General features: G+C 53.9%; 35 protein-coding genes and 1 riboswitch. Of the genes, 13 read left to right on the top strand and 22 right to left on the bottom strand.

Features of this window, described 5'->3' with window-relative positions; translation table 11 throughout:
• Nucleotides 1-414: 414 nt before the first annotated feature.
• From VIN76_RS06895 to serS, 4 genes are all read right to left on the bottom strand, one after another.
• Entirely contained in the window at nt 415-891 is a 477-nt protein-coding gene (locus VIN76_RS06895) for a hemerythrin domain-containing protein (RefSeq protein WP_332041095.1), read from the bottom strand.
• A gap of 77 nt (nt 892-968) precedes the next feature.
• Nucleotides 969-2,072, bottom strand: coding sequence for a potassium channel family protein (locus tag VIN76_RS06890; RefSeq protein WP_332041094.1), 1,104 nt, complete (start codon nt 2,070-2,072; stop codon nt 969-971).
• Between the two features lie 197 nt (nt 2,073-2,269).
• Nucleotides 2,270-3,037 (bottom strand): 5'/3'-nucleotidase SurE, encoded by a 768-nt coding sequence (gene surE / locus VIN76_RS06885; RefSeq protein ID WP_332041093.1) that lies wholly within the window; start codon nt 3,035-3,037, stop codon nt 2,270-2,272.
• 43 nt (nt 3,038-3,080) lie between these two features.
• Nucleotides 3,081-4,367: a serine--tRNA ligase gene (gene serS, locus VIN76_RS06880; RefSeq protein WP_332041092.1), complete on the bottom strand. Its 1,287-nt coding sequence runs from the start codon at nt 4,365-4,367 to the stop codon at nt 3,081-3,083.
• Nucleotides 4,368-4,441: 74 nt separating this feature from the next.
• Here serS and VIN76_RS06875 point away from each other — a divergent pair, with 74 nt between their 5' ends.
• The 4 genes from VIN76_RS06875 (at nt 4,442) to VIN76_RS06860 (ending at nt 8,168) form a co-directional block, all read left to right on the top strand.
• Entirely contained in the window at nt 4,442-5,128 is a 687-nt protein-coding gene (locus tag VIN76_RS06875) for a hypothetical protein (protein WP_332041091.1), read from the top strand.
• An 808-nt stretch (nt 5,129-5,936) separates the two neighbouring features.
• Nucleotides 5,937-6,401, top strand: coding sequence for an RNA polymerase-binding protein DksA (dksA, locus tag VIN76_RS06870; RefSeq protein ID WP_414696299.1), 465 nt, complete (start codon nt 5,937-5,939; stop codon nt 6,399-6,401).
• A 244-nt stretch (nt 6,402-6,645) separates the two neighbouring features.
• On the top strand, nt 6,646-7,062 hold the full coding sequence (locus tag VIN76_RS06865; protein ID WP_332041090.1) for a PilZ domain-containing protein: 417 nt from the start codon (nt 6,646-6,648) through the stop codon (nt 7,060-7,062).
• 65 nt (nt 7,063-7,127) lie between these two features.
• On the top strand, nt 7,128-8,168 hold the full coding sequence (locus VIN76_RS06860; protein WP_332041089.1) for a CaiB/BaiF CoA-transferase family protein: 1,041 nt from the start codon (nt 7,128-7,130) through the stop codon (nt 8,166-8,168).
• Between the two features lie 199 nt (nt 8,169-8,367).
• On the opposite strand, the gene VIN76_RS06855 is transcribed toward VIN76_RS06860, so the two are convergent.
• Nucleotides 8,368-9,021, bottom strand: coding sequence for a cytochrome c family protein (locus tag VIN76_RS06855; RefSeq protein WP_332041088.1), 654 nt, complete (start codon nt 9,019-9,021; stop codon nt 8,368-8,370).
• Between the two features lie 233 nt (nt 9,022-9,254).
• Here VIN76_RS06855 and VIN76_RS06850 point away from each other — a divergent pair, with 233 nt between their 5' ends.
• Nucleotides 9,255-10,166 carry a prephenate dehydratase gene (locus VIN76_RS06850; RefSeq protein ID WP_332041087.1) on the top strand — a complete coding sequence of 304 codons (912 nt, stop codon included), beginning with the start codon at nt 9,255-9,257 and terminating at the stop codon, nt 10,164-10,166.
• A gap of 5 nt (nt 10,167-10,171) precedes the next feature.
• Here VIN76_RS06850 and VIN76_RS06845 read toward each other — a convergent pair whose 3' ends face one another.
• Genes VIN76_RS06845 through VIN76_RS06830 form a run of 4 tightly spaced genes read right to left on the bottom strand, consistent with a single transcriptional unit; the run spans nt 10,172 to nt 14,766 of the window.
• A complete protein-coding gene (locus VIN76_RS06845; RefSeq protein ID WP_332041086.1) occupies nt 10,172-10,951 on the bottom strand; it encodes an ABC transporter ATP-binding protein in 780 nt (259 codons plus the stop codon).
• Nucleotides 10,951-11,919: an iron ABC transporter permease gene (locus VIN76_RS06840; RefSeq protein ID WP_332041085.1), complete on the bottom strand. Its 969-nt coding sequence runs from the start codon at nt 11,917-11,919 to the stop codon at nt 10,951-10,953. Before VIN76_RS06840 ends, VIN76_RS06845 begins: the two co-directional genes overlap by 1 nt.
• Nucleotides 11,916-12,845 (bottom strand): ABC transporter substrate-binding protein, encoded by a 930-nt coding sequence (locus tag VIN76_RS06835; protein ID WP_332041084.1) that lies wholly within the window; start codon nt 12,843-12,845, stop codon nt 11,916-11,918. Before VIN76_RS06835 ends, VIN76_RS06840 begins: the two co-directional genes overlap by 4 nt.
• Nucleotide 12,846: 1 nt before the next feature.
• Nucleotides 12,847-14,766: a TonB-dependent receptor plug domain-containing protein gene (locus tag VIN76_RS06830; protein ID WP_332041083.1), complete on the bottom strand. Its 1,920-nt coding sequence runs from the start codon at nt 14,764-14,766 to the stop codon at nt 12,847-12,849.
• A 133-nt stretch (nt 14,767-14,899) separates the two neighbouring features.
• A riboswitch (cobalamin riboswitch) is annotated at nt 14,900-15,099 on the bottom strand.
• Between the two features lie 106 nt (nt 15,100-15,205).
• Here VIN76_RS06830 and VIN76_RS06825 point away from each other — a divergent pair.
• On the top strand, nt 15,206-17,014 hold the full coding sequence (locus tag VIN76_RS06825; protein ID WP_332041082.1) for a copper resistance system multicopper oxidase: 1,809 nt from the start codon (nt 15,206-15,208) through the stop codon (nt 17,012-17,014).
• Nucleotides 17,011-17,910, top strand: coding sequence for a copper resistance protein B (locus VIN76_RS06820; protein ID WP_414696298.1), 900 nt, complete (start codon nt 17,011-17,013; stop codon nt 17,908-17,910). The genes VIN76_RS06825 and VIN76_RS06820 overlap by 4 nt, the downstream gene beginning before the upstream one ends.
• Before the next feature lie 100 nt (nt 17,911-18,010).
• Here the strand turns inward: VIN76_RS06820 and VIN76_RS06815 are convergent, their stop codons facing one another.
• From VIN76_RS06815 to VIN76_RS06800, 4 genes are all read right to left on the bottom strand, one after another.
• Nucleotides 18,011-18,901, bottom strand: a complete 891-nt coding sequence (locus tag VIN76_RS06815; protein ID WP_332041081.1) for an FAD:protein FMN transferase — start codon at nt 18,899-18,901, stop codon at nt 18,011-18,013.
• 133 nt (nt 18,902-19,034) lie between these two features.
• A complete protein-coding gene (locus VIN76_RS06810) occupies nt 19,035-19,856 on the bottom strand; it encodes a DUF4198 domain-containing protein (protein WP_332041080.1) in 822 nt (273 codons plus the stop codon).
• Between the two features lie 54 nt (nt 19,857-19,910).
• Nucleotides 19,911-20,471, bottom strand: coding sequence for a DUF2271 domain-containing protein (locus VIN76_RS06805; protein ID WP_332041079.1), 561 nt, complete (start codon nt 20,469-20,471; stop codon nt 19,911-19,913).
• Between the two features lie 8 nt (nt 20,472-20,479).
• Nucleotides 20,480-21,175, bottom strand: a complete 696-nt coding sequence (locus VIN76_RS06800; RefSeq protein ID WP_332041078.1) for a PepSY-associated TM helix domain-containing protein — start codon at nt 21,173-21,175, stop codon at nt 20,480-20,482.
• A gap of 366 nt (nt 21,176-21,541) precedes the next feature.
• On the opposite strand from VIN76_RS06800, the gene VIN76_RS06795 reads away from it, so the two are divergent.
• On the top strand, nt 21,542-23,734 hold the full coding sequence (locus VIN76_RS06795) for a TonB-dependent receptor domain-containing protein (RefSeq protein ID WP_332041077.1): 2,193 nt from the start codon (nt 21,542-21,544) through the stop codon (nt 23,732-23,734).
• 156 nt (nt 23,735-23,890) lie between these two features.
• Here VIN76_RS06795 and VIN76_RS06790 read toward each other — a convergent pair whose 3' ends face one another.
• Genes VIN76_RS06790 through VIN76_RS06770 form a run of 5 tightly spaced genes read right to left on the bottom strand, consistent with a single transcriptional unit; the run spans nt 23,891 to nt 29,290 of the window.
• Nucleotides 23,891-24,631, bottom strand: a complete 741-nt coding sequence (locus VIN76_RS06790; protein ID WP_332041076.1) for a ZIP family metal transporter — start codon at nt 24,629-24,631, stop codon at nt 23,891-23,893.
• A 39-nt stretch (nt 24,632-24,670) separates the two neighbouring features.
• The gene (locus VIN76_RS06785) at nt 24,671-25,888 is read right to left on the bottom strand and encodes an ABC transporter permease (RefSeq protein WP_332041075.1); all 1,218 of its coding nucleotides are present in this window, start codon (nt 25,886-25,888) and stop codon (nt 24,671-24,673) included.
• Nucleotides 25,888-26,577 (bottom strand): ABC transporter ATP-binding protein, encoded by a 690-nt coding sequence (locus tag VIN76_RS06780; RefSeq protein WP_332041074.1) that lies wholly within the window; start codon nt 26,575-26,577, stop codon nt 25,888-25,890. Before VIN76_RS06780 ends, VIN76_RS06785 begins: the two co-directional genes overlap by 1 nt.
• Nucleotides 26,574-27,881, bottom strand: coding sequence for an efflux RND transporter periplasmic adaptor subunit (locus VIN76_RS06775; protein WP_332041073.1), 1,308 nt, complete (start codon nt 27,879-27,881; stop codon nt 26,574-26,576). Before VIN76_RS06775 ends, VIN76_RS06780 begins: the two co-directional genes overlap by 4 nt.
• Nucleotides 27,878-29,290: an efflux transporter outer membrane subunit gene (locus VIN76_RS06770; protein ID WP_332041072.1), complete on the bottom strand. Its 1,413-nt coding sequence runs from the start codon at nt 29,288-29,290 to the stop codon at nt 27,878-27,880. The genes VIN76_RS06775 and VIN76_RS06770 overlap by 4 nt, the downstream gene beginning before the upstream one ends.
• Before the next feature lie 480 nt (nt 29,291-29,770).
• Between VIN76_RS06770 and VIN76_RS06765 the strand changes: the two genes are divergently transcribed.
• Genes VIN76_RS06765 through VIN76_RS06755 form a run of 3 tightly spaced genes read left to right on the top strand, consistent with a single transcriptional unit; the run spans nt 29,771 to nt 35,276 of the window.
• Complete coding sequence (locus VIN76_RS06765) at nt 29,771-30,904, top strand: efflux RND transporter periplasmic adaptor subunit (RefSeq protein WP_332041071.1); 1,134 nt, start codon at nt 29,771-29,773, stop codon at nt 30,902-30,904.
• Nucleotides 30,905-30,909: 5 nt separating this feature from the next.
• On the top strand, nt 30,910-34,020 hold the full coding sequence (locus tag VIN76_RS06760) for a CusA/CzcA family heavy metal efflux RND transporter (RefSeq protein ID WP_332041070.1): 3,111 nt from the start codon (nt 30,910-30,912) through the stop codon (nt 34,018-34,020).
• Entirely contained in the window at nt 34,017-35,276 is a 1,260-nt protein-coding gene (locus VIN76_RS06755) for a TolC family protein (protein WP_332041069.1), read from the top strand. Before VIN76_RS06760 ends, VIN76_RS06755 begins: the two co-directional genes overlap by 4 nt.
• Nucleotides 35,277-35,348: 72 nt before the next feature.
• Here the strand turns inward: VIN76_RS06755 and VIN76_RS06750 are convergent, their stop codons facing one another.
• Together VIN76_RS06750 and VIN76_RS06745 are read right to left on the bottom strand one after the other, a co-directional pair.
• The gene (locus tag VIN76_RS06750; protein WP_332041068.1) at nt 35,349-36,149 is read right to left on the bottom strand and encodes a TlpA disulfide reductase family protein; all 801 of its coding nucleotides are present in this window, start codon (nt 36,147-36,149) and stop codon (nt 35,349-35,351) included.
• A 226-nt stretch (nt 36,150-36,375) separates the two neighbouring features.
• Nucleotides 36,376-37,269: an oxygenase MpaB family protein gene (locus VIN76_RS06745; protein ID WP_332041067.1), complete on the bottom strand. Its 894-nt coding sequence runs from the start codon at nt 37,267-37,269 to the stop codon at nt 36,376-36,378.
• 65 nt (nt 37,270-37,334) lie between these two features.
• On the opposite strand from VIN76_RS06745, the gene VIN76_RS06740 reads away from it, so the two are divergent.
• Complete coding sequence (locus VIN76_RS06740) at nt 37,335-38,564, top strand: acyl-CoA dehydrogenase family protein (protein WP_332041066.1); 1,230 nt, start codon at nt 37,335-37,337, stop codon at nt 38,562-38,564.
• A 27-nt stretch (nt 38,565-38,591) separates the two neighbouring features.
• Here VIN76_RS06740 and VIN76_RS06735 read toward each other — a convergent pair whose 3' ends face one another.
• Nucleotides 38,592-39,677: an acyl-CoA dehydrogenase gene (locus VIN76_RS06735; protein WP_332041065.1), complete on the bottom strand. Its 1,086-nt coding sequence runs from the start codon at nt 39,675-39,677 to the stop codon at nt 38,592-38,594.
• Between the two features lie 46 nt (nt 39,678-39,723).
• Nucleotides 39,724-40,347, bottom strand: coding sequence for a TetR family transcriptional regulator (locus VIN76_RS06730; RefSeq protein WP_332041064.1), 624 nt, complete (start codon nt 40,345-40,347; stop codon nt 39,724-39,726).
• A 160-nt stretch (nt 40,348-40,507) separates the two neighbouring features.
• On the opposite strand from VIN76_RS06730, the gene VIN76_RS06725 reads away from it, so the two are divergent.
• On the top strand, nt 40,508-41,223 hold a 716-nt coding region (locus VIN76_RS06725; protein ID WP_332041063.1), incomplete at its 3' end, for a TonB-dependent receptor plug domain-containing protein.

The raw sequence follows: 41,223 nt of genomic DNA, 5'->3' as shown, positions 1-41,223 counted from the left end.
CCACGCTCAGGCGGCAGCAACGGCCCGATCAATTCCCATTCAGCATCCGACAAATCCCCGCGGCCCATGACTACTCCTCAAAAAGCAGCCTTGAATCACAACTCGGTGTGGTTGGGAATCCCTTTTGTCAACACGACCTAGTATAGTCATTTGGTGAAACAATACTGGGCGATCTGGGTTCAGAACTACAGGCCCATAAAAAAAAGGGCAGTAACAGCACATATAGCTTCATATCTGACCAGTCCTCTCCCGGTCCTATGCTCTATTTTTGGCCGACAGTCGAGCCCAAGGCTAACAGATACGATATTATCGCCCGTCATCCCCGCGCAGGCGGGGATCCAGCTACCTAAACCTTGCAGAAGAAAAGCTGGATTCCCGCCTGCGCGGGAATGACGGGGTTGGGCTTATGCCCGCCTATTCCCGATCATCATGCTCCACGCCTTGCTGTGCGCTTTCCAGTTCTGCCGGATAGCGGTCGGCATATATGTCGCCAAGGCGTTCTTCGCATTTTGCGGCGAATTCTTCATCGGCGGCGGGGAACATTTCTTGTTCTTCCTCTTCGATATGATGCTCGTAATCGTGGCGCAGTGTCTTGAATTTCTGAAGCCAGCCGGATGATGACATGTCCATTTCAGACAACTCGGCCAACAGGTCGTCCAGTTCTTTATGTTCGGCGACGGAATGGCGGCCATCATCCTGCAACTCTGGTCGCGACAGCATTTCGGCGTAAAGGGATTGCTCCTCTGCATTTGCGTGCGCGGTCACTTCTTCGCGAAATTCGGTAAATAATTCGCGCCGCTCCGCGCTGTCACCTTCGGTTTTCATAATTTTTTTAATGAGATCACGATGCTTGTCATGATCTTCTTTAAGAAGGTCGAATATCTTCGCCATAGCTATTGTCTCCTATTCCGGAAGACTTACGCCTGATGGACTGGATAGTTCCAAGAGTACAGAATGATAATCGGCTTTTATTCAGCTTGCCCCGCACCTGTAGCAGGCGCATCCTTGGCAACAGTCCGCTTATCACGCTTGTATTCCGCATCATGGACGGGCACTATCATTACGATGACATCGCCGGCTTCAAGGCTCTTCGCCTCCTCTTCCCAGAATCCATAGGCATTTTGGTCGCGGTAAATGCGGACGCCTATCCCTTCTTTGGTAATGTCCTGCATCGACTGACCGACTTCATCTTCACTAACAGATCGCTGCACTAATTTTACCCGGCCAGTTGCCGATGCCAGATCACTTAGATAATCGGATATTTTGGCGCCTTCACAGCTGCCCGCTAGTAACAATCCGGCAAAGCTAACCGGATTGATTACCGTTGTCGCCCCTGCTTGCCGTGCCAGCATTTCGTTATCCGCCGCGCGGACCGATACAATGATTGGCAGGTGGTAAGCGAGGTGACGAGCGGTCAGCACGATCAATATGCTGGTATCATCACGGCCAGCGGAAACAATCATAGAGCGAGCGCGGGATATTTTGACATCCATTAACACACCGTCGCGTGTGGCATCACCATTTATCACGGCACAGCCAAGTTTTTCGGCCTCCGCCAAGGCATCATCAAAAGGATCTATCACGACAATTTCACCCGGGTTGGTCCCGCGCGCTATTAATTCATGTACCGCCTCTTTACCGCTGGTGCCGAAACCGGCGATCACTATATGATCGTGCAGATTATTCTGGATAATTTTCATGCGCCACCTGTCCCAGGTTCTTTTGAATACGAAATTATAGGCCGTGCCGACAAATATAAGCACAACGAAGATGCGAATGGGAGTCACAAGCAAGGCATCAAACAACCGTGCACGCTCGGTCACAGGGGCAATGTCCCCGTAACCGGTGGTCGTTATCGATATCATCGTAAAATAAATGACATCGTAAAAACTGACATCCCCGTCATAGCTGTCCTGCAAACCAGTGCGGTCAAACCAGTGCACCGCAACCGCAGCGCTAATCAGCCCCAATACGAACAATACTCGCCATGTGATATCCAGCCATATCGGCATGCTCGCGCGGCGGCGCAGCGTTAAATAATCGGAAATATTACGGGTTATGCGCCGGGCCATCAGGCAATCAGACCCGCTTCGGCAAATAGTGGACGGAAATTACCTGCTTGGGTTCGTGACGGTGTTCAAAATACAATTGTGGTTCCCGTATATTGCCGCTGTCTCCAGCCGGACCCCCTACTATCACCGTGCCTGATCTTTTGTCCACGCGATCTTTTATGCACACGCATCATCCGGCTTTCCTAATCGTAAAAAGATTACTGGTCGTAGAGCTTTTTTAAATTGTCCATCGACCTGTAATGGGTGAGGTCAAGATGCAGCGGAGTGATGGAGACATAGCCCGCAGCAATGGCCTCCAGATCGGTACTATGCGCCGGTGTTTCGACCATCGGGCCAAGGCCGAACCAGTAGTATTCAAACCCCCGCGGGTCACGGTTGCTGATAATCTGTAACCGGCCATAATCACGGATACCCTGCGTCACCACACGGATGCCCTTGACCTCGGCCGGGGGCAGCGCGGGGAAATTGATATTGACCAGTGTGCGGTGGTCCATACGCTGTTTAATCAGCGGGCGCAGCACCCGTTCCCCCCAATGCGTGGCCGCTTCAAACGGAACCGCCTCGCCCATATCCTCTCGCGCATAGCTTTGGCTAAGCGCAATTGACGGAATCCCGGCCAGCGCTCCTTCCATCGCGGCGGAAACCGTACCTGAATAGGTCACATCCTCGCCCAGATTGGCGCCGCGATTGACACCGGACAGGATCAGGTCGGGCGGGTTGTCCTTCATGATTTTCGCAACCGCCATCATCACGCTGTCCGTCGGCGTACCATCAACAGAATATTGCTGGTCACCGCGCTTGCGCACGCGCAAGGGACGAGTGAGGGTCAGTGAATGACCCGCGCCCGAGTTTTCATCGGAAGGCGCGACGATCCAGATGTCGTTGGAAAAATGCTGCGCGATATCGAGCAATATCTTCATGCCGGGGGCATCAAACCCATCATCATTCGTCAGCAAAATGCGCATGGTATTTCCTTTTTTCTTTCATGCCCCACCGAACCCCAGAAGATTAGGCAGTGGGAGCAGCCAGCCGTTCGATACCGCCCATATAAGCTTTTAACACTTCCGGAATTAAGACAGAACCATCCTCTTGCTGATAATTTTCCAGCACCGCAACCAAAGTCCGGCCAACCGCCAGGCCAGAACCGTTCAGCGTATGGACAAACTGTGTGCCCTTAGTTTCCCCTTCACTGCGGAAACGGGCGTTCATCCGCCGCGCCTGATAGTCGCCGCAATTGGAAATGCTCGAAATCTCCCGGTAACTATCCTGCCCCGGTAGCCATACTTCCAGATCATAGGTTTTACGTGCCGTTGCCCCCATGTCGCCGGTGCAAAGCAGCATTTTTCGATAGGGCAGTTCCAGCGCTTTCAGTATCGATTCTGCCGCCTCGGTCATCCGCACATGCTCGGCTTCGCTGTAATCGGGATGGGCAATTGCCACCATCTCGACCTTTTCAAACTGGTGCTGGCGGATCAGGCCCTTAGTATCCTTGCCCGCTGCTCCAGCTTCGCTGCGGAAACAGGGGGTAAGCGCGGTCAGACGGATCGGTAATTGCGCTTCATCCAATATCTGTTCCCGCACGCTGTTGGTCAAGCTGACCTCTGCGGTTGGGATGAGCCAGCGGCCATCGGTGGTCTGAAACAGGTCTTCGGAAAATTTGGGAAGCTGCCCCGTGCCAAATACAGCCTCGTCACGCACCAGAAGCGGTGGCGCGCATTCCTGAAAGCCGTTTTGCATCGTCTGCTGGTCCAGCATATATTGGGCAATAGCACGTTGCAGCCGCGCCATTTGTCCGCGCAGGAACGCAAAGCGAGCGCCCGACATATTTGCCGCCGTTTCAAAATCCAGCCCCAGCGGCGGACCGATATCGCTATGCTCGCGCGGCTTGAAATCAAAGCTGCGCGGAGTGCCCCACCGTTCAATCTCGACATTATCGTCTTCGTCAGCGCCCTGCGGGACATCGGCGTCGGGCAGGTTGGGAAGCGCGGCCAGAATATCACGCAATTTTGCCGAAACCGCACGCCCCTGCTCTTCCAGTGCCGGCAGGCTGCTTTTCAGTTCCGAAACCTCGGCCATCAGCGCCTGCGCGGTTTCCTCATCGCCCTGCCCCTTGGCCTTGCCGATAGCTTTGGATGCTTCGTTGCGCCGTGCCTGCCCTTCTTGCAGCCTGGTCGTGATCGCGCGGTTTTCCTCGTCCAGTGCCAATATGGCCGCTGCCACTGGTTCGCCGCCGCGCCGCGCCAAAGCGGCATCGAAAGCGGCCGCGTTTTCCCTGATATATTTTAAATCATGCATGGGATAAGCCTATGCCGAGCGGGCCGCTTTCATTCAAGCCTCAATCTTGTGCTTAGGTAAAGACGGAAGCGCAGTTGGAAAGCCAAATCGAAAACGGCCGGATCACCCCCGGCCGTTCCCTTGTCTATTTTACGCTTTCAGCCTGTCAGGCTTGCGCAGCTTCCTTTGCCATACGGCTTCCCCGACGGCTGCGGGCGAACAGGGCTGCTGACGCTGCACCAAAGAGCAGGACGACTGGCGGGGCCGGAACAGGTGTTCCGCTGGAACCGCCATTGGACCCTCCACTACTCGACGAGCTGGAGCTGCTGCTCGAAGAGGAAGAACTGCTTGAAGAGGAACTGGAACTGGACGTGCTATTGCCGCCAAAGCTGGATGACGTGCTGCTTGCCCCGGATGAAGTAGATGAACTGGACGAGCTGCTCGATGAAGAACTGGAACTGCTCGACGAACTGGACGAACTGCTCGTGCTCACACCGCCAGTGGAGGTGCTAACCCCGCCAGTGGAGGTGCTAACCCCGCCAGTGGAAGTGCTAACCCCGCCAGTGGAAGTGCTGACATTACCCGACGATGTGCTGGTTGAACCGCCTGTGCTGGAAATACCGCCGGTTGATGTGCTGGTGGAGCCGCTGCTGGTGGAGCTGCCGCCGGAAGAGGTGCTGGTCGATCCACCGCTGCTGGTCGAGGAGATGACGACCGAACCGCCACCCGATCCCCCGCCAAAAAATCCGCCGAAGAACCCGCCGCCAAAGCCGCCACCATAACCGCTGCTGCCGCCGATGATGACAGGATCAGAGCCGCCGCCGCTTTCCATCACGGGGATAGCGGGAACGGGAGGAGGAATATAGGCAGCCGGTTGAGCAACATGCACTACCGTCGGGGCGCAGGAAGGATCCGTTTGCGTTACCACCCGGCGAACGCGCTGCAGTTTGCGCGGGGCCTTTGGTGGCTGTGCTCTGCGAACCGTTTTCTTGTCGACCTTTTTAATATACGGCGCGGCCGGTGCTTCTGAGACATGCACTGCACCGCCCCCGATTAACGCGCCGCCACATGTTAAAGCACATAATTTTGTCAACGCCATTTTTACCGACATTTTATCCACTCTCTTCCGCTTTGAAGCTGACAGATGGACCAGAAACAGATGCTGTCTGGTAATCCGGCGCTCCGATAGAACCAAAAGCGCAGAAAAATTCAGCAGCTACAATTAAATTAACCCTGTTTTTAGAACCGATTTGGGAATGATCCGGATCAATCCTCCACAAGCAAAGTTAATGTCCCGAAATGACACTGTTTAGGGCGCAAGTCTTTCGCTTAGCCGCAAAAAAACGAGCCATTCACCAAAGTATAAAGTTGCTTTAAATAGCTTTAACCAACAGTATCGATTCGATTTCCGGACCATTCACATCCTGTGCTGAAGTGAAGGTGTCGCAAGAATCTGACACCCACTACATATTGTATCTTGTATATGGCGAACGCCAAGTTTATAGGCCCGCCACAGAGCCTTTTGTAACGCCCACCCATGTTGGTTGGTTCGTTATTGAGTAATTTTTTACCGTTGGTGGAGAGTAAGTTTTGGCGACCTCAGCGAAAAATTCAACCGCTTCTGAAAGTGGTTCAAATGGCGAAATTATTCTGGATGACGACTATCGGCCCAGCCCTGACGAAGAATTTATGAATGAACGGCAACTGGCCTATTTCAAGCGCGCTCTGGAAAAATGGAAGCGCGACATTATCGAAGAATCCAAGGAAACGCTGGCCCATTTGCAAGACGGGCCGATCCAGGATGCGGACCTGAACGACCGTGCCTCCAGCGAAAGCAACTGGGGTCTGGAACTGCGGACCCGCGACCGGCAACGCAAGCTGACATCCAAAATTGATGCGGCCCTGCGGCGAATCGAAGAAGGTGAATATGGCTATTGCCAGGTAACCGGTGAACCGATTTCGCTTGAGCGGCTGGAAGCACGTCCAATCGCCACCATGAGCGTCGAGGCACAGGAAGCCCACGAGCGCAACGAGAAAATCTCGCGCGATCAATAAGTTAATACTGGCCGGGTAAACCGGGCCATATCCATTACCAACCGCCCCAAATTGCGTTAAAACTTTGGGGTGAGGAAGATGCTTGCCTAAAGGACTGGCTATGGCACTTCAAATGGGCATGCCAACTTTCCCCGATAGTGTTTCGCAACATATAAGCATGTATAATCTTAACTAATTTTCCATCATTTCACCCCTATTACCTGCGTCGAGCAAAGTTGTTCTAAAACAGAGTCGCAGGAAGTTCATGAGAGAGCCATTTGACGAGAACTTGGGGAAAAACAGCCAGACAAGCGGCCTGCCCAAGCGTGAGCTCGAACGGGACAGCCTTTTTCTGCACGCAACATTGCGCTTTGTAGAAGGTGATGATTGCGGCGAAGTTCGTATTCGCAACCTGTCGGCTGGAGGCTTGATGGCCGAGGCCCCGGTCATCGCCAAACGGGGCGACAAAGTAGAGCTGGAACTGCGTAATATTGGCCGTGTCACTGGCAATGTGGCATGGGTGGCCCAAGGGCGTTTGGGCATAGCGTTCGACCATGCGATTGATCCAAAGCTTGTTCGCAAGCCCGTGGAAAAATCAAAACATGTCATGCCCAGCTATCTAAAACCATTGAAAGAACACAATAAGCGCACACCTCTGCGCAGCGGGCCCCGCTCACGATAAATCTACTTGATTAGAATCCAAGCTCTGCATAGGACGCTTAATCACTTGATTAAACGGAGCAGGTTATGGCTGGACCACTAGCAGGAATAAACATCGTCGAATTTGCGGGCATTGGTCCCGGACCATTTTGTGGCATGATGCTCGCAGATCAGGGTGCCAGCGTCACTGTTCTACACCGCCCCGGCGGCGCGCCCGATAGCCGCCTCGCCCTCTCCCGCTCGCGCAAGCTGGTCGAGGTGGACCTGAAATCCGAAGCCGGAATCCAAAAGGCGCGCGATCTGGTTAAACAGGCTGATGGCCTGATCGAGGGTTTCCGTCCCGGTGTTATGGAGCGGCTTGGCCTTGGCCCCGACGTCCTGTTGAAAGATAATCCAAAACTGGTGTTCGGACGGATGACCGGCTGGGGCCAATATGGGCCTCTCGCGCATGCTGCAGGCCATGATATCAATTATATTTCCATCTCTGGCGCTCTTCATGCCTTTGGCCGTGAAGGGGAAAAACCGACACCACCGGCCAATATGGTTGGTGATTTTGGCGGTGGCGGCATGATGCTGGCTCTCGGCATGGTTTCCGCGTTGCTACACGCCAAAACCGGCGGTGAAGGCCAGGTTGTCGATTGTGCCATGACCGATGGATCAGCGGCATTGATGGCGATGATTTTCGACTTTCACAATATTGGCCAATGGCGGGATGAACGCGGCGTCAACATGCTTGATACCGGAGCGCATTTCTATGACAGCTATGAAACGTCTGATGGCAAATATATCTCGATCGGATCGATCGAGCCGCAATTTTATGCCCAATTGCGCCAAGTTACCGGATTGGAAAACGACGCCGATTTCGATCCGCAGATGAACCCGAAATCATGGGGTCAGCTGAAAGAAAAACTGACTGCCATTTTCCTGACTAAAACGCGTGATGAATGGTGCGAGCTGATGGAGGGCACCGACATTTGCTTTGCCCCCGTCCTGTCCCTTGCCGAAGCGAAAAATCATCCGCATAATGTCGCACGCGAAACATTTGTCGATGTCGGCGGCCAAATGCAACCTGCCCCGGCCCCCCGATATTCGGCCACAAAGTCGGACACGCCTACACCACCGGCTTGACTTGGGCCGGCCTGACTTGGCGTTTTAGTGCAACCAACTCACCGTCATTCCCGCGCCAAGCGGGGATGACGCCATTGGCGCGCTGCATACATGTGAATGGCCATAAAGGCCAAAGACGTGACCGATCTTCGAATCGACAGACTCAGGATAATGACGAAGGGAATGAAGTGAGCTTCATTCCCTTATAATAAGGTCCGGCTTATTCGGTCGCAGCTGTTTCGGCTACTTCTGCGGCTTCCTCTGCTGCTGGTGCAGCGGCGTCGTCTGTGGCGGCGACTTCTTCACCCTCTGCAGGGGCTTCGCCTTCCGCAGTCGCTTCTTCGGCAGCTGGCGGCTCAGGATACGGAAGATTCGATCCTTGTGAATTCAGATAGGCGATGAGGTCCGCGCGCTCCTGCGGTTTGCTGAGGCCAGCGAAGGTCATTTTCGTGCCCGGTGCATATTTACGCGGGGATTGCAGCCACTCGCTCATATTTTCAAAATCCCAGTTGCCGGGAATTGAAGTCAGAGCATCGCTATAGGCAAATCCGGCAACATGGCCGTGTGCTTTGCCAAGCGCACCATATAGATTCGGTCCGATACCATTGGCACCGCCCTGGTTGATCGTGTGGCAGGCGACGCATTTTTTAAAAGTGGCTTCACCGGCTGCAATATCGGCATTGGCAAGAAATACACTGATCGGTTCTTCGGCCGAACCACCGCCTGATGATTCTACGCCTTCAATTTCAAATCCCATGGTCTCAGGGCGGTCAGGCTTATCGGCATGAAAGTATTTTCCGCTGAGAATTGAAAAACTAAGCGCTGCGATTGCGCCTGCCAGAACCCAGCCAGCAATGGTGTTGTTATTATCCATCTTGTCTTAAACCCCGTGAATCATGTGCAGCAGCAGCCTGCGGAAACTTTGGGCTGTTCTCTAATAACAGCATCGGTTCAAAGCAAGACCTCAATTGCGCCCGCTCTTACTTATGTTTCATGGTTGATATTATTTCGCCAGCGCCGCGTTTCGAGATCGGGTCTTGCTTAAGCTGGCTGCATGCGGCAATCGCGGCAATTCAATAGCCTCTCGCAGCACAGGATTTGATAGTAATGGACAGCTTTCCCAAAAATGCCTTGGGCATGGTGAACAAAATGGCGGAAACAGCCGCTGAAGCACCGGACAAGGCAATTGCGTTTCAGGGCGCGCCGGGTGCCAATTCCCATCTGGCGGCAATGGAATATGCGCCGGATTGCCTACCGCTGCCCTGTTTTTCGTTCGAGGACGCGCTGGACGCCGTAAAGCAAGGAAAAGCCGGATCGGCGATAATACCCATCGAAAACAGCCTGCATGGACGGGTGGCGGATATCCATTTCCTTTTGCCCGAATCGGGCCTGCATATTGTTGCGGAACATTTTATGCGTATTCGCCACTGTTTGATGGCAAAATCCGTTGATGCCGAAATCAGAACGGCGATGAGCCACCCGCAAGCACTGGGCCAGTGCCGCCATTATCTGCGCGCGCGTAATATTATTCCGGTTGCCTATGCCGATACCGCTGCTGCGGCGGCCTATGTCGCGCAGTCCGATGACCCCCATGCCGCCGCGATTGCCCCTGCCTTGTCCGCGCAGATTTACGGATTACAACCGATTGCCGAAGCGATTGAGGACGAAGACCATAATATGACGCGCTTTGTCATACTCGCCGCGCAGGCCAGTGCACCGGCGGCAGGTGGGCCCGATAATCTCCCGCTCATGACCACCTTAGTCTTTGAGGTGAAAAATATACCTGCCGCGCTTTACAAGGCAATGGGGGGCTTTGCGACAAATGGTGTGAACATGACCAAGTTGGAAAGCTATCAGGAAGGCGGCAGCTTCGCGGCCTCGAAATTCTATGCCGATATCGAAGGCGCACCGGGTGATCCGCCTGTTGACCGCGCTTTGGCAGAGCTGGAATTCCACTGCAACGAAGTCCGCTTGCTCGGCACCTATCGACAGGCACGGCGCCGCGGAACCGATGCGTAATTAACTCACCTCAGCCGACGCACGGGAACTACCAAAGGCTCGCCCGTGTCGTTGGTGCTGATATGGACTTCCACGCCATAAGCTTCTGCCATGATGTCAGCGGTGATAACCTTTGCGCGTGGGCCAGAGGCCAATATTCTGCCGCCTTTCATCACTATCACTTCGTCGGCAAATCGCGCGGCCTGGGTCAAATCGTGAAGCACGACAATCACCCCGTTACCCATGCCTGCATAAGCTTTCAGCCGTTCCAGAACATCAAACTGGTGCGCGGGATCCAGACTGGCCAGCGGTTCGTCGGCAAGTAGCCAGCGCGGCTCCCCGGCCAGAACACGCGCCAGCAGGACACGCCCCTGTTCACCGCCCGACAGGCGCTGCGCCTTGCGATCCACAAGCGCCGTGCAATCGGTTGCCCTGATCGCGCGTTCTACCGCTTCATGGTCGGCGGCGCTCATCCCCCATCGGCCAGAATGGGGCAAGCGCCCCAATCCCACGATGGTTTTAACATCGACATTCCAGTGAATATCGGGCCGCTGCGGCAACAGGCCAATCGCCCTGCCCCGTGCGCTGCCGTCCAGCGACAAAAGCGGCTGTCCGTCCAGCATCACTGTTCCCGCTTGCGGTTCGCGCAAGCCCGCCAGACAGGAAAGCAGGCTGCTTTTTCCCGCTCCGTTTTCGCCCAGGATGACCGTCACGCGTCCCGGTTCAAAACCGCCGCTGATATTGTCGAGTATGTCCCTGCCCCTCAACGTCAGGGACAGGTTTTCGAAAGCAAGGTTACCGATCATCAGACAAGCTCCCGGCGCATTTTGGAAAGCAGGATTAAAAAGAACGGTGCGCCCAGTAATGCCATGGCGATGCCCAGCCGCAATTCGCTAACCGTCGGTAAAATCCGCACGGTGCTGTCTGCTATGACGACCAAGAGCGCCCCGGCCAGTGCAGAAGGGATCAAGACCGCCGATGGCCGGTGTCCCGCGAACGGACGCACCAAATGCGGCACGATCAGTCCGACAAAACCGATAATTCCTGCCGCCGCCACCGACGCGCCAACAGTCAAGCCAACACCCAGAACCGCAAGCCATTGCAGGCGATAGACATTGACGCCCATAGACCGCGCGGCATCTTCGCCCAGTGTCAGCGCATCCAGCGAACGCCCCGTGGCAAGCAGGAAGCCCATGCCAACAAACGTGATCGGCAGCGCAAGCTTTACATCATCCCAGCTTCGATCCGTCAGCGCACCCATGAGCCAGGTGATAATCTCTGTCGTCGCAAAGGGCGTCGGCGCAATGCTAATCATCAAGGAAGTCAGCGATCCGGCAAGGGTGGAAAGGATAACCCCTGCCAGTGTGAACAGGATCAGACTCCCCGTGCGCCCCGCGAGCAATGCCAGCAGACCCATGCCGATGCCTGCCCCTGCCAAGGCAAAGGCCGGCAGCATCCATGCCGCCATCGCATAGCCGAAATAGAGCGAGATAACCGCGCCGAGCGCAGAAGTGGACGACACGCCAAAAATACCGGGATCGGCCAGCGGGTTACGCAAATATCCCTGCATTGTCGCCCCCGCCATGCCCAGTCCTGCGCCGATCACTGCGCCCAGTATCGTGCGCGGCAAACGAAGTTCCATGATGATCAGCGCGCTAATATCATCGCCCAACCATGCAGCAGGTGACACCCAGACTTTACCGGCGGCCAGTGACAATATCATCGCCGCAAGCAGCGCGATGGCCAGACCAATATTCAACCGCAAACCGGTCATAAAGCCCCCTTATATTTACGGCGCTCTGCGGACAGGATCGTCACCGCATCGATCAGCGTCGGACCGGCGCAATGAAGCAGCCGCTCGGGATAGCGGGCGATGGTGATCCGGTCGGACAGCTTTTCCAGAACCGGATGCGGCATCACCGGCTGGCCGTCGCTACCAATCCTGACACCGTCTGAAAATAACAGGCGCGGAGGCCGATTGACCAGATGTTCCAGCGTCAGGACATCCCATTGCGCCAGCCCATAATCCTTGCTGACATTGGCGAACCCCGTCCATCGCAGTAATTCGTCGGGCAATGTGCCTTCCCCCGGAACCAGTCCGCCGCGCCGCCAGATGAGGGCTGGAATCTTTTCATCATCCGCCGGCTTCGCCCGTTCGAAAGCATCGTCGATATTCTGGTTCAGCTGCTCGCCGCGATCTTGCTGGTCAATGATGTGGGCCAGATCGGTAATCTGCTGGCGGCTTTCGGCAACGCTTTGCGGGATGATGAGCTTGACCAGCGGTATGCCCAACCGCTCCAGCGCGCGCTCGGTCGGAATGGCAACATGGGAACTGGCAACCACCAGATCGGGCCGCATCGCCAGAATCTCTTCGGCAGTTCCGGAGGTGGCAGGAAATTGCAGCGCCCATTCCAGCGAGGCGGAACTTGCTTCCTTGTCGTGAGAATAATGGCTGATCGCCGCGATCTGGTCGCTGTCCGCCAGTTGCATCAACAAGGCATCGACACAGGGATTGATTGACACGATTCTGGTCGGATGGGCCGGAGGCTGCGCCTTTGCATCTGCGACCTCTGCACCAGCAAGCGGCGAGCGCACCCATATCATAATAGCGACTGCCATCACCGCGACCACAAGCAGGGACACAGCCGCCAACCGTCCGCGGTGAAAGCGGGACAGAACGGCGGCTGCATCATGCTTCATATCAGTATCTCAACCGCACACCGGCAAAGGCAGACCGGCCAAATGTGCCATAGGTAAAGACCGATTCATATTTCTCGTCGAACAGATTGTCCACGCGGCCATATAATTCGATATTTTCCGTAACCGGAAGCGCAGCCCGCACATCGACGAGCACGTAACCCGCAGTCTTGTTGGTGTTCGCTATATCTTCATAATGCGACCCGATATGCGTGACCGTTGCGCCGGTTTTCAAACGAAAGGACCAGTCATAGTCGATCGAGGCATTGACGCTGTGTTCAGGACGGCGGTTTAGCTTAAGCCCGGTATCGCGGTCCTTTGCATCAATCAGGCTATAGTTTAGCGACCAGGTCAACGCATCTACCGGGCGGGCCAGGAGCGACAGCTCCACCCCTTGCGCCTTTGTGCGGTCTATATTGTCATAGACGCCAAAGGGACGGTCGGTACAGATGCCGGTGGAGACGGGGCAGTTGATAAAGTTTATCAGATTTTCGCTGGTCCGGCGGAATACCGTCGCGCTCAGTTCCAGCTTGCCGTCCACAAGAAGCTGCGTCACACCTGCATCATAGCTGGTCGATGTTTCGGGGTTCAGGCTGTTGTTCCCGTAATCGCTGAATAGCTGATACAAGGAAGGTACTTTGAAGCCCTCGCCATAGCTTGCGCGGAATATCGTATTGCCGTCATTGGGGCTGTAAACCACATCTCCGGCAAAGGTCGTTGCCCCGCCAAATGTGGTGTGATCGTCATAGCGCATACCTGCGGTCGCGGTGAAACCGGACATCGGTGTGAGGCTGACCTGACCATATACACTGTCGGTATTGGCGCTGAAATACTCCGCTGTAGCGCCAGAGCCGGAACGGTATTTCGCCTTTTGCGTCTCTGCGCCAAAAACCGCCTGAACCATGTCCGAAAGGTCGAGTACGCCCTGATATTCAAACCGTTCATTCCGGCCCAGCGCTTCAAAAGTCTGCACATCTGCGTTGAACGTATCGCGCTTTGTGCTGGTATAGGTAAAGGCTACGCGGTTTTTGAAGCGGCCACCGAACAAATCGACATTCACCCCTGAATAGCCGACAAATTCCTCGTTATTGTCAACATCGTCTGTATCGCCAAAGCCGAATACGCCATTGGCAAACACAAAGCCGTCCAGGTCCGTCTTGCCATCTGAATAAAATCCGCGCAGATCAACGGAAACCGCGTCGCTCAACGTGATTTCCAGCTTACCGTTCGCGCCGAAATTGCGGTATCCGTCCCGCTCTGTCCCGCCGCGCTCTTCGTTAAAGGCGGAAATGCCCTCGCTTTCATAATAGCCCGCACCCGCGCTGGCCGCGACTGGTCCGAAACGTCCGGAAATATTGCCGGTCACATGGCCGGTATCGCGGTAGCCATATTCCGCGCGTGCATTGATGCTAAGCTCATCGGTAGGCTCGCGGGTAATGGCATGGACCACGCCGCCAATCGCCTGGCTGCCCCAGATCACCGATTGCGAACCGCGCAGCACTTCAATCCGTTCTATATTGCCGGTCATCAAATTGCCGAAGTTGAACCCACCGCCGGGCGATGTCGGGTCGTTGATCTTCACCCCGTCAATCAGCGCAACTGTATGCCTTGTATCTGCGCCGCGGATGAAAACGGAAGCCGCCGTCCCGACACCACCGCTTCGCGTAAACGTGACGCCCGGCACATTGCGGAGCAAGTCCACGACGGACACGCTTTGTGTCCGCTCTATACGCTCTTCGTCAATGACGGTGGTGGAGCGGCCGGTTTCTGACTGGGATTGCTCCATCCGGGATGCCGTGACTATGATGGCATCTTCCATCATCGCGCCATCCAGCGCAGCCGCATTTTCGGCAAAGGCCGGCTGGGCCGCTGCTAAAGAAGCAACCAGACAGGTGGAGGACAATAAGATATTATAAAAGCGCATATATATTCCTTTTTGACAATCATTCAAAAAGGCCACGCATATTGATGCCCATGAGGTTTCCACATGCGCAGCCCGATATAAATCGCCGCTGCGCGAGGAACCCCTCGATCATGTGGCACACCCCGTCCGCATGATAGAACGACAGCCACAGGCAGGTCTCCTGGCTCATGGTTCAACGCTATGCCCGTCCCCTTCCCAAACACGAAGTCCAGTGGGATTTGACAGGCCAGCTCACCAATCACAGTTGCGGGGGCAGCTTCGGTTCAGGACGTTTACGCCCTGCCGAATTCCCTTTTGATCCCGTTTCCGGGAACCTGTAGCGGGGGTCGCTCTAGTCTCGCTTATTGGACAGGGCAAGAGGAATTTATCCAAATACAAAACGCATTCCCGATGTAATCAGCCCTTGTCCTATACCTCTGGGGGGTATAGATGTGCTATCATGGTAAACCGTAACATTCCCCTTTCGCGCCGTGATATGATTGGCAGCCTCGCTGCTCTTGCCGGAGCTTCTGCCCTTCCCATGCCCGCCTGGGCGATGGGGCAAATAGAGGCACCGGTTCGCGGCGGGATTGACGAACTTTCGGGCGGAAAGATTGACCTTCACATCGGCAGCGGGCGTTTTGCAACGGGCGGGCGTTCCGGCCAAGCGGTTGCCGTTAATGGCAGCATTCCGGGGCCGCTCATCCGCCTGAAAGAGGGCAAACAGACCATCCTCAACATCCACAATATGCTCGACGAGGACAGCTCGATCCACTGGCACGGATTATTGCTGCCGTTCCAGTTTGACGGTGTTCCGGGGATCAGCTTTCCGGGCATTAAACCGGGCGATCATTTTCAAGTCCCCCTCACCCCACGCCAGTCCGGCACTTACTGGTGGCACAGCCATTCGGGCTTGCAGGAGCAGATGGGCCATTACGGACCGATTATCATTGAATCCGCTGGCCCCGACCCGGTGCAATATGACCGCGAGCATGTCATCTTGCTCAGCGAATTCACCCCGATGCACCCGCATAGCATCATGAAGAAACTGAAAGCCGGCGAAGGCTATTTCAGCGAGCAGAAAACATCCGCGACAGATGATTACGGCATGAGCGGGGCGGAAAAGCGGATGTGGGGGCGGATGCGGATGATGCCGACTGACATTGCCGACGTATCCGCGCCAGCTTATACTTATATGATAAACGGCCACGGTCCCGATGATGGTCTGGAATTGCCTTTCCGTCCCGGTGAGCGAGTCAGGCTGCGGATCATCAACGGCAGCGCGATGACGTTTTTCAACATCCGCTTGCCGGGATTGCCGATGACGGTGGTTCAGGCCGACGGGCAGAATGTTCAGCCGGTGGAAGTGGACGAACTGCAAATCGGGGTTGCCGAAACCTATGATGTGATTGTCACTCCCCAGCACGACGGAGCTTTTGCACTAGCCGCCGAATCCATGGACCGAAGCGGTATGGCGCAGGCTTCACTGACTTCCCAGGCGGGGCGCAAGGCCACCTTCCCTGCCCTTCGCGATCCGCCTTTGCTGAGCATGACCGATATGGGCCACGGAGGCATGGATCACGGCGGGATGGACTCTGACGGGATGGATCATGAGAGCATGAATCATGGCAGCGTGGACCACTCGCAAATGGGCCATAGCATGGACAGCGATAGCGCGATGGAAGGCCATGATATGGACGGTATGGGCGGCATGAACATGCGCGATACCAGCCTGCTGCCTCCCACTGTCAAAGTCGGCCCCGGCATTGATATGGTCGCGATGCAACCGCAGGACCGGACAGGCTATCCCGGACTTGGCCTCGACAAAGTTTCGCACCGCGTGCTGAATTACCGGATGCTGAAGTCGCTTGAAATGGACCATCACAAGCGCGAACCTGAACGGCAGATGGAACTCCATCTGACCGGCAATATGGAGCGCTATATGTGGTCCTTCGATGGCCGGAAATTTAGCGCCGTCGGCGATGCTCCCATTCGCTTTGGATATGACGAGCGGGTGCGGGTAAAGCTGGTCAACGACACGATGATGGCGCACCCCATTCATTTGCACGGCATGTTCTTTGAAATCGTCAACGGGCAAGGCCATTACCAGCCCAAAAAGCATACCGTCATCGTCCAGCCAGGGAGCAGCGCGACATTCGATGTGACGAGCGATGAACCGGGCGATTGGGCGTTCCATTGCCACTTGCTCTATCACATGCACGCCGGAATGATGCAGACCGTCAGCGTCGCATTTCCAAAGGACGCATGATGGGTAAATTTGTCAAAGCTACACTGGCGATTGCAGCAGCGGCAGTTGCACTCACCCCGGCATTGGCGCAAGCCCAGCATCACGATCACAACACGATGGACCAAGATGCAACGGATAAAGGTGCGATGGACCACTCCAGCCACCAGAGCGCTCCCGCTGCAAAGCCCTCTCCCAATAGCGAAACCGGAACGGCCAATGCCGCCGATGCAATCTGGGGTGCAGACGCGATGCGTGCTTCGCGGCAAGAACTGTATAAAAGCCACGGCGATATGCAGATTTTCTGGCTTCAGGGTGACCGGCTGGAATATCGCGCGCGGTCCGGAGATGATGCCTACTTGTGGGATGTTCAGGGCTATTATGGCGGCGACATCAACAAGTTGTGGTTCAAGAGCGAAGGAGAAGGCTCGTTCGGGGAATCGACTGAACAAGCGGAAGTGCAAGCCCTTTACAGCCGCGCCATCACGCCCTTTTTCGATCTTCAGGCAGGTGTCAGGCATGATTTTGCCGGACCAGACCGCACACATGCTGTGATCGGCATACAGGGTCTGGCACCTTATATGTTTGAAATTGACGGCGCGGCATTTTTGTCTGACAAAGGTGACCTGACCGCGCGTATCGAGGCAGAATATGACCAGCGTCTTACGGACAGGTTGATATTACAGCCGCGTGCAGAAATGAACCTGTCAGCACAGGACATCCCGGAACTGGGCATCGGTGCCGGGATAGACAGTGTCGAGCTGGGTCTGCGTCTGCGTTACGAAATCAAACGCGAATTCGCGCCGTACATCGGTATCGAGCAAGAATGGAAGACCGGCAATAGTGCGGACTATGCCCGCCTTTCCGGAGAAGACCCCAGCGTCACCAACTATGTGGTGGGCGTACGTTTCTGGTTCTGATTTGTGAAAATATAGGGAGCAAGAATAACTGGTGCGTGACACAAACCCGAGCGAGCGGGCCTTTTGTTTAATGGCAAATTCGCACCACTTTTAAAATACATCATTCTTCGCAATATTCGACCCATTTTTGGCTGGAATACGCCCTGCCTTCTGCGATTATCTGGGCGGCGATCTTGTGATGATTCGCGAATTCCGTCCCCGCATCGACACCTTTCACCATGATTGCAGTTGCCAACGCATCGGCCTGCATGCAGCCGGGATGGAGGACCGTGACCCGTGAGACGGCCTCTGACAGCGGCCGACCGGTTTCCGGCGAAATATTGTGCGACCAACTTTTATCGCCATAGGAACGTCGCCGTACATAATTGCCGCTAGTCGCGACTGCCCACCCGCTCAAAGCAATACGCGAAGGAGCGATGTTACCGACCTGATCAATATCGACCCACCATGGCTGTCCATCCGGTTTTACGCCTATAGCCCGTAATTCACCGCCTATCTCAACCAGCGCATGACCTATGTTTTGGGCTTCCAGTATCGCTATCGTGTAATCAACGGCAAAGCCCTTGGCGATTGCGGACAAATCTATCGCTAATCCGCCGGGTTGAAAAACCAGCCTGTTTTTCTTGTCCACGGAAATATCCCGCCAATCAAATCGCCGCCTTTCCGGAAAAGCGTCTGGGTCCGGCAACGCGGAAATCCTGCTGTCGGCCCCAAATCCCCATAGATCGGTCAAATACCCTATCGCCGGATCAAATGCGCCATTACTCGCTTCGGCTATATTGAGTGCCATTGACAGCACCGTCACGAATTGCGGCGATATTTCAACCCAGCTGCCCGCTTTCGCGCGATTAAATCGGGATAGTTCGGAATGGGGGTCCCACTGGCTCATCTGGCTTATAATATGACGAAAGCCACCCTCTATCGCAGACTTCAACAAGGACGGGTTGCAGGACGGATCAACGACCAGAGAAGCCGTCCACGACGTGCCCATCGTATCGCCATTAAGATGTAATAAACGGCCCTCAGGCTCCGCATTCAGGCGCGTTAAATCCAGCGTCGGCGGAATGAGTAACTCTATGTTACTTACCGTCGACACTAGAATATTTTCGGATGCTTTTGCGTGATCAAAGGGGTAGAAACTCTAACACAGCCGAATAGGATGAGCGCCGCGAGTTCACCTTGGGTATCGACACCTCATCATCGCTGACACTGGCTTCCAAATAATATAGACCGGGCTCATCGACCGTGACCTCAAATATGCCAGCGGCATCCGTTTTCAGATTCATATCCTCCACCGTATCGCGGTATCTGGTCCCACCGCGGACCCATTCGATTTCCATATCGGCGGCAGGCTTTCCATCGATCAAGAACTTGAACTGCGCGGCCTCCCCGACAACCAGGTCATTGGGGTGGGATACAGGCACCATTTCCAATCCTTGATTGGTAGGGGCGAGCGCCGTTTCATTCGGCGCGCCCAGGGTCGCAAATGTTTCAGTACGCCCTGAAACCAGTGATATATTGATATCAGTCGCGCCTTCCGGAAATGCGCTATCCAGTTCTTCCGCCGTTCCGCGCCAGCGCTTGCGCTCTTGGCCCAGTTTATAAAAGGCCATTAAGCCGCCGTTGACGAGCGCAATACGGTATGTACCCTGCTTTGCCATTTCTACATCGAAACTGCTGCGAGTTGCGCCGGAACCGAGAATTTTTGCATCAATAGCTTTTCCATCAGGACCAAGCACGACAAGATCATTCAGCGGCATTGCGCGATGATCGAAAACAAATAATTCATTTGATGAAGCGGCGTCAAAGGTGACAACCTCTTTCTCTCCTGACATCACTGTTGCAGATGGCAGCAACCAGCGACGGTGGGCATCCGCGGGACCAGCTATTAACCCCATCAATGGAAGGGCAATTGCTATCGATTTCAAGTGACGCTTGATGGACATAATATAGTTTCCTCTTCAGATTCTTGTATGTTCTGGAGTTTGCGGGACTTCAAATTACGGTTTGATCGTCAAGGATATCGCGCCCAATTCGCTCTTGCCCTTGCCTGAATAGGTTTTTGCGCCTTTTCCCGGCCAATTAAACGGCACTGTCACTAATTCTCGTCCGCCAACTTCGCGAGCGGCTTCCACCTGCAATTTATAACTTCCTGCCGCAAGTCGCCCAAGTGGCCGCTTGTTCGCAGCAAAAGAAACTCGATGCGTGCCGGGTGCCTGTGTCGGGCCGCTTATGCCGTCTGCGGGCATCTTTGCATTGCGGCCAGCTTTGCGCCACCAACCGCGCATATCGGCAAGCCACTTGCGTCCGTCATCGGCTTTAAGGTCAACATCGTATAATACACGAAGTGTTGTAACGGCCTTGCCCTTTTCATCCTCTATCCAAATCGCGACATATGGTCTGTGATATTCCGCAACTTTCATCCGAGGAATATCAAAACTTACCGTCATCTGCTGCGCATGGACGGACGGGGTAGCGAGGCAGGCGACACCGCTAACGGCAAGAGCCCTATACACCAATGAACCGTAGGAATTGGGCATTAGAGGGAGCGAATATTTCATAACTATTCTCAACTGTGCATGAATAAAATGATGAGCAAAAGCGGCAGGATTAATCCGGCGCCGACTATCGGCCATGTCGATGGCCGGTGACGGGCATGAAGCTGCAACAGGAAAAATCCGGTGAGACAGAATATTATGCAAGCAACAGCAAATATATCGATAAACCATGACCATGCGGCACCGGTATCGCGGCCTTTGTGTAGGTCATTGAGCCACGAGATCCAGCCTCGGTCGGTGGCTTCATATATTACCGCGCCGTTTATGCGGTCAAAGGACACCCAGCCGTCCCCGCCCGGCTTTGGCAGGGCGACATAAATTTCGTCATCGCTCCATTCAACCGGACGACCGCTCAAATTAATTTCAAGTTGCGTTTGCGCCCACGCATTGAGCACGCCGGGTACCGGGACAGCATCTCCGCCTTCAATTTCAGAAATACTATCCAGCAACGGGGCGGGCAGCTCTTTCTCAACCGTCTGCACTTGCGGTGCACCCTCAATCGCTCCGGCATGGTTAAGTGTGATGCCTGTAATGGCGAAAAGAAGCATTCCGATCAAACAAATCGCGCTGCTCATCCAATGCCAGGTATGAAGCTGTTTTACCCAGAATGAAGACACGCGTTTTTTACGCTTGCGCCCGACTATAGCGCTATTCGCCTGGCCGTCAGACAAAGTCCGCTGAAGTGATATTGCTTCGGGATCGCTCATCTTGGGGTGCGATCAAGAATCATCTGGGAATGGATAGACATAGTTCAGCCTATTACGCACTTGCGAGTGACAATCAATAGTATTAGCCGGTATGTGTTGAAATTTTATGGATTGTGGCAGCAATTTTGGCCGCAACCGCGACTTTCGAATGGGGCACCTGCTTATCCGATGCTGACCTTAGAGCGATCCTGGCGTTGACTATACTACCATGGATTACTCATTCAAAACCGAATCGAATCAATTAGTTAATGCGTTCATCCACTAGGTCGAACACAATAATAGAAATTTTTCACATAGCCAGTTGACGCGCTCCAAGTCCTTCGCATAAAGAACAGCAACTAATAATCATTTGCATTAAGGGGCCTCATGTCACAGCATATCAATTCTCATAACGGTACTCTTGCGCGTGCCGGTCTATCACTAACAGCCTTATCTATGGCGCTGGTGTCCATTCCGGCAGTCGCACAGACCAAGGAAGATAGTGGTGATAGCATGGAGGAAGGAACCTCTGGCAATACGATCGTGGTTACCGCCGCTGGATTTGAGCAAAAGGTCACAGACGCACCGGCCAGCATTAGCGTGATTGATCGCGAAGCTCTTGAAGAAAAGCGATACGGTAGTCTGGCCGAGGCATTGGATGACGTTGAGGGCGTTGATATTGGCGCAACGGCAGGGAAAACTGGCGGTTTGAATATTTCGATCCGCGGCATGCCCAGCGAATATACACTGGTTCTGATAGATGGCCGACGCCAGAATGCACCAGGCAACGTGACGCCAAACGGCTTTGGCGAAACCAGCACCAGTTTCATTCCGCCGTATTCCGCTATTGACCGCATAGAAGTCGTGCGCGGCCCCATGTCTACGCTTTATGGATCGGATGCCATGGGCGGGGTTATAAACATTATCACGCGAAAAGTAGGTGACCGGTGGGTTGGGACAGCTACTACGGAAGTTACGGTTCAGGAAAATTCCGAATTTGGCAATCGTTATGCCGCCAATGGATTTGCACAGGGTCCATTGATCCCGGATTTAGTGGGGTTGAGCGTTCGCGGCAGCTATTTCCATCGCAATGCCGCCAATCTTGAATTTAAAGATGTAAATGGTGACCCCGTGCCAGTGAACCAGCGCGGGCCAAGTCCGGTCAAAAGCGATGTATATACGCTGGGCGGTCGCCTTACGATCGCACCGCATCCGGATCACGACATCTGGATTGAAGCCGATATTGCCCGTCAGAAATATGACAATGTTGGCGGCCAGCTTGGCACTCTCGACGTCCCCGGCGCGAACAGGGGCTATGGGCCAGAGCTGAAATTTAACCGCGATAATTATGCGCTAGCCCATAGTTGGCGGGCGGGCTTCGCTAATCTTGACACTACACTGACACGGTCAGTAACCGAAACGCTAGGTCGCACAATACCTAATAATTCGCCGGGCTTGGTGGCGGGAGATCCGCGCACCCTGAATGCCAAAAATACTGTTTTGGACAGCCGTGCCATAATTCCGATTGCATCTCACACCGTGACGATCGGTGGCCAGTATTGGTGGGCAAGAATGACCGATGGTATCGCCGCCGAGAAATTCAGCTTCGATCAATGGGCCCTGTTTGGTGAATCCGAAATAGTGCTTCATGACAAGTTTCGGGTAACTTTGGGCGGACGTTATGACGACCACACTATATTTGGCAGCAAGTTTTCTCCCCGTGCTTATGCGGTTTTAAGTTTAACCGATTCCGTGACGCTGAAAGGCGGCGTCAGCCGGGGCTTTAAAACACCGCGTCTGGACCAGATTACACCAGGGATTACCGGGTTTACCGGACAGGGCACAATACCCGTTATCGGAACACCAACCCTGAAGCCGGAAACCAGCACATCTTACGAGGCGGGCCTATACTATAATAACGGAGGATTTTTCTCGGGTAATGCTACATTTTTCTACAATGATTTCAAGGACAAGATCGCAAGTGGTCCGGAAGTTCCTAATTGCACATATGATCCCTTGGGAACCGGCGCGCAGAATCTGCCAGGCTGTATTGATGTAGGCAATTTTCCGGCGATTGATGTATTTGGACAGACAGTCAATGTGGACAAAGCTGTTACTCAAGGCGCAGAAATTGCAATGCGGTTTAACGTCACACCAGCAATCTCGCTTTACGCAAATTATACCTATACCGACAGCGAGCAGAAAAGCGGGCCGGATCAGGGCTTGCCCTTGATCGGGACACCCAAGCACATGGCGAACGCCAATCTGCGATGGAAACTATCTAACCAGTTCACGACATGGGTCCGGGGAGAATTTCGATCAAGCCGTTTCCGTGGGACTGGCCGTACTGCCACACCGGAACAGGCAGCGCTTGGCAATTACAAAGGGTATACGCAGCTCCATCTGGGTGCGAATCTGGACGTGACAGAAAACTTCCGGCTGTCAGGGACAATATACAACCTCCTGGGCAAGAATTTCGTGCGCTATCTGCCCTATGATAGCGGAGCATCCTATGGTCAGGAATATGCCAACCTCATAGAACCGCGCCGCTTCTGGCTATCAGCCAGCATCGATTTTTAGGAGCAGTAAGACATAGCTCAGCTGGCCTAAGCTATGTCTTATTATCCTATTCTACGGATCAAAAGCGGCCAGCCGGCTTCCTGCTCACTGTCTTTTGAAGGGGGATCTATTAAGATCAACCTGCCGCTCGAGAAACTGGTATCGTCCAGTTTCAATCTAATGCGCAAACTGGATGAGCCCTATCGTGCCAATTCCGGCTGCTATAAGGGTAAACTGGAGCAACACTGATCCCGGCGTCATCCTACGATGAAGGCCCGGCATTAGATCGGCTAGGGCAATATATATAAAACTGGCTGCGGAGAGCGCCAGAATATAAGGAATGGCCTGCTGCGTTTCTCCGAGAAAATAATAAGCTATAATTGCTCCTGGCAGGGTTGTGATGGAGGACATGGAGTTAAGGATGAGAGCCTTCAGTCTGGAGTAGCCATTTTCCAACAGTATAGCGAAATCCCCAACTTCTTGCGGAATTTCATGGGCGATCACGGCCAGAGACGCCGCAATGCCAAAGGGGATCGAAGTCAAAAAAGCCGCAGCGATGACGAAGCCGTCGACAAAATTGTGAAAGGCATCGCCGATCAACAGCAATGGCCCCGAACTCGCGTGGACTTCGCATGTCTCGTCGTGACAATGACGCCAGATAACCATTTTTTCTAGCGCAAAGAAAAGCACAATCCCGGCCAGAACGGTGCCGCAGACCGCTATCGGCGCGGCATGGGCCAAGGCCTTGGGTATCATCCCGAGAAATGCAGCGCCGAGCAAAGTACCGGTAGCATAGCTGATAAGGCACGGCAGTATCGATTTACGGGCCTTATCCGGAAACAGCAGCATCAATGCGGCACCGGCTATTGCACCTAGGCTGCCCAGCACACTGAAAACGATGATCCAGCCCAACAACATTATCTCACTTCACTTTTCCATGGAACTTATTCCAGACGGTTATTCAGATCTCAAGGCGTCGATTGGATTAAGCTTTGCCGCTCGCCGCGCAGGAAAATATCCGAAAATGACTCCGATAACCGCAGAAAACAGAAAGCTGATCACATTTATCTGGATATCAAACTGGAATTCCAGACCCATGAGTGGAGCCGCAACAATCCCTACAATCAGTGCCAAGATTATTCCAATCAGTCCGCCGAGACTAGACAATACAATCGATTCTACCAAAAACTGCATCATCACTTCTCGGCCGAGCGCGCCAATGGCCAGTCGGATACCAATTTCACGCGTTCGTTCGGTGACGCTCACCAGCATGATATTCATAATACCTATGCCGCCTACCAGCAGGCTGACACCCGCGACCGCGCCCAATAAGGTCGTCAGGATACCTACCGTTCCGGATACCGTATCAGAAATTTGCTTGGCATCGAGGACATTGAAATCATCTTCTTCGTCCGGTCCCAGATTTCGGCGTTCCCGCAACAAAGCGACCATCGATTCTTTCACAGCGTTAGTCTCATAGGCAGGATCAAGGCCAATCATGATCGAGTTGATATCCTGATTACCGGTCATCTGTCTCTGGACAGCTTTTAACGGCATAATCACAGTATCATCCTGATCTCCGCCAAAACCACTTTGACCGCGTTTTTCAAGAACACCGATAACCTGACAGCTAACACCCTTGATGCGGAAATTCTGTCCAATGGGATCGGCATCCCGGAACAGATTTTCAACGATTGTCGAGCCAATGATGCAGACGCTTTTGCCAGCTTGCTCCTCCTCCGCAGAAAAGTTTCGTCCTTGCTCCAATTCCCATTTCCGGGCGATGAAATAATTGTTGGTCGTACCATTGATTTTGGTCGTCCAGTTTTGCGCATTTCTAATGGCGGCGCCGCTGGTCTGGACTTGGCCGGCTACCACCGTGACACCGCCAATCTGTTCGGCAATGGCAGTGACGTCGGCTTGCTTGAATAAGGGAGGCGCCTCGCCGGCCCCGCCTCCACTGCCAGGACTGGCCCGCTGCCCTGGATATACTTGCAGAAGATCAGAACCCAGAGCGCTGATAGAGGTCTTGATTGCCTCTGTAGCCCCATTGCCAAGCGTAACCATGGTAATCACTGACAAGACGCCGATCATGATACCCAATAGCGTGAGGAAGGAGCGCATCAGGTGCCGCCGGATTGCACGGAATGCCAATAGAAATGTTGTTGCCAGCATCAATTTTGCTCCACGCGTTCGACCAGCCCATCCTTGAAGATAACAATTCTGTGGGCAAAGGCCGCGAGTTCGGATTCGTGGGTGACCATCATGATGGTGATACCGCGTTCCTTGTTGAACTGTGTCAAAAGTTCCATGATTTCTTTTGATCGTTCGCTGTCGAGGTTGCCGGTCGGTTCATCGGCCAGCAGCACAGTCGGCTCCGAAACGATGGCGCGGGCTATGGCAACACGTTGTTGCTGGCCACCGGACAGTTCGTTCGGTGTATGATCAGCCCAAGGCACAAGACCGACGCTATCAAGCGCCTCCAAAGCCAATTTTCGCCTCTTCGCCGGAGTCTCACCCCTGTAAAGCAAGGGCAGTTCGACATTTTCAAGTGCGGACGTCCGGGGCAAAAGATTGAACCCCTGAAAAACAAAGCCCAGATAACGCCTGCGCAGCAAGGCTCGCTGATCAACATTGAGTGATTCAATCGGCACGCCCTTGAAAAGATACGAACCGGTGGTTTGCACATCAAGGCACCCCACGATATTCATCATTGTCGATTTGCCTGATCCGCTGGCCCCCATGATGGCGATGAAATCACCTTCATTTATCTCCATATTGACGCCTTTGAGCGCCTGAAAAGCAGCTTCTCCTTCACCGAAGGTCTTGGTGATCTCGATCAGTTTGATTATAGGCTTGCTCATTCTGCGGCTTTTGCTTTTTGCCCGGTCACCACACGCTGTCCAACCTTGATATCTTTTCCCGTGACAGCCGTTTGACGACCATCGCTTTGGCCTGTCACCACGGTGACTTTTCGCAATTTGTCATCATCGTCCAGAACATAGATTGTCTGTCGGCTGCCGACACCGATTCCGGTTTCCTGAGTGATCTGGGTTCCGCCAGCGCGGCGCGGCCCGAATTCAAAGCTGCCGCTTTCTTCGGTTTCCTCGTCTTTCGGGGGAATATAGCGGAGCGCTGCATTGGGTACCATCAGCACATTTTTTTCACCACTTGTCCGGATGGTTGCAGTCGCGGTCATACCCGGCCTCAATTTCAGATCATCATTATTGAAATCGAGAAGCGCCGTATAGGAAACGACATCTGACGCAGAGGTGGAGCTAGTTGAAGTGCCGGAGAGATTGGTTGAACCGAGATTAACCCTTGATATCGTCGCCGGAAATTTCATGCCAGGATAGGCATCGACGGTGAAGCTGCCGCTCTGCCCTGCCTCTACTTGCCCGACATCCGCTTCATCGATGGCAACTTCAAGCTGCATGCGAGACAGGTCTTCGGCAATAATGAAAAGAGATGGCGTATTAAAAGATGCCTGTACCGTTTGACCCGGATCTATAAGCCGTTTCAGTACCACTCCTGACGTTGGCGCACGGATAGACGCACGTGATAGCTGGGTTCTGTTGGAAGACAACTCGGCTTGCACGGCTGCAACATTGGCTCTTGCCGAATTTAACGTAGCTGCTGCTCTCGCCACTGCGGCTTTCTGTGCGGCCATTTCTGTATCTGACGGCACCTGACCATTTGACAGGCGCTCGACTTCTCTCAATCGGCGCAACTGTGCCTGGGCCTCTTCCAGTGACGCTTGCGCGCTGACGACTGATGCCTGGCTGGCAGCCAGGCTTGCCTGTGATTGCTTGACGATATCCATAAGCCGTTCTGTGTCAATTGTTGCAATAACTTGCCCTTTTGACACCCGGTCATTAACATCAACCATCACTTCCCTGACGATACCGGATATCTCCGAACCGATTTCAACTTGCTCTGTTGGCGCAAGATTTCCCGTAGCGGTTACATCCACCGTGATGTCGCCGCGCTTTACAGTATCCGTTACATATTCAGTGCCAGTATCGCTGAAGAATAACTGACTGACAATCAGGGCTACAAGCCCAATTGCAACCGACAGAAGGGCCCACTTCCCGTAACGCCATATTGGAGAAGGTTCCGGGATTTGCAGAAATTCATCCAGATTAGCGGATTCGCCAGATGCGGTCATTTCGAGGCCTCTTCATTATCGGTTTTTTGCGGCACAGGCTGCCACCCGCCGCCCAAAGCCAGATACAATTGAATTGCGGAAGTCAGTTGGTCGGCCCGGGCAACTGCCAAGCTGTCATTTGCCGACAGTAAGCTGCGCTCGGACTCCAATAACCGTTGGAAGTCAATCAATCCGGCCCGGTAATTGTAGCGTGCCAGAATTGCGGCATTGCTGGCCGATCTACTCTGATCCGAAAATGCAGAAATGCGCGCTTCTGCCGTGCGCCGGGCTATGATGGCATTTTCCACTTCTTCGAGAGCTGTCAATATCGTCGAACGGTAGGCCGCAAACGCGCCATCTGCGGCTGCCTGCTGTGACCGCACAACAGATCTCCGGCTTCCCGCGTCAAAAATGCTTTGCGCGATTGATGCGAACAGTCCGCCGGTCAGGATATCGGTAATATTGCCAAATTCGCTTGATGTTGAGCCAATATTTCCCGTGAGTGTCAATGCCGGATATAGTTGTGCCTGGGCAACACCGATCAACGCAGTAGCTGACGCAAGGTCGCGCTCGGAAGCTAGAATGTCCGGGCGTTGACGCAATATGTTGGCCGGTGCGCCTCTGGCAATAAAATCCGGAATGGTCGGAAGTCGTCCATCATCTCCTAACAAGCTGTCCACGGCGCCGGGTGCTTGTCCGGTGAGCACCGCCAGACGGTAGCGCGCAGCGGCTTCAGATTGCTCCAATAACGGAATTATGGCAGCGGTCTGCGCCCTTTGGGCACTGGCTTGCTCGACATCGACCGAAGAGACCAGCCCGGCCTGGGCGCGCCATTTGGCGATTTGGAAATTGCTGTCCTGGTTCCGGATGCTGTCCTCGGCAATGCGCAGGCGCTCCTCAAAGGACCGGACTGTAACATAATTACGCGCCAATTCTGCAGCAATCAATGTTCGGGCGTTGGCAAGACTGTATCCCGCTGCTTGAAAGGATGCCAGTGCCGCCTGTCTGGATCGCTTCAGACCACCAAATATATCCGCGCTCCAGCTCGCATCGATCGAGCGCGAGAAAGACCAGCTGTCAGGCGCTTCGGAGTAGAAATTTCTGCCACTGCTGCTTGAGATACCTATGGCTGGCAGTTGAGCGGCCCCCGATTGGATGAGTGCCTCACGGGCCTGGACGACTACTGTCGCTGATTGTGCGATATCGAGATTTTCCGACAGTGCCGTGTTGATCAATTCAGCAAGCACAGGATCATTAAACAGGGACCACCACTCAGATATATCGGCGGTCGGAATTCCTTCATTTCCTCCGACATATTGTTCGGGCACCGCGAGATCGGATGCAGAATACGGGTGATATTCCGGACCTTGAGTGCAACCCGCAAGAAACAGGCCGACGATTACTATCAATCGAGAAAGTTGGGATTTCATTTAGTTTGGCAACCCATCACATAGCGATTTGCAGGATTACTTTTTGATCTTGAACTGGCGGCACGGGCCACACCAAATGGCGTGCTGAAGAAGGAGGAATTGGTCATTGGATAAGCCACGTATAAGTCCCGTTCGTTTGTTTATTTTGCGGACTATGACCTGATAGGCGCTGACATATTATCGGGAACATTACGTATTTAGGTTCCACCGTTAATGGACCTAGTCAAAATATAACTTAAATATCCCCAAGCGCTGAAAGATAGCGATAATGAAGAAATATGAGATCAATTCGCCAGTCAGAACCACAAACAAGTTTTCGCGAATTAAGTATTCAGTAATCATCTTGGGCTTGGCGGCTCTTCAAAAATACGGAATGATGACAACCGCAATTAAATGAACTTTGCGGGAAACAACCTGCAGTCGCGTGATTGAGACATTTTTCAAAGCTAGCTATCAAGCCTGCATTTGGTGAGAGACCATATGACAAGTAGAAACAAAATTCTGGTGTTTGCCTTGGCGACAGTTCTTGTTTCAGCAGGTGTATTTTATGCCCTGTCCAGAAACCCGGCGATAAATTCCGATACGACTGGGGTCGTAACTGCTGCCAAGCCAGGAGCCATTTCGGCAGCGCAAATCAAAAAGCTCGGCATCCGGATTGTGGCGGCACAGGCTGCTGACGCGATTCCGCTCGGGACGGTCCCGGCGATGGTCAGCCTACCACCGGAAGCCAGGGTCGCGGTAGCCGCGCCATTCGATGGAACGATAGTAAGGCTGTTTGTGGTAGAGGGTCAGGCAGTGGCTCGAGGGGCTGCTCTTGCATCTGTAAAAGCCCGTGAACCGGTGCAGATTGGGGCTGATCTAGCCCGGGCACGTGCACAATTGGATCTGGCGCAAGCCAATGCCCGGCGATTGAACCAGCTCGCCCGTGAAGGTATTATTGCAGGCGCCCGGGCCGACGAAGCCAACGCAGCGTTGCACGCCGCGCAAATCAACGTGTCTGAGTATCAAAGAATATTGTCGCAAGCAGGAGCAGGAGGCAGTGGCCAGATGACCCTGCGTGCACCTATCGGGGGCCGTGTATCAGGGATCAACGTCCAGACCGGCGGGCCGGTTGACACGATGACTGCGCCTTTTTTAATCGAGAATACTTCATCTTACATGCTCGACATTCAATTACCCGAGCGGCTTGCGAAGAAAGTTATTCCCGGCATGACGGTGGAGCTGCAACTGCCCGGGACATCTGCGGCTGGTGAACCTGTTCCTGTTAGCGGAACGATCATTTCTGTCTCGCCCTCGCTCGACCCGATGACCCGCTCGGTCATGGCAAAGGCTCGCATAGGCGCAGCGCCTGGCATAGTTGCGGGTAAAAGCCTTTTGGTGACGATCAATGGAGATGGCAGCGAGGCCGGTGTTTCTGTTCCGGCAATGTCTGTCACGCGTATCGGCGATAAAGACTATGTGTTCGTTATTTCAGATAATCACGTTGCAAAGCGCGAAGTGACATTAGTCGCTCAATCCGGCGACAGCGCTATCTTGAGCGCCGGATTAAAGGCGGGCGAAAAGGTGGCCGCGAGCGGAATTGCGGAACTTAAAGTCATGCTGGCCGAGGACTGAATCCCATGTTGCGGCAACTAGTTGAAAAAGCGCTTTCCTTTCGTCTTGCCGTAATCGCCATTGCGACCGGACTTGCCGGTTTTGGTGCCTATGCGTTTATCAACCTTCCCATTGATGCTTTTCCCGATATCAGTTCGACGCAGGTGAAGATCATCCTGAAAGCGCCGGGCATGACGCCTGAGGAGGTCGAAAGCAGGGTTATCACACCGATTGAGATGGAAATGCTCGGTATCCCGGATCAGACGGTCCTGCGGTCGGTGGCAAAATACGCGATCGCGGATATTACGATCGACTTCAAGGATACGACGGACATCTACTGGGCGCGCAGTCAGGTTGCGGAACGTCTGAATGGCGTGATGGGAGATATCCCCGCGACGGTAACCGGCGGCATGGCACCCATTTCAACTCCCTTGTCAGATATGTATATGTTCACGTTGGAAGGCCCACAATCGCTGGCTGAAAAACGGCGTATTCTTGACTGGGTCGTGCGACCGGCACTGCGCACAGTTCCCGGCGTAGCAGATGTCAACGCTCTTGGCGGCTATGTTGAAACTTATGAAGTAGTACCAGACAATAGTGCGCTCGCCGCAACCAACCTCACCATAGATGATTTACGCAGCGCGATTGAAAGCAGCAACCAGAATGACGGCGCGGGACGGCTGACAACCGGAGAGGAAACGCTCATCGTCCGCACGGTTGGCGCTATCCAGAGCCTTGACGATCTTTCAGGCATTATTGTCAAATCCGAAGGCGGAATGGTTGTTCGCGTCGGTGATGTCGCGCAGGTTCGAACAGGCAGCCTCACCCGATATGGTGCAGTTACCAAAAATGGTACGGGCGAAGCAGTGCAAGGCCTGGTAATTGGCCTACGCGGAGCAGATGCCAGTAAAGTGGTCGATGGCGTTAAAGAACGGCTCAAGGAAATCGAACCCAGTCTGCCCGCATCATTGAAGATCGACCCGTTTTATGATCGATCAGACCTGATTGGTCGCGCCGTTGGTACAGTCGAAGCAGCATTGGTCGAAGCGACCATATTGGTCGTTATACTGCTGCTCCTTTTTCTCGGCGACATAAGGGCGTCGGTAATCGTTGCCCTCGCCCTGCCAATGGCAGCATTGTTCACATTCATCGCTATGCGTTTTCTAGGTTTGACAGCCAATCTCATGAGTCTTGGCGGGCTGGCCATCGCGGTTGGTATCCTTGTCGACGGAGCCGTGGTGGTGGTCGAGAATGTTGTCGAGCGCTTATCCGACGAAAAACACCGTAGCGCCGGCAAACTCCATAATATCTTCATTGCCTCGGCTGAAGTGGCAAAACCTGTTGCGTCGGGCCTTGCCATTATCGCACTGGTCTTCTTGCCGCTGCTCACATTGGAAGGGCTTGAAGGTAAATTATTTGCGCCGGTTGCATTAACGATTGTGCTCGCGTTGTTCGCAGCGTTGATTTTATCATTAACACTGGTTCCGGTTCTGGCTTATTATGTTCTAAAAATACCAGAGGGCCATCACGAGCCATGGTTGATGCGCAAATTATCGCCGTTCTACAAACGGTTATTGGATAGCGCTTTTGATCGAAAATCCGCTGTATATAGTATTGCGGCCGTCTCTCTGTTGATCGCGGGACTTGCGTATAGCATGACCGGAAAAACCTTTCTGCCGACCATGGATGAAGGCTCTATGATCGTTCAGTTGACCAAATTGCCGAGCATCTCGATTGACCATAGCGTGGCGGGTGATATCAAAGTGCAGAAAGCCATTCTTGCTGAAGTTCCGGAAGTAACCGATGTGATCGCCAGGGTGGGTAGTGACGAGCTCGGACTTGATCCAATGAGCCCAAATGAAACCGACAGTTTTCTGAAAATCAGGCCGCGTAATGAATGGCAAGTGGCTAACAAGGATGAACTTACCGAGAAAATTCGCAAGGTATTTGATGATTTGCCGGGCATCGAACCCAGTTTCACCCAGCCCATTGAAATGCGTATTTCAGAAATGCTCACAGGTGCGCGCGGTGATCTTGTGATCAAACTATTTGGTCCCGATCTGGACGAGCTTTCCAAAATTGCTGGCGATATTCAGGCCCGCTTGCAAAAAATAGAAGGCACGACCGAAGCGATGACGGTAGCCAATGACACAGTTGACTATCTGCAGCTCGATATTGACCGGATGGAGGCTGGCCGCAGCGGCATGCCCGTTGACATGATGCAGGATATGATGCGCGCCCAAGTTGAAGGTGTGCACTCCGGCGTCGTTGCCGATGGCAACCGACGTATACCAATCGTGATAAAAGGCGAAGGCAGTCGGGGCATGAGCCCGCAAAGCTTTACCGACCAACTCTATCGATCACCCACCGGTCAATTGGTACGTGTCAGCGATATCGCTACCGTCAATCAAATTGCCGGACCGGTCAAACTCGAACATGAAAATGGATCGCGCTTTGCCATGGTTCAGGCCTTTGTTTCCGGGCGCGATCTGGTTGGTTATGTTGAAGAAGCCAAAGCCGATATTGGCACAAATGTGAAACTGCCTTCCGGATACCGCATCGTCTGGGGCGGACAGTTTGAAAACCAGCAGCGTGCGTCGGCGCGGCTGATGATTGTGCTTCCGATATCTCTTATTCTTATTTTTATCGTTCTTTATGCAACTCTGAACTCATTCCGCGCGGCGACCCTCATTCTCGTCAATATTCCCTTCGCGATAGTAGGCGGTATGGTGGCATTGGCTGTCTCTGGTGAATATCTGTCCGTTCCCGCTTCCGTCGGCTTTATCGCGCTGCTTGGCATCGCGGTCCTCAATGGTCTGGTCATGGTCAGCTATTTCCGACAGCTCCGCGAACAAGGTCTGTCAATGGCCGAGACGGTTCGGATCGGCGCCGCCCGCAGACTTCGACCGGTCTTGATGACTGCTACCATAGCTGCATTTGGATTGGTGCCGCTATTGTTCGCGACCGGCCCGGGATCGGAAATCCAGAAGCCGCTTGCGATCGTTGTGATCGGTGGCCTTGTGACTGCGACAATGCTCACACTAATTTTACTGCCCATGCTATACGAGCGTTTCGGTGAGAGTAAGTCCGAGCGAGAGGCCAACACTCGGAACTTCAGCGAAGAGAAGCTATCATGAGGAATGCCCTATACGCCATCTCGTTCTGGCTGGTGATTACGGCCCCCATTGCCGTCGCGGCACAAAGTGACGCCGGACTGCCTGATGAAGCGGCGGTTCAAACGGCTTTGGACGAGCATCCCAGCGTAATGGCGGCACGTGCGCGCGTCGAGGCGGCCAGGTCAGATGCCCGGGCCCTCAAATATGGTCCCCATGAGGTAACCATATCAGGCTCCTATTCTCGACGCGACGTAGATAATGAAGGTCGGTTCAACGAATTTGACGCGACCGTCATGCGACCGTTCCGTCTTCCCGGCAAAAAACGCCTGGACAAGCAGGCGGGCGAATATGGCCTCATTTCTGCCGAAAACCGCGCCGAAGATATGAAGCATCAAGCTGCAACCTTGTTGGCGGAACTGTGGTGGGGTTGGCTGGGAAATGCGGAAGAAGCCCGCGTTGATGCTCAGGCGGTCAAGAATTACGAAGCGATGCTTGCATCGGTGAAGCGTCGAATGCAAATGCGCGATGCTGCTCAGCTCGACGTGGATCAGGCCGAAGCAGCTTTGGGAACCGCAAGACTGAAAGCCGAGCAATCCAAGGGCCAAGCAGAACTCGCCCGCGTGCGTCTTGCTGCCCAATATCCAAGCCTGCCCCTGCCGGTGGAGCCGCCTGAGCTACCTCTTCCAATTGTTCCAGCCGACGGATTTGCCGCACTGCGCGATCTGGTTATCGCGCGCAGCCATGAAATTGCCGCAGCCGATGCAGAAGCTGCCCGGGTAAAGGCGCTAGCAGAACGGGCCCGGCGTGACCGGATTGCAGATCCTTCATTGGGCCTTCGGGTATTCAGCGAGCGAGACGGGATGGAAAAGGGAGTTGGTCTTCTCGCTTCCATCCCTCTTGGTGGCAACCATCGCAGCGCGCTGGCTGATCGCGCAGAAAGGGAAGCACAGGCGGTAAGTGCCGAAGCAGGTGCTGTCCGGTTCGATGTTCAAGAGATGGCCGATACGGGCTTTGCTTCCGCCAATGCAACCTGGAGTTCGTGGAAGCGCAGCCGAGAAGCCATGAAGGCGCAGGTTGACGGTTTGACAAAGATGCGGCGCGGACATGATCTGGGCACATTTGATCTATCCGATCTGTTGCTGGTAGAACGCATGACCAACGATGCATTTCGCTCGGAAGTTCAGGCGAGAAAGGAGGCATTGCTTGCAATTACCAAGCTCCGGATTGACAGTCATACTCTTTGGATCGGTGATGACGATCACGAGGAGGAACAATGAGCTGCTAGCAATGTTCCCCCTGCAAGAAGCGCAGCAGCGCCGAGCACTAAGGTTTCTTTATGTTTCATCATATCATTTCTTTTCAAGTTGGGAGATCTGATCGAGAAGAGCTGCGCGTGAGATCTCACCAAGATGTGTTGCCACGATGTCTCCTCGTTCATCGATAAATAGGGTGGTGGGCAACGCTCCTCCTTCAAGGATCCGCATAAGTTCGCCGTCCTGATCGAGCGCGATGGCGTCCGACGCGATATTTGCTTCTGTGAGATAGCGTTCAACCTGTTCGGCAGGCTCTGCCTGATTGACCAGTAGAATCGGAACATCTGAACTGGCGGCAACGTCTGCCAGCATCGGCAATTCGCGGCGACAGGGCGGGCACCAGGTAGCCCAAAGATTTATGACAAAAGGTCTGCCCCTGAGGCTCTCAGGTTCAATCTTACCGCCTTCGAGCGTGATCAGAACTGGCATGTCGGGTAACGCTTGCGGCGGAGACCTGAGCAAGACGTTTCCGCCAGCCCATGCTAGTGAGAGCGCCGCTATGACTGCTAGGGAGAAGCCGCTGGTCCGGTTGATTCCCAGCATCATCACCATAACGACGGCGGCGATTGCAATTCCTGCCCAGACGCTGAAACCGCCCTGCCAGAAGGCAAGAGCTAACCACCAGTCCTGCGAATAGGCTTCCAGATGAAGCACAATATAGGCGAAACGGGCAGCCAGAATTCCCGCGACCAGCGCCCAAAGGGCCGCTTTCGCCGCATCGCGACCGGTCTTCTCTCCAATTTTCCCCACTGCCAAGGTGAATATCACCAGGAGTGCTACCGCGAACAGACGGTCGGCAGCAAACATGAACGGCCCCAGCTGTACGATATTCGTCATACGTAGTTGTTCCTCTTGCTACCTTAAGATTCGCTTATACGAGCTTAAGCCTGACATAAGCATGTTCTGCAAGCGGTGCGGGCTAAAGAGACTTTATTTGCGTGTTTTGATAGTCGAAGATGAAGATGCGCGGGCCGTACTTTCTTCGGGCCATGAAGCGGTCGTTCTCGACATCGATTAAGCGACTTTGATTGGGTTCAATTGACTAAATTTGACAAGATGAGAATTAGTCCGAACAGCTCGGAACAACAGTTTTTCGCCAGGCGGTATCTCCAGCAAGCCCGAGACGTTCAGCCGCCATCCAGGCGGGTGAATCCCGGTCCACTTTCCGATCGGCAATCTTTGCCATGGCCTTGACAAGAAGGGTGTCACGCAGCCCCAGATCCCATTCTTCACCAAGTTGCAGGCTCTGACGCACCGCCGGAGGCAGGATAGCGACAGCTGCCCGGGCCAACGATCGATGCAGGAATTTCGGAACCGATGGCGCGGCGCGTCCAGACTGAATAATTTCCAGGAATTCGAGATTGATCGGATGCGGTTCGAAACGCGGGGCCAGTTTCTCCATCATTGCGAGAAACTCGACTTCCGAGTCGGGTAGTTCGGTAACGCCATAAAGGTCGGCAATGGGACCAGATTCCTGCCAGAAACGTCGCTTTTCGGCTTCGTCCAGCCGATGGACGAAGCGATCATAGGCTGTAAGGAAACCATATTGTGCGGTGGCAAAAACCCAGTTGAGCAATTCCGGGTCCAGGGCGGTATAAGCCTCACCTGAAGGGGTTTTCCCGGACACCTTGGCGTGCATCCGGTTGACACCTCCAATGACTTGCCGGGCTATGCTTTTTGGGCCGTAAACACCAATCATAGCGATCATGCCGGTACGCTGCGAACGCCCGATGGGATCGGTTGGATAAACCGAATGATCCCATACACCTGAGCGAATGCGGGCGTCAGCAAATTCCATCAGTACGGCTGCAACCCCGCCGATGGCTAGAGCAACAGGGTTTTTGAAAATCCGCCATTGAACCGAATCCGGAGAGCACAAGGCCTCCTCTCCAGCCGGTTTGCTGAAATCGATACGGGGGCCTGTCGAGGAAGTGGCAATTGTGGTGTATTTGTTCATCCGGATTTGACCTTTCTGGAAGAACTGTTATCAGTTTTGATAATAGGTTGCAACGGGATGAAATTATGAACCTCGAATGGTCGGAAGAAGAGAAGACGTTTGCCGAAGAGATCCGCGCGGTCCTTGAACAGGAACTGACTGACGATATACGCGAGGCAGACCGCTATGCGACAAGTGTCTATCCGGACCACGAGGCTTCAATGGCCTGGCAGGAAAAACTGCATCGAAATGGCCTGGCGGCACCACACTGGCCAATCGAACATGGCGGAAAGGACTGGACTGCCGCCCAGCACTATATTTTTGCCTGTGAGCGGGCCAGAGCGCGTGCGCCCTCATTGTCGCCCATGGGAATCCATATGGTGGCACATGTTATCGCAGCTTTTGGCACACCGGCACAGCAGGACTTTTTCCTGCCCCGGATTTTGTCCGGGGAAGTCTTTTTCTGCCAGGGCTATTCCGAACCAAATGCGGGGTCGGATCTGGCAGCATTGCAGATGAGCGCCGTGCCCGATGGCGAAGACTTTCTGCTCAATGGATCAAAGATTTGGACTACGCATGCACAGGAGGCGAATTGGATATTCTGCCTTGTTCGCACCAAGAATACCGAACGTCGTCAAGAAGGAATAACATTTATCCTGGTGCCTATGGACCAGGATGGCGTCATCGTTCATCCGATCACGATGCTGTCTGGTGAAACCGTCCAAAGCCAGATATTCTTCGAGGATGTTCGCGTGTCGCGCACGAATGTCATCGGCGAAGTCGACGCGGGATGGCGGGTCGCTAAATATCTGCTTGAGTTCGAACGGGGCGGTTCAGCCTATTCGGCTGGTCTGAAGATCCGGGTGTCGGATATTGAAGAGCAGGCCACTAGCATCCCGAAAGGCGATGGAAGGCTAAGCGATGATCCCATATTTGCGCACAAACTGTCGCGAGCCAGAATGCGCGTTGACATACTGGAGGTGATGGAATTGCGATTGCTATCGTCTGCCGGGAAAGGCGAGAGTGTTGGAGCAATGTCTTCACTCATGAAGATCATGGGTACAGAACTGGCCCAGCATCTCACCGAGCTTGCACTGGAAGCGTCCGGATCATCGGGGACAGTGTTCCAGCCGCATCCAACGCGCCCAGGGGCGGGAATTGCGGATTACACAGCGCCAGAGGACGGATATGTCTCGGGGACAACATGGCAAGCGGTTGCCCCTCTGAGATATCTCAACGAGAGAGCCGGCTCCATCTATGCCGGGTCCAACGAGATTCAGCGCAATATTCTAGCGAAGCATGTGCTCGGGCTCTGAGGCTTTGCCTCCTGCCAAGACATCGATTCAGGAAGACTGTTGGTAACGGGAAACATGGTAGTCTGTATTGCCCAGCCGGTTCTCAAGCACCATCGCTCGTTTGAAATAGTGGCCGACACGCAGTTCTTCGGTCAGTCCCATCGCTCCGTGAAGCTGGATCGCCTCTTGCCCAACAAGTCTCAGCCCTTCTGACAAAATTGCCTTGGCTGCCGAAACCGCAGCGTCATCATCGACTTTCAGCGTGGCGAGTAGCGACGCCGCCGAGAGTTCCTCCACCTTCAGGAACATGTCGACCATCCTGTGTTGCAGCGCCTGAAAGGAACCAATCGGAACGCCGAACTGCTTACGATCACGAGCATAGGAGACAGTGTCATCGAGCATGACTTGTGCCGCTGCCGCTCCTTCGGCACAAAGCGCCGCGAGAGCGCGATTTACAGCTTTTTGCAAAGCACTGGACACCATGCTGCCTCGTGCAAGCAAGGCGCTTGCAGAGATTTCCAGATCGTCGAGGATCAAGTCAGCGGATGGCGTATCATCAATCAGACGAAACGGCTTGATCGCCCCTCCAATTTCCTCCTGACGAACGGAAAACAGAGCTAACTCGCCGGAAGGCAGGCGCGCCGGAATCAATATGATGTCGGCATCCCCGGCGAAATTTACCGCCAGTTTTTTGCCGTTCAGTTTCCAGCCGCTTCCAGCCTGCTGTGCCACGCACTGAATATGTTCGATATTCCCGCGCGTTTGCTCTTCTTCGATGGCGGTGACCACCAGTGCATCCTGTCCTGCGATCAAGCGGACGAGATCATATTCGCCCAGATCGAAGAGCAAGGAAGCAGAAAGAACGAGAGAATCGACATAGGGGGTTACTGCGAGGGCCTTGCCCAACGCACCAGCCACGATCATTTCGGCCTCCGCACCGCCGCCGAATCCTTCGACATCTTCGTCAAGCCCTGCCCCTGCAAAGCCGAGTTCGTCGGTCATCTGCTTCCAGAATGCGAGAAAACTGCCCTCTCCCCGCTGTTTGACGCGAGATTCGAACGGGAGTCGTTTTTCAAGAAAGCGCTCCAGAGATTGTGCTAACAGCTTTTGCTGGTCATCAAGTTGCAGGTCCATAAACAATCACTAGCCATAATCCTTGTTAATTATCAAGTCTGATAATTCAGGCGAGCAATCCGGACAGAAGAGTATCGACTGTCTGCTTCTTGTAACGTTCATGCAATTCATCATCAGCTGCCGGCATCCCTCCGAACACGGCAGAAAGTGTAAAACGATTGGAGTAGAGGCCATCTGCCGCGCCGATTGTGTTGAAATAGAAAAGCTTAGGATCGACCTTGCGAAATTTGCCCGCTTCGATCCCTTCTTCAATGATCCTTCGTTGCGCATTGGCAATCGGCTTGAGCAATTCTTCTGCAATATGGTGGACGCGTTCGGTCGTGGCGTCACGTACCAGTGCCTGGATAAGGCGGTTGAGATATGGAATCCGGTAATAAGTATCGACAATCCCGGCAAGGTGAATACGCATCCGTTCGACTGGAGGGACATCAAGGGTAAATAAATTGTCGAGCTGATGGATTGCGTGCTGCACATCACGGTCCAGCAGAGCCATCAGCATCCCTTCCTTGCTGCCAAAATAGTAGCGGATCATGCCGTGATTAACCTCGGCCCGGGCAGCGATATCGAGAATTCCGATGTCAATTGTGTCAAGCTCGCGCATTAAGGCGCTTGCTGCATCAAGAAGCACTTCGCGAATGTTTCTCTTCTCGTCGCGTGTGGCGGCCTGCATCAATCTTCCCCAGTTGTTACGATATCCCTTAGATATCCCTGATCGTATCGCACAAGAACAGATTGTGCGACCCATAACAATAGCACTTGCCTTTGCTATCAGATATGATAATTATCAATGTTGATAACAATAAAAATATGTTTTTGGAGGGAGGATGAAGATGTCATTGACAAAAGTCGTACGCGGAATGCTGATGTCTGGAGCAGGATTGGCCACTATTGCACATGGTTTTCCGGCATTTGCTCAGACAGTCATTAATGAAGAGGCCGAGAATACCAATCCACGTGATAACGTCATCATTGTAACCGCCACCCGCCGGGCCGAGGCAATTGATGATGTCGGGCTCGCAATCCAGGCATTCTCCGGAGATCAACTCAATAACCTGCAGGTAAACTCGACCGAAGATCTGCAACTTGTCGCGCCCAGCCTGAACGTGTCGCGAGGGTATCAGGGCATCCCGATTTACACTTTACGCGGCATCGGCTTCAATACGATCAACTTGTCTGCAACATCAACAGTAGGCACCTACCAGGACGAGGTTGCCCTCGCCTATCCCTTCATGAATAGCGGGCCGGTCTATGACCTTGAACGTGTCGAGGTTCTGAAAGGTCCGCAGGGCACGCTTTACGGACGCAACACCACCGGCGGTCTCGTCAATTTTGTTACTGCCAAACCCGAGTTTGGCAAACTGAATGGCAGCGTGGCCATAGAGGTCGGAACTGAGAAAACACTCAACTCCGAAGGCCACCTGAACGTGCCGCTCGGCGAAGACGCCGGCGTGCGATTCGCATGGCGCACCGAAGATAGCTGGGACGGGTGGCAGCACAGCGTGTCGCGCAGCGATACTCTGGGCGAAGTACACCGCTATGGCGGGCG

The sequence above is a fragment of the Parasphingorhabdus sp. genome (assembly GCF_036568145.1).
Lineage (GTDB): Bacteria > Pseudomonadota > Alphaproteobacteria > Sphingomonadales > Sphingomonadaceae > Parasphingorhabdus.
The sequence above is the reverse complement of the archived record's forward strand: the minus strand, read 5'-3'. Positions and strand labels throughout refer to the sequence as shown.

Coding starts and splice junctions, on each gene's coding strand:
- VIN76_RS06895 (WP_332041095.1), bottom strand. CDS start 891: ATGGCGAAGATATTCGACCTTCTTAAAGAAGATCATGACAAGCATCGT.
- VIN76_RS06890 (WP_332041094.1), bottom strand. CDS start 2,072: ATGGCCCGGCGCATAACCCGTAATATTTCCGATTATTTAACGCTGCGC.
- surE (WP_332041093.1), bottom strand. CDS start 3,037: ATGCGCATTTTGCTGACGAATGATGATGGGTTTGATGCCCCCGGCATG.
- serS (WP_332041092.1), bottom strand. CDS start 4,367: ATGCATGATTTAAAATATATCAGGGAAAACGCGGCCGCTTTCGATGCC.
- VIN76_RS06865 (WP_332041090.1), top strand. CDS start 6,646: ATGAGAGAGCCATTTGACGAGAACTTGGGGAAAAACAGCCAGACAAGC.
- VIN76_RS06860 (WP_332041089.1), top strand. CDS start 7,128: ATGGCTGGACCACTAGCAGGAATAAACATCGTCGAATTTGCGGGCATT.
- VIN76_RS06855 (WP_332041088.1), bottom strand. CDS start 9,021: ATGGATAATAACAACACCATTGCTGGCTGGGTTCTGGCAGGCGCAATC.
- VIN76_RS06850 (WP_332041087.1), top strand. CDS start 9,255: ATGGACAGCTTTCCCAAAAATGCCTTGGGCATGGTGAACAAAATGGCG.
- VIN76_RS06845 (WP_332041086.1), bottom strand. CDS start 10,951: ATGATCGGTAACCTTGCTTTCGAAAACCTGTCCCTGACGTTGAGGGGC.
- VIN76_RS06840 (WP_332041085.1), bottom strand. CDS start 11,919: ATGACCGGTTTGCGGTTGAATATTGGTCTGGCCATCGCGCTGCTTGCG.
- VIN76_RS06835 (WP_332041084.1), bottom strand. CDS start 12,845: ATGAAGCATGATGCAGCCGCCGTTCTGTCCCGCTTTCACCGCGGACGG.
- VIN76_RS06830 (WP_332041083.1), bottom strand. CDS start 14,766: ATGCGCTTTTATAATATCTTATTGTCCTCCACCTGTCTGGTTGCTTCT.
- VIN76_RS06825 (WP_332041082.1), top strand. CDS start 15,206: ATGGTAAACCGTAACATTCCCCTTTCGCGCCGTGATATGATTGGCAGC.
- VIN76_RS06820 (WP_414696298.1), top strand. CDS start 17,011: ATGATGGGTAAATTTGTCAAAGCTACACTGGCGATTGCAGCAGCGGCA.
- VIN76_RS06815 (WP_332041081.1), bottom strand. CDS start 18,901: ATGGGCACGTCGTGGACGGCTTCTCTGGTCGTTGATCCGTCCTGCAAC.
- VIN76_RS06810 (WP_332041080.1), bottom strand. CDS start 19,856: ATGTCCATCAAGCGTCACTTGAAATCGATAGCAATTGCCCTTCCATTG.
- VIN76_RS06805 (WP_332041079.1), bottom strand. CDS start 20,471: ATGAAATATTCGCTCCCTCTAATGCCCAATTCCTACGGTTCATTGGTG.
- VIN76_RS06800 (WP_332041078.1), bottom strand. CDS start 21,175: ATGAGCGATCCCGAAGCAATATCACTTCAGCGGACTTTGTCTGACGGC.
- VIN76_RS06795 (WP_332041077.1), top strand. CDS start 21,542: ATGTCACAGCATATCAATTCTCATAACGGTACTCTTGCGCGTGCCGGT.
- VIN76_RS06790 (WP_332041076.1), bottom strand. CDS start 24,631: ATGTTGTTGGGCTGGATCATCGTTTTCAGTGTGCTGGGCAGCCTAGGT.
- VIN76_RS06785 (WP_332041075.1), bottom strand. CDS start 25,888: ATGCTGGCAACAACATTTCTATTGGCATTCCGTGCAATCCGGCGGCAC.
- VIN76_RS06780 (WP_332041074.1), bottom strand. CDS start 26,577: ATGAGCAAGCCTATAATCAAACTGATCGAGATCACCAAGACCTTCGGT.
- VIN76_RS06775 (WP_332041073.1), bottom strand. CDS start 27,881: ATGACCGCATCTGGCGAATCCGCTAATCTGGATGAATTTCTGCAAATC.
- VIN76_RS06770 (WP_332041072.1), bottom strand. CDS start 29,290: ATGAAATCCCAACTTTCTCGATTGATAGTAATCGTCGGCCTGTTTCTT.
- VIN76_RS06765 (WP_332041071.1), top strand. CDS start 29,771: ATGACAAGTAGAAACAAAATTCTGGTGTTTGCCTTGGCGACAGTTCTT.
- VIN76_RS06760 (WP_332041070.1), top strand. CDS start 30,910: ATGTTGCGGCAACTAGTTGAAAAAGCGCTTTCCTTTCGTCTTGCCGTA.
- VIN76_RS06755 (WP_332041069.1), top strand. CDS start 34,017: ATGAGGAATGCCCTATACGCCATCTCGTTCTGGCTGGTGATTACGGCC.
- VIN76_RS06750 (WP_332041068.1), bottom strand. CDS start 36,149: ATGACGAATATCGTACAGCTGGGGCCGTTCATGTTTGCTGCCGACCGT.
- VIN76_RS06745 (WP_332041067.1), bottom strand. CDS start 37,269: ATGAACAAATACACCACAATTGCCACTTCCTCGACAGGCCCCCGTATC.
- VIN76_RS06740 (WP_332041066.1), top strand. CDS start 37,335: ATGAACCTCGAATGGTCGGAAGAAGAGAAGACGTTTGCCGAAGAGATC.
- VIN76_RS06735 (WP_332041065.1), bottom strand. CDS start 39,677: ATGGACCTGCAACTTGATGACCAGCAAAAGCTGTTAGCACAATCTCTG.
- VIN76_RS06730 (WP_332041064.1), bottom strand. CDS start 40,347: ATGCAGGCCGCCACACGCGACGAGAAGAGAAACATTCGCGAAGTGCTT.